The organism is Flavobacterium sp., from assembly GCF_046293665.1.
Taxonomy (GTDB): Bacteria; Bacteroidota; Bacteroidia; order Flavobacteriales; family Flavobacteriaceae; genus Flavobacterium.
Genome location: NZ_JBKBOL010000001.1, coordinates 288,357 through 346,027, shown reverse-complemented (window position 1 = coordinate 346,027; position 57,671 = coordinate 288,357). Strand labels below are relative to the sequence as shown.

Sequence of the window (57,671 nt, the reverse complement as noted above, 5' to 3'; positions counted from 1 at the left end):
ATCCGTTGCAATCTTTTTAGGATTGCCCTTTCGCTACGCAATAGGGCAATCCTAAAAAGGATTTCCACTACTATCAGGGCTTGGGTTTAGTTAAATACTCGACTTAAACTGCTCCAAGAAACGAACGTCGTTTTCATAGAACATTCTGATGTCTCCGATTTGGTATAATAGCATGGCAATGCGCTCAATGCCCATTCCAAAAGCAAAACCATTGTATTCTTCCGGATTGATGCCACAGTTTTTCAAAACGTTCGGATCAACCATTCCGCAACCCATGATTTCTAACCAACCGGTACCTTTGGTGATTCTGTAATCGGTTTCGGTTTTTAAACCCCAATAAATATCTACCTCAGCACTTGGCTCGGTGAATGGGAAATAACTTGGTCGCAAACGGATTTTCGACTTGCCAAACATTTCTTTGGTGAAATATAAAAGGGTTTGCTTCAAATCGGCAAACGAAACGTCTTTGTCAATATACAAACCTTCAACTTGGTGGAAAATACAGTGCGAACGCGAGGAAACCGCTTCGTTTCTGAAAACTCTTCCCGGTGAAATGGTACGAATTGGTGGCTTGTTGTTTTCCATATAACGCACCTGAACCGATGAGGTGTGTGTTCTCAACAATACATCGGGATTGGTTTGGATGAAAAAAGTATCTTGCATATCGCGCGCCGGATGGTATTCCGGTAAGTTCAAGGCAGTGAAGTTGTGCCAATCGTCCTCGATTTCCGGACCTTCGGAAACATTGAATCCGATGGTAGAGAAAATATCGATGATTTGGTTTTTTACAATGGAAATTGGGTGACGCGAACCGATGGAAATCGGCTCAGCCGGACGTGTCAAATCGCCATAGAAACCTTTGACTTCTTCTTTACTTTCCAATTCTTCCTGAATCGCCTTTACTTTTTCTTCCGCAACGGTTTTCAGGGTATTGATTACTTGTCCGAAGTCTTTTTTCTGATCGTTCGGAATATTTTTAAACTCGGTAAAAAGCTCTTTCAAAAGCCCTTTACTGCCTAAATATTTGATGCGGAAATTTTCTAAAGCTTCTTTATTTTTGGTATTGAAGGCTTTAGCTTCTTCGATATGTTCTTTAATCTTGTCTATCATCGTTCTTTTATTTCATACAATTCGCCTTGAGGCTCGGGTCGTTGAAGGTGCAAAAATAGGGATTTTTTTATTGAAAGTCATCAGTCCCAGTCTCAGTTTTCAGTAAAAGCAAACTGTTGACCGCGACTGCGACTGTAAACTCTTACTCAATTACTTCTCTTTCGAGGAAATAATTCACAATCGCTTCTTTCATCAAAACCGATTGTTCTCCGGCTTTTAATGGCGGTAATTCTTCTTTAACATTGTAATGCGGCCAACCTTCTTTGTCGATATAGTCGAATTCGTAATAACCATAAGGCTCGAGCAAACGACAGATGGCGATGTGCATCAGGTTGAGTTTTTCGTCTTTTTTAAAGCTTTGGTGTACTTTCCCGAGTTCTTGCACTCCGATTAAGTATATAATGGCGTCTAAGTCAAGCAAATCTCCTTCAGCAAACTGATTAGAGAGAATTTGTACAACTTTGTCCCAGCGGTTTTTTAATTGTTCGTCTCTTGACATGTTGAAATTATGAATTACGAATTACAAATTACGAGTTTGAATCGTAATGCGAAATTCGGATGAGGTCGCAAAGATAGTTACAAATCAACAACTGTAGACTGTGACTGCGACTGAAAACTATTTAATTTCCTTAATCGCGCTATCTTCAATCCAACCCTTAGTTTCGTCGGTGAGTTCGACTTTTTTCCAATTGGCTATGCTTTCTAAGATGTATACTTTTGTGCCTTCGTGTAAAACTGTGGCGTCTTGGCTGTTGATTTTCGGTTCGTTTTTTAAAGGCGTAGTTTCCGCAAAGATTATAGCGGGTTTTTCACTTTCCGTTCGGTTTTTTTCATAAAATCCGGATGCTGCAGTTAGGCCAATTCCGGCTAGCCAAATGAACATTCCGAAGAAGAATATTCTCTTTAAAACCGTTCTTTCTGAAAAATAATATCCGGCAAAAAAAGCTAAAAATAAAAAGGCAAGCGTTACTGCAATCCAAGCCCAAGTGTCGTAATAATATTTCGAAGTAAAATCGGAAATTAGTTTTTGAAACCCAACTTTCGGAATGACTTTAATATCATCGATGGTCATTTTTCGGGCAAAATCTAAGTTGGTTTTGATTTCTTCGTCATTCGGACTTAACAATAAGGCCTTTTCATAGTTGTAAATGGCCGGTGCGACTTTGTGTAATTTATAATAGGCGTTGCCCAAATTAAAATACACTTCCGCCGATTCTTTGCCTGAGTTTAAAATACTTTCAAAACTGGAAATCGCTGCTTGGTAATTTTCCTTTTGGTAGTATTGATTGCCTTGTTCAAAAGCCGTTTGTGCCAATGAAACCTGAAAAATCAACAGAAATAGGTAAAGTGCTTTTTTCATTATCAACTATCAATTGTTCATTGTCAATTATTTAATTTGTTTCTCCAACGCCGAAATAATAGTCACCGCTTTATCATAATCCTGTTGAATAGCAGTTTCTGATGACGGAGCATATCTCGCAAACTCACAGTTTTCTGTCAAGGTTATAAATTCAGAAATGGTTTCAACTTGAGCGCTTCTTGATTGTAAAATTTCGGAGATTTTTTCTTTGCTCATTTCCGAAGTTTCGATGTTCAATTTGGCCTTCAGGAAATTGTGCATGGCTTTTTCTAAAGCGATATAAAAAGGTTCTTTGTTGCCCAAATGTTTTTTGGCTTCGCCCAAATATTTTTTAGCCAATGCATTCGATTTTTTGATTTTATTGCCAACGACATCATTGTCTAATGCTTGTTTTCTTCGCTTGCCGACAATCAACAACGGAATGGCTAAAAACGGCAAAGCCACCAAAGAAAAGAAAAATCCTGAACCTATGAAATCTTCTTTTTCCATTGATTTCAAGGTTGTTTTTTGTTTGTTATAGGCAAATGATTTGGCCACTTCAACTTTAGTTTTGGTCACCTCGTTGGGATTTGTTTTTTCGGCTGAAGCGACACTTGGTCCATCCAAAACATTGATGGTTATCGGCTGAGAAGTAATGGTTTTATATTTTCCGGAAGCCAAATCGAAATAAGTAAAACTAATCGGTTTGATTTGATAATTGCCTTTGTATTGAGGAATAATAGTGTATTTATCAGAGATTCTTCCCGACATTCCGGTCAAGGGTGTGTTGACATTTTCATCATGTACCGGATCATACATTTCTAACGCAGAAGGCAATATCGGTTTTGGTAAAGTAAATAATTTTAGGTTTCCGGTTCCAACAACACTAACATTCAAATCAAAAGATTCTCCGTTTTTCAGGACTGTTTTGGAAGGTTTTACTTGAAAGTCAAAACGACCGACAGCACCACTAAAATCTTCCGGTTTTCCGCTTTCAGGCAAAGGTTTTACGTTAATGACTTTGCTACCGGCTGAAACGCGTTTGCTGTCATCAACCATCAGAGGTTGGCCCCAAAAATTTCTTCGATTACTCGGTACTTGACAATCGATATCCAACGAAAGTGGTTCGATTTCGAGTTTACCTGATTTTTGCGGATATAATACGGTTTTTCTCAAAACTACATAGCGATAACGTTCGCCCTTGAACATACCATCTTCCGCTTTAAGTTGTTTGATGTCGATGTTTTGGCTCCAAAAATCATTGTATTTGGGTTTGTTTAGTTCGCGCCAATTGGAAATCCCGATGTTGTAACTGAAATACAATTTGTATACAACAGTAATCGGTTCGTTGAGGTATGGATTGGCCTTAGAAATGTCGGCGACTAAATAAATGTTATCATCTGCGGTAATAGCCGGTGCTTCGTTAGGATCTTTAGGCAATTCAACGGCATTGGTCACATTAATTTTCACCGGAGAAGTTTTATAAATCTGACCGTTGATTTCTATCGAAGCTTGTTTGATGGTCAATTGTCCTTTTTCTGTTGGTAATAAAATGTAGATATATGATTTGTTGAACGAGCTTTTACCATTAATCCAAGATTGGCTTACCGATTGGCTTGGTCCGCCAACAATTCTGAAACCTGAACTTTCAAAAGCAGGTGGTACAAAATTATCGCCATCGGCATTCATCGTAAATTCGATGCGTAATCTTTCGTTGATTCCCAAAGAATTTTTGCTCACTTTGGCTTCAAATTGTACTTGAGCCATCAGCGAACTTCCGAACAATAACAGTAATAAAACAATTATCTTTTTCATTTTATCATTTATTTCGACTCACAAAGTTGGTAAAGTCTGTGTTTTCTAGGTTGTTATTTAACGAAATTTTAAAATATAGGTTAATTACCAATCTTTTTCCGCTTTTTTCGGATTGGCTTGCACTTTTTGTTTGTTGACTTTATCCTGAACTTTTTTCTCTTCGTTATTGACCGCATCCAACAAATTCTCTAAGCGCTGTTTGGAAATTCCGCCTGGTTGTGGTTGTGGTTTTCCTTGATTTTTGTCTTTGTCGTCTTTTTTATCTTTATCGTTTTGACCTTTTTTATCTTTGTCCTTGTCCTTGTCTTTATCTTTATTGTCCTTGTTTTTCTTTTCGTCTTCCTTTTGATTCTTTTTGTCTTTGCTTTTGTCATCGTCTTTTTTAGGCGGATTGTCTTCCAGCATTTTTTTGGCTAAAGCATAATTATAACGGGTTTGTTCGTCTGAAGGCTTGTTTCTTAAAGCATTTTTATAAGCTTCAACGGCACCGGAATAATCTTTATTTTTCATTAAGGTATTGCCGATATTGTGAAACGCCAGATGTTTTTCGGTTCGTGTTTTAGCATTTTTTAGTGCTTTTGCGTAATGGTATTTCGCTTCATTATTTTGATTCTGACGGTAAATGGCGTTGCCCAAATTATAAGGTGCAATAGATTTTTTAGGGTTTTTTGCTTCCGAAATTCGGTATTCTGCTTCGGCATCAGCGTATTCTTTCTCTGCGAAAGACTCGTTTCCTTTGGGCAAATTTTTGTCTTTCTCCTTATTTTGGGCATTTGCCAAAAAGGAAAACAGAAGTAAACTGTATAATACTATCTTTTTCATTTATCCTTTTTCATTAAATAAATTCATTTTTTCAACCCATTTTGTCTTTTTCTCGAGAAGGAAAACGTCTAAAAATAATAGGAAAAATGCAAACCCTAAAAACCATTGGAACTGCGATTTGAAATCGGCCATTTGAGTGCTTTCAAATTCGGTTCTTTGGATATTGTCCAGAGCATTTTTGACATAATCCAAAACCGTTTTGGTGGAATTACCATCGACATAACCGCCGCCGGTGGCTTTGGCAATTTCTTTTAAAACATCAGGGTTTCTCTTGGTAATTACTACTTCGTCATTTTGATCTCTTTGGAAAGTTTCTACTACACCATTTCTTTTTAATGGAATTGGGCCGCCTTTTTCGCTTCCCACGCCAATGGTAATGATCTTTAAGCCTAATTTTTTGGCTTCTTCTGCGGCGCTTAATGAGCTTTCAGAATGGTCTTCACCGTCGCTAATAATGATTAACAACTTATTGGTTTTGTCTTTTTTGTCAATAAAAGTTGTGGCTAAATTAATGGCTTGGTCAATGGATGTTCCTTGCGAGGAAATCATGCCCGGATTCATACTTTGCAGAAACATTTTAGCCACGCTATAATCCGTAGTAATCGGTAAAACCGGGAAAGCACTACCGGAATAAGCTACAATTCCGATTCGGTCGCTTCCTAAATTGTTGATGATTTGGGAAACCAATTGTTTGCTTTTCTCTAATCGGCTTGGCGCAACATCTTCGGCCAACATACTTTTAGACACATCGATCGCAAAAACAATATCGATTCCTTCTCGTTTTACCGTTTCTAACTTAGTGCCCATTTTGGGATTAACTAAACCAATAATCAAACAAGTTAACGCTAATAAAAAGACAACCAATTTCAAAATAGGTTTAAAAACCGATTTTTCGGGACTTAATTTTTTCAGTAAATCCAAATCACCAAATTCGCGTTGTTTTTTTCTTTTCCAGTATTGTACATACAAGAAAAGCATCGCCAAAACCGGAATGGCAATTAAGAAATACAAATATCCTTTTTCTTCTAACTCGTACATAAACAATTATGAATTGTGAATTTTAAATTATGAATTAAATTTTTCGTTATGATAATCATTCGTCTTTCGTAATTTTTAATTTATTCCGCGACGCTCCATACAGTCGCCTTCGGCTCGTGTCGTAATTATATAAAACTTCTGTAAACCGTATTTCGCAAACCGAATTCTAACAAAAGTAAGAGGCCGGCAATCCAAACAAAAGGTCTGAATTTTTCATCATAATCATAGAACTTCAGCTCTTGAATTTCGGTGGTTTCCAATTTGTTGATTTCGTTATAAATGGCTTCCAGTTTACTGTTGTTATTTGCCCTAAAATATTTTCCACCGGTATTTTTGGCAATGGTTTTCAACAACGTCACATCGATTTCTACCGGCATCATTCGGAATAAAAAGCCACCGTTTGGTGCGTAAGCATAAGGAAACATCGCGTCACCATTGGTTCCAATCCCGATAGTATAGACTTTGATTCCGTATTCTTTGGCAATTTGCGAAGCGGTTTCGGGCTCAATAAATCCGGCGTTGTTGACACCATCTGTTAACAGAATGATCACTTTGCTTTTCGCTTTACTGTCTTTCAAACGATTCACAGCCGTTGTCAATCCCATTCCGATTCCGGTTCCGTCTTGCAAAACGTTGTCGTATTTAATGCTTCGAATGGCGTCTTGAACAATCGCTTTGTCACTGGTAACCGGTGTTTTCGTATAAGCTTCGGAAGCATAAACCACAATTCCGATTCGGTCATTAGGTCTTCCGGCGACGAAGTTCTCGGCCACTTTTTTCAAAGCTTCCATACGGTTTGGCTTTAAATCTTTGGCCAACATACTTCCGGATACATCGATCGCCATAACAATATCAACGCCTTTAGTCGATTTGGTTTGGCTGCTGATATCCACTTTTCGTGGTCGCGCCATCGCAATAATCAAAGAGCTTAGCGCCAATAATCGCAATACAAATAAATACGGTTTTAGTTTGGCGGCTAATGATTTTTCGGCTTTAAAACCTCTAACCGAACTTATTTTTAAGGTTGCTGATTGTTTCCTTTTCCAAAACTGCCAAGCGATAGCCGCCGGAAGCAATAAAAACAGCCAGAAAAATTCAGGATTTAAAAAACTCACTTCTTTCATCATCAGTCTGCTATTTTTAATTCGACCGAATTCAGTACTCTTTCGGTAATTTGTTTGCCATATTTATCGCCTTCTTCATGCATAATGGTGATTTGTTGTAAGCCATTGCTTTGCGCAAAAACCAGAATTTCATAATATAGTTTGGTCGATTTACCATTGTTTTTGTCAATCATTACCAAGGTTCCGTAGGCCTTTTTACCGCTGATACCTTTTTGGGTGTCGAAATCTTCGGTTTTTACAATGATGTTTTTGGCGCCTTGGGCTTCAAACACTTTCAAACTTCCTTCGGCAGCTTGTTCTAAATCGATTTGCGTTTCTTGTTTAAAAGTCGTTGTTGATACGCCAAGGTAGAAATTATCAATCATGCTGCCATAAATAAAGATTTGCATCTCTTTTAATAACGCTATGGTTTCTTTAGGAAGCACTTTTTCGGCATCAATTCTTTTTAAGACTTTTGGGGTTTCCACTTTTACGCCGGGGTTTCCGTATTCACTGTAAACCCATTCACCTTCAACTAAATCTTTGGTTGGATGACCAATTAAATTGTCTTTGACATAATCAAAACCTTTGAAATAAATCAAGCTACCAAGGGCAATTACGATCATGCCAAGAACAATTCCTATGGTCGTGATAATTCTAACGCGTTTTTGCTTTTTGAGTTTTTGTAAACGTGCCAATTCTTTTTGTTGTTCGTTCCAAAGCGCCAATTCGTCATCATCTTCTACAATTTCCGGAATCGATTTGTGAATGGTTACTATCGAATTGGAAATGCGTTTTTTGTCTTCTTCGATTTCAAAATCTAGTGGTTTTACTTTGGCGAATTTCACCAAATCGGCTTGTTTTAATACTTTTTCGAGATTTTCAACAGTTTCGTTTGACAATTTTAATTTCTGTTGTTTGGCGGCTTTTCGCAAACCTTCAATGAGTTCTGAAGTCGTGCTTTCCATTGCCGGAATGTGAATTTCTTCTTCGATATAATTTCGGGCAATATCGGTCAGTTCCGAATAATAATGCTTGATTTCACCTTTTTGCCAAAGTTCTTTCGATTCTAATTGTTGAAGTAAAGTTGTCGCTTTTTCGATTGGCGTTTTATAGACAATGACTTCAACTTTTTCTTTGGTCTGAATTTTTTTGATGAATTTGTAGATGAAAAATCCGGCAACCGCAATTACTAAGGCAACTAAAACATAAATCCACCAAGTTCCCATCGGACTTTCTACTTGCGCGATGTCTTTAATGTCGTACATTTTTTGTTTTAAGGTATCAACTTTTACATCATTGACCTCGACTTTAATACTGTCAGAAAACGAAGCTTTTCCGTTGATCATGACCGGAATTCTAGGAATGGTATATTTTCCTGAATCGAATTGCGTTAGGCCATATTTTTTGATTAATTCATATCGTGCGCCTTTTCTAACGGTGTCAATTTTGTAGGATTGAATCACTTCTAAAGCACCGAAAAACTTGTTATTTGGGAATTTTACTTTGGATAACGTATCGACATCGGCTTTTAATGTTAGTTTGAATTCGGCTCCGATTTTGTTTTTGGTGGTATCAATAGAAGTCGTTACTTTTTTCGACTGAGCGAAAAGAGTTACGGATGTTAGTAGAAATAATATGTATAACTTTAATTTCATGTTTAATTTTTCTTAACCGCAAAGTGCGCCAAGTCTATACTTCGAAAACGCTGCGAGTATTGCGTTTCTTTGCGTTCTTAGCGGTTAAATTTTCATCTCGATTTAAAATATCCTAATAATTTGGTAACATAACTTTCATCCACACGAGTGTTTACGGTTCCTGAACCACATTTAGAGAAAATATCTTTGAAATAATTGACTTTGTCTTGGTATTGTTTTTCGTAACTCAAACGAGCTTTTTTCGAACCGGTATTGACTACTAAAACTTCACCGGTTTCTGCATCTTCCATTTCTACCATTCCGATGTTTGGCATTTTTTCTTCGCGTATATCGTAAACTCTAACACCGGTGATGTCGTGTTTCTTTCCGGCAATTTTTAAGGTTTTTTCATAATCGTCTTCGACCATAAAATCCGAAATCACAAATACAATGGCTTTCTTTTTTTGCGTTCCAGATAAGAATTTCAAAGCTTGTGACAAATCGGTTCTTTTGCTTTTCGGTTGGAATTCGATTAGCTCGCGAATGATTCTTAAAACATGAGATTTTCCTTTTTTTGGCGGAATGTATAATTCGATTTGGTCTGAAAATAATATCAACCCAATTTTATCATTGTTTTGTGTCGCTGAAAAAGCCATGGTTGCGGCAATTTCAGTAACGATTTCGCTTTTCAGTTGGTTTTTGGTTCCAAAACTTTCCGAACCCGAAATGTCTACCATCAACATCATGGTCAATTCGCGTTCTTCTTCAAAAACTTTGACATATGGTTCGTTATAACGTGCCGTTACATTCCAATCGATGGCGCGAATATCGTCGCCAAACTGGTATTGACGCACTTCCGAAAAAGTCATACCGCGGCCTTTGAACGACGTATGGTATTCACCCGAGAAGATATGATCACTCAATCTTCGGGTTTTAATTTCGATTTTACGAACTTTTTTGAGAAGGTCTTTTGTTTCCATTTTTTCTTTGTTTCAGGTTTCAGGTTTTCTTTGTTTCAGGTTGATTTAACTTGAAACTTTAAACTTGAAACAAAAAATTAAGGTACTTCAATTTCGTTTACGATTTTGTTGATGATATCAACGGAAGTAATGTTTTCTGCTTCTGCTTCGTAAGTTACACCAACTCTGTGACGCAATACATCGTGAACTACGGCGCGAACGTCTTCCGGAATTACATAGCCACGACGTTTGATGAAAGCGTAACATTTGGCAGCCGTTGCCAAGTTGATACTTCCACGAGGAGAAGCTCCGAAACCAATAAGCGGTTTTAGACTTTCTAATTTGTATTTTTCAGGGAAACGAGTAGCGAAGATGATGTCTAGTATGTATTTTTCGATTTTTTCGTCCATATAAACTTCACGGACAGCTTCTTGAGCGCGAAGAATTTGCTCAACCGAAACTACCGCATTTACTTTTTCGTAAGCTCCTTTTAAGTTTTGACGAACAACCATTCTTTCTTCCTCCATTTTTGGATAATCAATCACGGTTTTTAGCATAAAACGGTCTACTTGTGCTTCCGGTAACGGATAAGTTCCTTCTTGCTCGATTGGGTTTTGTGTAGCCAATACTAAAAAGGGTTTGTCTAATTTGAAAGTAGTATCGCCAATCGTCACTTGTTTTTCCTGCATCGCTTCTAATAAAGCCGATTGTACTTTGGCCGGCGCACGATTAATCTCATCGGCTAAAACGAAATTGGCGAAAATCGGACCTTTTTTAATTGAAAATTCATTGGCTTTGATGTTGTATATCATGGTTCCGATAACGTCGGCCGGTAACAAATCCGGAGTGAACTGAATCCGGCTGAAACTTCCTTGAACAGCTTGAGACAAAGTGTTAATAGCTAGGGTTTTCGCTAAACCCGGAACACCTTCTAAAAGAATATGTCCTTGTCCTAAAAGCCCAATTAATAATCGTTCTACCATGTGCTTTTGACCTACAATGACTTTGTTCATTTCCATTGTCAACAAGTCTATAAAAGCACTTTCATGTTCTATTTTTGCATTAATTGCTCTGATGTCTAAAGCAGTACCATTTTCTTCCATAGTGTTCTATTTATGCTAATGTATGTCTGTTATAATTTTAACATTTCAAAAGTGAAAATTTATTAGGTTACGCGATGTTAATAATGCGTTAAAACTTTGCAAAACATCCCAATTTTAAGGACGATTTATGATTTTCTTTTTATAATTTTAAGACCTAAACTGTTTTCTGATTTTTTGGTGGCAAAATAAGAAAATTTTCCAAAGCGCAAAAAACTAATAACAGTTACAACAGACTTCTAAAAAACAGAAAAATGCAAACAAAACTATCGCCCATAATTGCCGGAACCATGAATTGGGGTATTTGGGATAAAAAACTGAACACTTCAGAAATGGAACATTTGATACAGCTTTGTATTGAAAACCAAATCACCTCTTTTGACCACGCCGATATTTATGGAGGATATACCACTGAAGCCGATTTTGGAAAGGCATTCGCCCAAAGTAAAATCGACCGAAAAAATCTCCAACTGATTTCAAAATGCGGAATTGCTTTGCCAGTTCGCCATTCTGGCTCGGGTCAGCTTACTCATGGAAGAGACAACAAAATCAAACACTATAATTACACCAAAGACTATATCATTTGGTCGGTAGAGAATTCTTTAAAAAATCTCCAAACCGATTATTTAGATGTTTTTCTTTTGCACCGACCAAGTCCGTTGATGGTAGCCGATGAAATTGCGGAAGCAGTGGAAAAACTCAAAAAGGAAGGCAAGATTATTGATTTTGGTCTTTCTAATTTTACGGCTTGGCAAACCGAATTGATTCGACAAAAAACCGAAATCAGTTATAATCAAGTTCAATTTTCGGCCACGCATCACGAAGCCATGTTAGACGGCAGTTTTGATTATATGCAACTGCACAACATCCGCCCGATGAGTTGGAATCCGCTGGGAACAGTTTTCAGAGAAGACATTGAGCAAACCCGAAGATTAAAAAAGCTATTGGCCGAATTAGTGAAAAAATACCATTTTGGTTCAGACACGATTTTGTTGGCGTGGATTTTAAAACACCCGGCCAAAGTTATTCCTGTTGCTGGAACAGTCAATGTAGCCAGAATTCAAGCCTTAATGAAAGCCGCCGAATTACCCTTGGAACAAGAAGACTGGTTTGCCATTTGGACGGAAAGTATGGGGAATGAAGTGCCTTAAAAAATACGAAGTTTGAAGAACAAAGTTTGAAGTAGTAATTACTTTGTACTTTGTACTTTGTAAATCGTACTTAAACTATGATAAACAAGCGCCTTTTGATTAAAAACCTTTTAGCTCACAACGATGAGTGCAGTTTTTATGACAAGAAGCGCCAGTTAAATTTGCACACTAAAGAAGGGAAAGCGAAGTTTTTAAAACACATTTGTGCTTTATCTAATTCTAATCCTTCGAATAACTCTTATATTGTTGTTGGTGTAGAAGATCAGGACAATGAAATTGTTGGGGATGATTTTTTTGACGACAGCCGAATACAGAATTTGGTGAATGCTTATTTGGAAAATCCCCCAAAAATTCAATATGAAAATGTGCCGTTTCCGAATTTGCCGAAAGACAGGGTTGTCGGTTTGGTAACAATTAAGCCTAAGCACAAAACTTCTTTTTTTAAGAAAAACATTTACACCATTTTGGCGAACACTGTTTTTGTTAGAGTTGGAAGCAATTCAATGCCTACTGAAGATAAAATTCCCTATTCGAAACAGAATATCGAAACGGTGATTAGTATTGAAAACAGTTCGCGGAATAGTATTGCTTACACGCTTGATGGCGTGATGGATTTTATGAACGTACGTCACGGCGATATGCCTTCGAAGTATAGGGTTTTTAAAGAGTTATTTGTAATTTGTTGGGCCGGAATTCCGAAAAAAATCCGTGACACAACTTATCTTTCCAGAGTAGATATTGAATTAATCAACGAAAGGGTAAAACTTTTTTATTCGGCGCTCGATGTGGTTTCTATTCAGTACGACGACCATAGTTTTACTATTGTAGAACACGTTCCGCTTGGGTTAAATGATAAAACGAGTTTTTATCCGTTGGAACAATTGACCATTCAATTTTTTGACAATGGGTATTACAAAATGGAAACCAAAATGCTGTTTGAACCGCCGGCATACAATAAAAAAATGCTGCATCACATATATAATTCTAATTTAGCTTTAATTAATAAATTGCAAAAAGGGATTTCCATTTCCGAACGCGAAGAAAAGGATTTAGAGAATTTATCTTCGACTTTGATGATTTGTTATTTGAACGGATTTGAAGATGCAAAGCAAAAATTGATTGAGGCCAAACCGTTTCTGAAAGCTCAAAAAAGACCGAATATTTATTTGAGTTTTAAAGAAGCGATGCGCATTTTAAGAAAAATGAAATACAACGAAATTAATGGGTAGAATATTAGTAATTGGCGATATTCACGGAGGTTTGCGTGCACTTCACCAAATCATGGAAAGAGCAAATGTCACGGTTAATGATACGCTTATTTTCCTGGGAGATTATGTCGATGGTTGGAGTGAATCGCCACAAGTAATCAATTATTTAATCGATTTGAGTAAGAAACAAAACTGCATTTTTCTGCGGGGCAATCACGATGAATTACTGTTAGATTGGCTCGAAGGCAATACCAAGAATTTCGACGAGAAAATGTGGTACAAACACGGCGGTGAAGCTACGGTTTTGGCTTATGAAAAAATTTCAGACGCAACAAAGAAATTGCACATCGATTTTCTGATAGCATTGGATAATTATTTTTTAGATGATGAAAATCGATTGTTTGTTCATGCCGGATTTACCAATATGAACGGAATCCATTTCGAATACTTCCCGAAATTATTTTATTGGGATAGAACGCTTTGGGAATCGGCTTTGGCTTTAGATCCGTCTATTTCAAAAGACAGTTGGTTGTATCCAAGAAGATTGACGTTATATGATGAGGTTTATATTGGTCACACTCCCGTAACACGAATTGGAGAAACCATTCCGGTGCGAAAAGCTTGTGTTTGGAATGTTGATACCGGCGCGGCTTTTAAAGGACCGCTAACTATTATGGATGTTAACACTAAAGAATTTTGGCAAAGCGAACCACTGAACGAATTGTATTTTAATGAAAAAGGGAGAAATTGATTTCAAATTAATTCTACAAATTAGTATTTTTAATGGTCTATATTTGTACTTAAATATAATATGATGAAAAAAACAATCACAATAGTAGCTTTGGCAATAGTAAGTTTGGTCAATGCACAAGCTTTTAAAGGAAAAGGAGACGTTAAAGGTCAAGTAGGCATGACGCTTCAAGATGGAGGAACGGGAATTGGTGTTTCAGCTGATTTTGGAATGGGTGAAAACATGTCATTCGGAATAGTAGCCGGATATATGCTTAATGCCAATGAAATTTCAGGTTATAAACCTCGTTTTGAAGACCGAGCGGATTTAAAAGTGCGTTTTAATGCCAATATCGGTAATGTTTTAAAATTAAGTGACAATATGGATCTTTATCCGGGTTTGAATTTAGGATTGCGTAATTTTGGTGGTCATCTTGGTTTTAGGTATTTTTTTACCAATGGTTTCGGAATGTTTGCTGAAGCCAATGCACCATTAGCAAGATATGATACCGATGTAAACGGATTTGAACACTATAACAATCAATTTGTGTTTACCATTGGCGCATCCTTTAATTTATAAAACCAGACAAAAATAATGAGCATTGTTACTGAGAAAAGATTGAAAGACAGAAGCGGTTCTAAATGTGAAATCAGCGGAAGCGAAGAGAATCTAGTGGTGTATTTGGTAGCACCAAAGACTGAAGATATTCCCGAAAACTGTATTTTAATCACCAAAAATTTAAAAGATCAAATTGAGAATCCCGATACAACCAATGCTAATGATTGGCGTGGTTTAAGTGATAGTATGTGGAATGAAAATCTTCCGGTGCAAATTGTTTCTTGGCGCATGTTGGCGCGTTTAAAAAATCATGATTTGCTCGACATGATGTATCTTGATGACGAAGCGTTAGAATGGGCCAAAGCTACAGGAGAAGGCGAAGAGGATGAAGGCAAAATTGTTCACAAAGACAGCAATGGCAATCTTTTATTCGATGGTGATTCGGTGGTTTTGATTAAAGATTTGGATGTAAAGGGAGCCAATTTCACAGCAAAACGTGGCGCAGCAGTTCATAACATCAAAGTAGTTTGGGACAATGCCGAACAAATTGAAGGCCGAGTTGAAGGACAACATATTGTAATTTTGACACAGTATGTGAAGAAAACGAAGTAAGTTTGGATTGAACCATATAAGTCATATAAGTTTCATATAAGAAAAAGGCGCTCAGAAATTATGAACGCCTTTTTTAATATTTATAATCTTCTATTTTCTTCTATGACTTATATGGTTCAAATTTACAAATCAAATTTAATCCCTTGTGCCAATGGCAAACTGGTCGTATAATTGATGGTATTCGTTTGTCTTCTCATATAAACTTTCCAAGCATCAGAACCAGATTCACGTCCGCCGCCGGTTTCTTTTTCACCGCCAAAAGCGCCACCAATTTCCGCACCGGAAGTTCCGATGTTTACGTTGGCAATGCCACAATCTGAACCTGCAACTGAAAGGAAAGCTTCCGCTTCACGCAAGTTATTGGTCATAATGGCCGAAGATAAACCTTGCGCTACGCCGTTTTGAATGGCAATGGCTTCATGCACATCGCCTGAATATTTTAATAAGTATAAAACCGGCGCAAAAGTTTCGTGTTGCACGATTTCGAATGAGTTGTCCGCTTCTGCAATGGCTGGTTTTACGTAGCAACCGCTTTCGTAACCTTCGCCTGAAAGAACGCCGCCTTCCACTAATATTTTTCCGCCTTCGGCAACCACTTTTTCTAAAGCTTTGCTGTACATTTCAACCGCATGTGTATCGATTAGCGGTCCAACGTGATTGTTTTGGTCTAAAGGATTTCCGATTCTTAATTGTCCATAAGCCCCAACAATGGCATCTCTTACTTTATCGTAAATACTTTCGTGGATGATTAATCTACGGGTAGAAGTACAACGTTGTCCGGCTGTTCCAACCGCTCCGAAAACTGCTCCGATAACCGTCATTTTGATGTCGGCATCCGGTGTTACGATGATGGCGTTGTTGCCGCCTAATTCTAATAATGAGTTGCCTAAACGAGCCGCACAAGCTTGCGCTACAATTTTGCCCATACGCGTTGAACCGGTTGCAGAAACTAACGGAACGCGTTTGTCATGCGTCATCATTTCGCCTACTTTATAATCGCCGTTGATTAAACACGAGATTCCTTCAGGAAGGTTGTTTTCTTTCAACACTTCGGCGATGATATTTTGACAAGCGATTCCGCACAAAGGTGTTTTTTCAGAAGGTTTCCAAACGCAAACGTCACCACAAATCCAGGCTAAAGCCGTGTTCCAAGACCAAACGGCTACCGGAAAATTGAAAGCCGAAATTATTCCGACAATGCCTAGCGGATGATACTGCTCGTACATTCGGTGACCCGGACGTTCGGAGTGCATCGTTAATCCGTGAAGTTGACGCGATAAACCAACGGCAAAATCACAGATGTCAATCATTTCTTGGACTTCTCCGTAACCTTCTTGTAGAGATTTTCCCATTTCATAGGAAACTAATTTTCCGAGAGGTTCTTTATATTTTCTGAGTTTTTCACCAAACTGGCGAACGATTTCTCCACGTTTTGGCGCAGGCATCAAGCGGAAAGTTTTGAAGGCTTCGCTCGCAGTTTGCATTACTTTTTCGTAATCTTCTGCGGTTGTTGTTTTAACTTTTCCGATTAATTGTCCGTCTACCGGAGAATAACTTTCTAAGATTTCACCATTAGAGAAATGATTATTTCCGGTGGAAGTTCCTTCGTTAATGGCTTTTACGCCTAATATTTCTAAAGCTTCGGTCATGCCGAATTGTTGCGCAATTGTTGACATTGTAAGTTTATTTGTTTGTTTTACTGATTGCAAAAGTAAAGGTTTATTTTGAATAATGTTCTAATTAGCCCGGATAGGAATGGCATCCTTTTTATGATTTTTTAATCATAAAAAGATAGAATGGATAGCCGGAATCAGCTCCTGAAAATTATTTTGATGTAAATCTCGGATCGGCTTCCATCACTGTGCCGCATTTTTCGCAGGTTCTTAGTTGGTCTGAGTTGTAAAAATGGTTGAAATGTTTTAGAAAGTCTTTTTCGATATCGTTTAGTTCGAAGTAAACCTCGTAAAGTTTGTGGTTACAATTGTCACAGAACCAAAGCAAGCCATCGGGAATGTCTTTTCCGTTTCGTTTGCGTTCAACCACTAGTCCTATTGAGTTTGCTGTCCGAGACGGAGAGTGAGGCACTTTTGCAGGAAGTAAAAACATATCGCCGGCAGATAGTTTCATAGCTTTTTTTTCGCCGTTTTCTTGGATATAAACGGTAATTTCGCCTTCGAGTTGGTAGAACAATTCTTCGGTTTCGTTGTAATGGTAGTCTTTTCTGGCGTTTGGACCGGCGACGATCATGACAATATAGTCACCTGAATCGACATAAAGATTTTTATTGCCAACAGGTGGTTTTAACAAATGACGGTTGTTGTTTATCCATTGGTTGAGGTTGAAGGGTTTTGCTACAGCCATTGTTTAAATTTTAGGTAAAGTTATAAAATAAAAAAGTCCTCTCGTTTTAAAACTAAAGGACTTTCAAATTATTTTATTTCTTTAATCAAATAGACATAAACCGGAAAGTGGTCGCTAAAACCGACTTCATTTGTTCCGTGTCGTAACGGATAACCTTTATATTGTCCTGATTGTTGTATCATATAAGGTTTATTGGTTATTCCGGCTTTCCAATATCGGTAGGAAGAATAGTCATTTTTGATTAAAGCTTCCGATACCATGATTTGGTCAAAAATATCTCCGGTATCACGCCAGAAAAGCGAAGCGTTACCTTTGTAAAACATCTCTTCAAATGGATTATAGATGCCAAATTGTTTTACTTCTTCTTTTTTACGTTTGGCGCCAATACCTTCTTTTACACTTTTATTATAGGTGCCATCATTTAAATCACCCATAGTAAGTATTTTTGCATTAGGATTTAAAGTAAAAAGGGAATCCATTATTTTTCGATTCAATCTACCGGCGGCTTCGCGGTAAGGTGAGCTTCTCTTTTCACCACCTGAACGAGATGGCCAGTGGTTTACAATAACATGAATTTCTTCGCCGTCCAAGAAACCTGTAACCAACAATTGGTCACGGGTGTAAACTCTATCATCTTTTCCTATTGTCTCTGGTTTATCATCAGAAGGATCATCTTTGGCATTTTTATCTTCTTTACCTTCTTGTCTTTTGTAGATTAACAATGGAATATTCTTGAAACTGGTTGGTTTAAAATGCTTTTTTTGATACAAAAAACCAACGTCAATACCTCTTTTGTCCGGAGAATCAAAGTGAACTACACCATAGTCTTTATTGATAAGCAAAGGTTCTTTAACCAAATCTTCTAAAACGCCTCTGTTTTCAACTTCACAAACACCAATTAATGTTGGGCTATTGTTTGGATTTTCTGAGGTTCCAATTTCTGATAGAACACGAGCCATGTTGCGGAGTTTTTGCTTGTATTTTGCAGATGTCCAACTTTGCGCTCCATTTGGCAACCATTCTTCATCATTGTTAGGACCGTTTATGGTGTCAAAAAGGTTTTCTAAATTATAAAAGGCAACAGTATGGATATTATACTTTTTTCCTTGAGCGTTCGTCTCTGAAATTGCGAATAAAACAAAGAAAAGCGCTATAAATTTTGTAATTCTCATAAAATGTATATTAATTTAATATCAAGTTTTTTACAAACTTCGAGCCAAAAGTAGATAATATTATTAAAAGATGTACATTTGTCGGCTGTTAAGTTTTTATTAAGACTCAGCAAAATAGAAATTAATTTAATTTTATTTATGAAAAAACTTGTTATTAGTACTTTATTTGTGATGCAAGTGTTTTTTGTTTTTGCGCAAACTACTGCAGGTATCAAAGGAAAAGTAGTAGATTCTAAAACACAAAAACCTTTACAAAATGTTGCCGCTTCCATTCAAAACACCACACAAACTTCTTTGACAGATGCACTTGGTGTTTTTATTTTTAAAGATGTGGCTAAAGGCAGTCAGGTACTGCAAATTAAGAGTCCGGGTTATAAAGATCAATTATTAGTTGTTGAGGTTGAAGCCGGTAAAATAGTAGATTTAGGGGTTATTGTTTTTGAAGAAGATATTACTTCAGAGCAACAATTAAGTTTAGTTACCATCACAGAAAATGATTTAGGAGATGATAATAGTGGTTCCGAAAGTACTTCGGGATTGTTGCAAGCTTCCAGAGATGTTTATCAACAAGCTGCTGCTTTTAACTGGGGTCAGGCTCGTTTTAGAATTAGAGGGCTAGATAATGAGTACGGTACTACCATGATTAATGGTATTGTAATGAATAAATTATATGACGGAAGACCACAATGGAGCAATTGGGGAGGTTTAAATGACGCTACTCGTAATCAGGAATTTACAATGGGTTCTGCTCCTTCTGATTATACATTCGGTAGTGCTTTAGGAACTCAGGAAATCAACGTAAGAGCTTCTTTTTACCGTCCAGGGTCTAGAGTTTCTATGTCAGGAACTAATACAAACTATAGTTGGAGAGTAATGGGTACACATGCCTCTGGATTAAGTAAAGATGGTTGGGCTTATGTAGTTTCGGCTTCAGGGCGTTGGGCAAAAGAAGGCTATTTTGAAGGAACAGATTATGATGCTAAGTCATTATTTGCCAGTGTTGAGAAAAAGTTTAACGAAAAACACAGTTTAAACTTAACCGGTATTTATGCTCAAAACAGTAGAGGAAAATCATCTCCAAATACTAAAGAAGTAACTGATTTAATGGGCGTTGAGTACAATTCTTATTGGGGATGGCAAGACGGAAAAAAACGAAACTCAAGAGACAAAGATGTTGACGAGCCAATTATAATGTTATCACATTATTGGAAATTAACGGAAAGAACTAATTTGAATACCAATTTGGCTTACCAAACAGGGCGTATCTCAAATTCAAGATTGGAAAATCCTTTAGGGAATAATCCTGATCCTACCTATTATAGAAAACTTCCTAGTTATTATTACAACGATCCGGCTAACTGGATTACTGTCACCAACCCGGACAATACCACTTCACAAATTAATCCTGCTGCTCAAGTTGCACAACAAGAGTTTCTGAACAACAGTCAAATTGATTGGAACAGCATGTATATTGCCAATCAAAATACAGTTAATGGAGAAAGTGCTTTTGCTTTGACTGAACAACGTAATGATGATACTACATTGACGGCCAATATGTTGTTGAGCAGTTCTTTGTCAAACAATATCAACTTCAACTCAGGGGTGATTTACAGAAACGTGAAATCACATAATTATGCTGCAATAATTGATTTATTAGGCGGCGATTATTTTTTAAACGTGGATCGTTTTTTTCAAGGCAACAACGCACAATTTGATTTAAATAATCCAAATCAACAAGTTCTTGAAGGCGGAACATTTGGTTATAATTATAATTTATTTGCCAACGTAGTTGATGCTTTCACACAATTCAAATTCAGCTACCAAAAATTCGATTTTTATTTAGCTCAAAATTTTTCAAGATCTGAATACCAAAGAGAAGGTTTATACAGAAGTGGAAATTACGCAGATAATTCATACGGTAAAGGTGAATCTAAAGTTTTTGAAAACTTCGGTTTCAAAGGTGGTTTAACCTATAAATTATCAGGTCAGCATTATTTTGATTTCAACGGAATGTATTTGACCAAAGCACCCAACTTGAGAAATAGTTTTTACAATGCAAGAAGAAGCAATGAATTTACGGAAAACCTAAACAGCGAAAATATCGTTAGTACTGATGCAAGTTATATTTTAAGAATGCCTAATTTCAAAGCAAGATTAACCGGATTCTATTCTAAAGTCAAAGACGCTACCGAAATAGCATTTTTCTATGCTGAAAATGTTGGAGATGCTGAGGGAGACGAGGACTCTTTTATTACAGAAATTACAACCGGAATCCAAAAGCAAAATCTTGGTGCTGAACTTGGTCTAGAGTACCAAATTACTTCAACCATTAAAGCAACTGCTGCGGCATCTTATGGACAATATATTTATTCAAGCAATGCAAAATTACAAACCAGTGACGATGCTTTAGCAGCTCAAGGATTGAGTCCGTTAACTGATTTTGGAACAGTTTATTTGAAAAATTACCACCAGCCGGGAATGCCTCAACAAGCCTATTCATTCGGATTAGAGTACCGTGACCCAAATTTCTGGTGGATTGGAGCAAACGCAAATTATTTATCTGATAGTTACATCAGTGTTTCTAAAATCATGCGTACAGATAACTTCAGTATAGATGATGCAACCGGAGACAACTATGCAGGAGCCACACCACAATCTGTTAGAGATATTTTAAGACAAGAAAAATTTGATAGCTTTACATTGGTAAACTTAACCGGAGGTAAGTCATGGAGAATCAGTAATAAAAACAGAAATATAATTGGTTTCTTTGCCACAGTAAACAATGTTTTTGATGTTGAATACAAAACAGGTGGTTTCGAACAATCAAGAAAAGCTACTTTCCCTGATTTACAAGCGGATAATGCTTATGGAACACCATCATTTGGTCCAAAATATTTCTATGGTTATGGAAGAACATATTTCGTAAACTTCTACATTAACTTCTAAAAAAAAGACTATGAAAATTAAATTTTTAAAAACAATGTTTTTGTTGGTATTTACGTCAAGTATGCTAACAAGTTGTGTAGGCGATGATGATTATGTTATTCCTACAGTGTTTGATTACTATTTCAATGAAGGATTTACTACTTCACCAATTGGAAGCGGATCTAATGAAGTGGCCATCGCTTTAGAAGGATGGGTAAATTATAACGCAACAGCAACCCGTTTGTGGCATGCAAGAGCCTTTTCAAACAACAATTATGCGGAGTTTTCTTCTTTCTATTCTGCAACTGGAACTAATGATGCAGCTTGGTTAATCACACCGGCTATTGATTTGACAACAACGTCAGGAGAGATGTTATCATTCCTTACCAAAACCAGATTTGCCAATGGGTATCCATTAACTGCTTTTATTTCTACCGATTATGACGGAACAACAGCAGGTATAGCAACTGCTACTTGGACACCAATTTCTTTTACAGCACCAACAACTGATGATGTATTTGTAAGTAGTGGTAATATTGATTTGAGTGGATACAATAGTGACAACGTTAGAATTGCATTCAAATACACAGGAAGCAGAGCAGGCGTAACCACTACACTTCAATTAGATAACATTAAGATTTCTAAAAACTAATAGCTATGAAAAATTTAAAATTATTATTAACAGGAGTCATTTTTGCTGCCTTGACAGGATGTGCAAGTGACGATTATTACGACATTCCAGATTTGTCTAACGAATGTGTAACCATTGCAAAGACTAAAGAAGTTACCGATATCACCAATATTGCTACAGCTTCTGCCGCCCAATACACAACTGATGACAATGTAACAGATTACATAGAAGCTTATGTTACATCAAGTGATGAAGGAGGTAATTTCTATAAATCAATTTCGATGATGTCATTAGATGGTTTAAAAGGATTTAGTATGCCGGTTGACAATTACAACTTATTTAATGAGTTTGAACCGGGAAGAAAAGTGACTATTAAACTTGACAAGAAAAGATACTTCAATTTACAACACAGCTCAACGGTTATAGGTTCATCTTATAATAATGGAGTTGGAAGAATTTCAGGAGTTGAGTATAAGAATGTTATTTTCAGATCATGTGATAGAGTTGAGAATGAAGATCAAATCGTTAAAAATTTAACCATTGCGCAAGCCAAAAGCAATCAATATTTAAACATGTTGATTGAGTTTGACGCCGTTCAATTTACTGACGCTTCTTTAGGAAAAAAATACTATGATGCTACATTAAATAGTATAGGTGGAGCTACAAATCATGAAATCGTTGATGAAGCAGGAACTAAAATCATTGTTAGAGTTAGCGAGTATGCAAAATTTGCCGGCGAAGCAGTGCCTTCTAAAAACGGTAAAGTTCGTGGTGTCTTGACAAAATTCAACAACGATTTTCAGTTCATGATCAGAACCGTTAATGATGTTAAATTAACCAACAATAGAATTGTTCCTTTTTATGAGGAATCATTCACTTCTAATTTTCCTATTTGGACTAAATTTAGCGTAGTGGGAACACAAGTTTGGACATTGGATCCAACTTTTGGAAACCCAGGCGCTTGTGCTAGAATCTCAGGATTTTCAACCATTAACAACGCTAATGACGATTGGTTAATATCTCCTGCAATCAATACAGCTGGTCTTAGTTCAGGAACGCTAAGTTTTGACAATGCTTCAAGGTTTGCCGGTAATTTATTAGAGGTTTATATTTCTACCAATTACACTAGTGGAAACGCACCAAGCACAGCTACATGGACACTGTTAACCGGTGCGACTTTGGATACGAACATTAACGCTTATGTTTGGACAAATTCCGGAGGACTTAATATTTCATCTTATCTTGGAGCAAATATTCACGTTGCTTTCAGATATACTTCTACAACTACTGCTTCCAGAACATGGGAAGTAGACAATGTAAAAATTGTAGGGAACTAATATTTCCAGATACAATCATTAAAGTCCCGAGCAATCGGGACTTTTTTATTTTATAAATTCATTACTTTTACGTTCTTCAAAATAGAATCAAAATGAAAAATATTTTTATCACTATTATTAGTTTTATGGCACTACAAACTTCAGCACAAGAAGTATTAACTCCCGAAACCTTATGGAAATTAGGAAGAGTAACCGCTTTAGGAATTTCAATTGACGGAAAATCCATAGTCTATAAAGTAGCCACACCATCAGTAACCGATAACAAATCAACTACTAAATTCTACACCATTCCGGTAAACGGCGGAACACCAACTGAAGTACAAGAAACCAAAGAGTTATTGAGCGATAAAAACGTTTCTCCTGATGGTCTTTATATTCTTTCAAACCAAGAAGTAAAAACCGATAACGTATTAGGCAAAGACATTCATTCCGATTTAAGCAAAGCCGATGCCCAAGTGTATAACGGCTTAGATTACCGCCATTGGGATACTTGGAACAACGGAACACACAACCACGTTTTTTATGCTTTAAATAAAGGAACCAAGGCAAGGCCAATTGACATCATGCCTAACGAACCTTACGACAGTCCGCAAAAACCTTTCGGTGGCGATGAAGATTACATTTGGTCACCCGACAGCAAAAGTATCATTTACGTTTGCAAAAAGAAATCAGGAACGGATTATGCCATTTCCACTAACACCGATTTATACGAATACAACCTCGAAACCAAAACTACCAAAAACTTAACTGAAAGCAATCTCGGTTACGACATGAATCCGGTATTTTCCCCAACCGGGAACTTAACTTGGTTACAAATGAAACGCGATGGTTACGAAGCTGATAAAAACGATTTAATTGTTCGTTTCAAAGGCATCGATATGAACCTGACCGCCAATTGGGACGGTAGTGTCGATAGTTTTCTTTGGAGTACCGATGGTAAAAAAGTGTATTTTACTGCCGCTGTTGACGGTGCCAAACATTTATTCGAAGTCAATTTCCCTGGCTTAACCAAAATTGCTGTAACCGTAAAACAAATCACTTCTGGAGATTTTGATGTAAATGATTTGGTGGGTTTCTCAGGCGATAATATCATCGTGACCAGAACCGATATGAATCATGCAGGTGAAATCTATTCTTATAACTTCAAGAAAAAAACTTGGACACAACTGACCAAAACAAATGAGGAAACTTATGCCAAATTGGCTTTGCCAAAATACGAAAGACGTTATGTAACGACGACTGACGGGAAAAAGATGTTGGTTTGGGTAATTCTTCCACCGAATTTTGATAAAACTAAAAAATACCCAACGCTTTTATATTGCCAAGGCGGACCGCAATCACCGTTAACCCAAAGCTATTCATTCCGTTGGAACTTCTCTTTAATGGCTTCTCAAGGGTATGTAATTGTAGCACCAAACCGTCGTGGCATGTATGGTCACGGCCAAGCGTGGAACGAACAAATCTCTAAAGATTGGGGCGGACAAGTAATGGATGATTATCTTTCAGCGATTGATGATGTGGCCAAAGAAAGTTATGTCGATAAAACGCGTTTAGGCGCGGTTGGAGCAAGCTATGGCGGTTATTCGGTATTCTATCTCGCCGGCATTCACAACAACCGTTTTAAAACCTTTATTTCGCATTGCGGTGTTTTCAATTTAGAAAGCATGTACGGTACCACCGAAGAAGTGTTCTTCAACAATTGGGATCACGGTGGCCCCTATTGGGAAAAAGACAATGCCGATGCTCAAAAAGCCTACACCAAATTCAACCCAATTAAAATGGTCGATAAATGGAACACACCCATCCTAATCATCCAAGGCGGTAAAGACTACCGTGTGCCTATCGGACAAGGACAAGAAGCTTTCCAAGTCGCACAATTGCGAGGCATCAAAAGCCGTTTCATGCTTTTTCCTGAAGAAAACCACTGGGTATTAAAACCTCAAAATGCTTTAGTATGGCAACGTGAGTTTTACAAATGGTTAAAGGAAACTTTGTAATTTTTTTATTAATATTATGGTAGTATTTAATATTTCGGCTTTTTTACAAGCTTTGATAATAGTAATTATATTAGGTATTTTTTATTTAGTAGGTTTCAACAGTTTCTTCGAGGGAAATGGAATTTTACAAATGTATTTTATTCACCTTGTTGTGGCTTTTACCTATAAAGCCGGAATGAAAGGAAGATTGTTTTGGATTATACCAACATGGTTGATTTCATTATGCTTTGTTCTGATGGCTGTTATGCTCTTTAGTAATACAGGAATGAATGAAACAGTGTTCAAATTGATTAAGGGACTCAATTATTTTATCATTTTGTTTTTAGCTTATCGGATGATTTTCGGATTAAATGCTGATTTCGTGAAAGAGTTCAGAAATGCCAATTTAGTATTAAAAAACATCAATAAGACTGAAGAATATTTTGAACAAAACAAGAAAGAATTCTGGATACAGATATCACATACTTTTGTTTATCCAAACAGATTCTTCTTGTATGGATATCCTGCATATAAAATTATCTTTAGAAATTCTGTAACCCAACAAGATTTTGCGGAGCATTACAGGATGTTAATTGATTTGATTAAGGACAGATTGACTATTCTAAGTAACAGAGCGAAGCTCGGCAGTTTAAGTTTTGCGGTTGATAACTATTTAAAGACAGGCGAGTATTCTCATTCTTCAAATTCTTTAAAAAACATAGCCGAAGTTATTGATTTGGAAAATAAAGCAACGACATAAATTTGTATGACTAAAACAATGACTAAAACAATGACTAAAACTTATGCTGTTAATCGTGATTTGTTAGTTGGTTATGTAAACCGAGAAGTGAAAAAGAAAATGATTATGGTGTATGTTATTTTTGGCGTTTTTAGTATGCTTTTCCCTGTTCTGACACAGTTTCACCCCTATTCTTTTTTCCCGGTGTTGGTCTTTGTGCTTTTGGGATTTGTATGTTATCTCTCTATAAAAAACGGAACTGAAAATTTGGCCCAAAGCCTTCAGGTGACATTTACAGAAAGCGCTATCATAAAAACGCATGCTAAGGATAGCATTGATAGTTTAACCAAGGCAAGTATGGAGTTGAATACTATAAGGTATGGTCAAAAATTTGATTGTGTTATTCCTTTTAGTAAAATAAGTTTCACGGAAATAAATGACTTCGAAATCACTATTCATTCTATGGAAAGTAATTTGCTTAGTGATAGTGGGATTATTAAAATTCCGAAAGAAATGTCGGAATATGAAGAGATTTTGGAACACGTCAAATCAAATAAAAGTCGTTTTAAATTGTAAACAATATAAAATAAAAAGCCTCACTAATTGTGAGGCTTTCTATTTATTCCGGATCGTTCATTTTAAAACTCTCCATAAACTTCGTAGTATAATTTCCGGCTACATAATCCGGTTCTTCCATCAACTGACGGTGAAACGGAATAGTGGTTTTAATGCCTTCAATATAAAACTCATCCAAAGCGCGTTTCATTTTGTTGATGGCTTCTTCACGAGTTTGAGCCGTGGTAATCAACTTGGCAATCATCGAGTCATAATTCGGCGGAATGGTGTAACCTGCGTAAACGTGAGTATCTAAACGCACTCCGTGTCCACCCGGCGCATGTAAAACAGTAATTTTACCCGGTGACGGACGGAAGTCGTTATAAGGATCTTCCGCATTGATACGACATTCGATAGAGTGTAATTGCGGTAAATAATTTTTACCCGAAATAGGCACGCCGGCCGCTACTAATATCTGCTCACGAATCAAATCATAATCAATAACTTGTTCGGTGATTGGATGTTCTACTTGGATACGAGTATTCATTTCCATAAAGTAGAAATTTCGGTGTTTGTCCACCAAAAATTCTACGGTTCCGGCGCCTTCGTATTTGATGAATTCTGCTGCTTTAACCGCGGCTTCACCCATTTTAGTTCTTAATTCGTCAGTCATAAACGGAGACGGTGTTTCTTCCGTTAATTTTTGGTGACGACGTTGCACTGAACAATCTCTTTCTGATAAGTGACAAGCTTTTCCATAAGAATCACCTACCACTTGTATTTCAATATGACGCGGTTCTTCGATTAATTTCTCCAAGTACATGCCATCATTACCAAACGCTGCCGCTGATTCTTGACGAGCACTTTCCCATGCTTTCAATAATTCATCTTCTTTCCAAACGGCACGCATTCCTTTTCCACCACCACCGGCAGTAGCTTTCAACATCACCGGGAAGCCCATACCTTTAGATAATTCTAGAGCTTGTTCGTATGATTCTAACAAACCGTCAGAACCCGGAACGCAAGGAACTCCAGCCGCTTTCATGGTAGCTTTAGCCGAAGCTTTGTCACCCATACGGTCAATCATTTCAGGCGAAGCACCAATAAATTTGATACCGTGTTCCTGACAAATTTTAGAGAATTTAGCATTTTCAGACAAGAAACCATAACCCGGATGAATAGCATCAGCATTAGTGATTTCGGCAGCGGCAATAATATTCGACATTTTCAAGTAAGATAAATTACTTGGTGGTGGCCCAATACAAACGGCTTCGTCTGCAAACTTTACGTGTAAACTTTCCGCATCGGCTGTTGAGTAAACTGCCACGGTCTTGATGCCCATTTCTTTACAGGTTCTGATTACGCGAAGCGCAATTTCCCCTCTATTGGCAATTAATATTTTTTTAAACATCCTTTTTAATTTGAAAATTATACAATTTGAAAATTTGAAAATTAGTGAAGCATGTGAAAATTATTTTCAAATTAACACATCTTCAAATCTTCAAATTAAGAAGGGTCAACTAAGAATAACGGTTGGTCAAATTCTACAGGAGACATATCATCTACTAAAATTTTAACGATTTTCCCGGTGATTTCTGCTTCGATTTCGTTGAATAACTTCATCGCTTCTACCACACAAAGTACGTCTCCTTTTTGAATAGTACTTCCTACTTCTACAAATACCGGTTTGTCCGGAGAAGGTTTGCGGTAGAATGTTCCAATCATTGGCGATTTTATAGTAACATACTTTGAGTTGTCGTCGGCAGCAGGAGCAGCAGCAACAGGAGCAGCGGCAACCGGTGCAGCAGCTACGGGAGCAGCAATAGCTTGTTGCATTGGAGCTTGTTGTACATAAGTGATATCAGGTGAATTGCCTTCTAAGGTAGTTCGGATTGTAATTTTAATGTCGCCTGTTTCTAACTTTACTTCAGCAACGCCGGAATTGGATACAAATTTGATTAGGTTTTGAATTTCTTTTAAATCCATAATTAGTTAGTTTTAGAATTAGTTTTATTGTTGTTTGTTGTATGCCCATTTTAAATAGATGGAACCCCAAGTGAATCCACCTCCAAATGCTGCAAATATTAAATTATCGCCTTTTTTAAATTGATTTTCAAAGTCACTCAACAACAAAGGTAGTGTTGCTGAGGTAGTGTTGCCATATTTTTGAATGTTTACCAATACTTTTTCCTCATCTAAACCCATTCTGTTGGCAGTCGCATCTATAATTCTTTTATTGGCTTGGTGAGCAATAAGCCAATTGACATCGTCTTTGGATAAATTATTGCGTTCCATGATTTTCTCACTAACATCAGCCATGCCTGAAACAGCGTATTTGAATACGGTTTTTCCGTCTTGAAATACAAAGTGTTGGCCGTTGGCAACTGTTTCAGCTGATGGAGGAAGGATAGAACCACCGGCATCAATTTTAAGGTATTCTCTACCGATTCCGTCGCTTCTTAAAAACTCATCTTGAAGACCAAGTCCTTCATAATTAGGTTCGAATAAAACCGCACCTGCGCCATCACCAAAGATGATACAAGTCGCTCTATCAGTATAGTCAATGATAGAAGACATTTTATCGGCACCAATTAAAAGTACTTTTTTGTATCGGCCAGATTCTATATATGCTGCTGCATTCGACATTCCGAATAGAAAACTAGAGCAAGCGGCTTGTAAATCGTAAGCAAAAGCATTTACGGCACCAATTTGGCTGGCCACATAAACGCCAGTGGCCGCTACCGGCATATCCGGAGTTGCAGTTGCCATAATGACTAAGTCTATTTCTTCGGGATTGATTTTGGCTTTGGAAATTAAATCCTGAGCGGCTTTGATAGCCAAATAAGAAGTGCCTTTGCCTTTTTCTTTTAAAAGCCTTCTTTCTTTGATTCCGGTACGAGAAGTAATCCATTCGTCATTGGTATCAACCATGGTTTCCAGTACTTGATTTGAGAGTACAAATTCCGGAACATAAGCTCCAACTGCGGTTATTGCGGCTGTAATTGTAGTCATAAAAATGGTATTTTTCCAATCGATTTTTTGAAATCGAAAAGTTGTGGAAATTACAAAAAAAAATTATACCTAAGGTGATTAGGATTGGATATTTGCTAAAATTAGCTAAAACAAAAAACTCCCATAAAGTGGGAGTTTGTTTTGTAAAAAAACTTTAATTAAGCAACAGCTACTGATTTATCAATAACTACTTGTCCTCTGTAATACATTTTTCCTTCGTGCCAGTAAGCTCTGTGGTATAAATGCGCTTCACCGGTTACTGGGCAAGTAGCGATTTGAGCAACAGTTGCTTTATAATGAGTTCTTCTTTTGTCTCTTCTAGTTTTGGAGATTTTTCTCTTAGGATGTGCCATTGTACTATATTATTTATCCGTTAATAGTTGTTTTAATTTGTCCCAACGCGGGTCAATATCATCTTCTTTTTTTACTTCTTTTGCGTCTTTTACTTGTAATTCGTTTAGTTTTTGCAATGCTTCTGTTTGTAATGTACCGTCTTTTACTCCGGGATGAACCCTTTTGAGAGGCACAGACAAAACAATCATTTCATAAATGTATTGTGATAAATCGATTTGATGTTCACCGTGTGGCAAAATCAATAACTCATCATTGTCATTGTTGAATTCTTCACCAAATTGGACTACTAATTTAATTTTTCCTTTGATAGGTAAATCAAATGGTTCTCCGGTCAGGTCACAGGGAACGTTAACGGTTCCTTTGTGTTTAAAGCTGACTTCTAACATGGTAGATTTTTTGTCTAAGACAACATCTACATCAACATCACAGCTTTCGTATTCATCAAAACTAAATTCGTCAAAGAACTTTTTGTTTATTTTAAACTCAAACTGATGCTTTCCTAATTTTAACCCTACAAAAGGAATTAAATATTCATTTGTACTTTTCATCTAGACAACAATTTGACCCGACATTTCGGGAGTGCAAAGATATAAAATTATTGGAATTCCAATAACCTTATGAACATTTTTTTGTTTATAACTGTTTTTCTTTTGTTTTCAGGGGATTCTTGCTGATTTGCAGGTGTTGAAATCTGGAATTATAGATATCAATGGCAGTATAAACAGCTTCCTTGAACGAATTATAGTCGGCAACTCCTTTTCCGGCGATTTCATATGCCGTTCCATGATCGGGAGAAGTTCTGATTTTGTTTAAACCTGCTGTGTAATTTACTCCATTGCCAAATGATAAAGTTTTAAAAGGAATTAATCCTTGATCATGGTAAGTGGCAACTACTGCGTCATATTTATCATATTGGTTACTACCAAAAAATCCATCAGCGGCAAACGGGCCAAAAACTAAAGTTCCTTTTTCAAACAATTTTTTTAGTGTTGGTTTCAGAATTGTATCATCTTCTTTGCCAATAACACCGTTGTCTCCGGCATGTGGATTCAAAGCCAACACGGCAATTTTAGGTTTGTTAATCCCGAAATCTTGAATCAAAGATTGTTTAATGGTTTCAACTTTTTGAATGATTAGTTTTTCAGTCAGATGTTTGGCCACCTCATTTACCGGGATGTGATCCGTTAGTAAACCAACTCTCAAATTATCATTGACCATTAACATCAGGGCATTGCCTTCCAATTCTTGGTTTAAATAATCAGTATGTCCGGGAAATTTAAATTCTTCCGATTGGATATTGTATTTATTGATTGGCGCGGTAACTAAAACATCAATTTGGTTTTCTTTCAAAGCTTTAGTGGCAGCTACAAAAGATTTTATGGCATACTTTCCGATGTTTTCGTCATTTTGACCAAAATTTAAATCAACACCTTCACGCCAAATGTTTAACACGTTGATTTTCCCAACTACTAATTGCTCTATTTTATCAATTCCATGTAACGGAGCAGTAAGTTCCAAAGTTTTTTTGATAAACGAAAGCACTTTTACATTGGCAAAAATAACCGGTGTGCAAAGCTCCAACATTCTGGAGTCTTCAAAAGTCTTAAGGATTACTTCGCTTCCAATACCGTTTAAATCTCCAATGGATATTCCAACGATTATATTTTCTGCTTTTTTCATAAGAAGGACTAGTTATTTATTGCTAATTTTGAAGTGCAAATTTAGTAAAATAAAACCATAATGTTTACAGGAATAATTGAAACCCTTGGAATAGTCAAAGAAATACAAAAAGACAACGATAATATTCATGTGAAGGTTTCTTCCACGATAACTAACGAGTTAAAAATTGACCAAAGTGTCGCGCACAACGGTATTTGTCTGACTGTTGTGGCAATTAGTAACGATGAATATACCGTAACAGCCATAAGAGAAACGATTGAAAAAACAAATCTCGGTGATTGGAAAGTTGGGGATTTACTTAATTTAGAACGCGCTATGAAATTAGGAGACAGGCTCGATGGGCATATTGTTCAAGGGCATGTTGACCAAACCGGAATTTGTAAATTAATTGAAGAAGCCAATGGGAGTTGGTATTTTACTTTTGAATATGATCAACAATTAAACAATATTACGATTGAAAAAGGCTCAATCACGGTTAACGGAGTTAGTTTGACTGTTGTGAATTCAAAAGAAAATGAATTTAGTGTGGCAATTATTCCTTACACCTATGAATATACTAATTTTAAATCGTTCAAAATAGGCACAAAAATAAATTTAGAATTTGATGTTGTGGGAAAATACGTGGCACGTTTGTCTTCTTTGAGACAATAATTTTTAAAATTCGTGCATTTATAAAGAAAAAAGCATCCTTTTAATGGGATGCTTTTTTTATATTCAATTTGTAAATTTTGTATAATCCAAAGGTTAATGAGATGACCATCAACAACAATACACCTCCGTCCAAAGGCAAGCCTGGCGGTGGTGGAGGCAATGATGGTTGTGGTGGTTCCGCAGGTGCCGCATGGCTTGCGAAGCTCCACAAAAGCAAAACCAGAATGGTAATTATTCTACTCGGGACAATTTTCATAGTGCGTAAAAGTATAAAAAAAATCTAATCTCCAAAATAAATTAAATATTTTATCCATTAAGTTAATAGAAATTTAATCTCCAATAGCGCTTTTTTTAAAGCGAATTAGTAGTTTATTTCTAAAAATTATGATAAAAACACATTTCTTATAAACGATAAATTTCCTCTGTTGGTTTTATTTTTAGATAAAAAAAGACCTCTTTTGGAGGTCTTTTTGATTTGTGGTCCCACTTGGGCTCGAACCAAGGACCACCTGATTATGAGTCAGGTGCTCTAACCAACTGAGCTATAGGACCGTTTTTACTTCACAGATTTGGGATATTGTGAACAAAGCCACGGCTTTATTTGAGGTTGCAATATTACCACTAATTTTTTTTCGTTGCAACTATTTTTGCTCGATTTCTTGACAAAGCTCAATCAAAACGCCGTTTGTTCCTTTTGGATGTAAAAAAGCGACTAATTTATTATCCGCTCCTTTTTTGGGTGTTTCGTTTAATACTATGAAGCCTTCATTTTTTAATCGTTCCATTTCTGAAAGTATATCTTGTACATCAAAAGCAATGTGGTGAATACCTTCTCCCTTCTTTTCCAGGAATTTAGCGATTGGGCTTTCCGAATTGGTAGCTTCGAGCAGTTCTATTTTATTTGGTCCGTTCATAAAAAAGGAAGTTTTTACACCTTCGCTGGCGACTTCTTCTTCTTTATAAGGTGGATTTCCGAAGAGTTTTTCGAAAAGCAGGTTGGACGTTTCTAAACTTTTTACGGCGATGCCAATATGTTCTATTTTTCTCATGAGTTGTACTTTAACCGCAAAGTTCGCAAAGTTTTTCTCAATCCCGAAATTTCGGGACGCAAAGATACTATGGTTTTTAATTTAGCCCCGATTCCTTCGGCAGTCGCTTCGCTCGTGTGTAGTGGCACGCAGTAGAACGGATAGCGGGAAAATGGCTGGCTGAAAATGCCAAAACTTTCGCTTCTGGCCTTTATAAAAATTTAAATCGTATTTTTGCCGCATGGAAACGAACAGACAGAAAAAAATTGGCAGTGTATTGCAAAAGGATTTGGTAGATATTCTTCAAGGGGAAGTGCGTAAAAACGGTATTTCTAATTTGGTTATTTCGGTTTCAAAAGTGAGCGTGACTACTGATTTGTCTATTGCTAAAGTGTATTTGAGCGTTTTTCCTCAAGACAAGGCTAAGGATTTATTGGAAGCCATTAAAACCAATGCGCCTTTAATCAAACACGATTTGTCGCAAAGGGTAAAGTTGCAATTGCGCAAAGTGCCGAATTTGGCTTTTTATATTGACGATTCGTTGGATTATATTGAAAAAATTGACAACGCTTTGGCCGGAAAAGAAAATCCGATAGAAAACCGTGACCTTTTAGACAAACGCAAGAAATTCTAGTTTGAACTTTTCGCTCTACATAGCCAAACGATACCTTTTTAGCAAAAGTAAAAACAATGCTATCAATATTATTACGGGTATTGCTTCGGTTGGGATTATTGTTGGCGCCATGGCTTTGTTTGTGGTGCTTTCTGTTTTTAGTGGGCTACGTAATTTTAGTTTGTCATTCTCCAATGACTTTGACCCCGATTTGAAAGTCAATCCAATTTCAGGAAAATCATTTTTTATTAGTCCGAATCAGGAAAAAGAATTAAAAAATATTGACGGTGTTGCTTCTTACAGCAAAGTTGTAGAAGAACGGGTGCTTTTCTTTTTTGAAGGAAAAGAACAGGTGACTTATTTAAAAGGTGTTGATGTTAATTTTACCAAAACCAACGTTGTAGATCAGAACTTGGTTAACGGAAAATGGTTGGAATCCAATACGATTCAAGTCGTGATTGGTTACGGAATTTCGCAGAAGTTATCCCTAGGACTTTATGATTTTAATAATGCTTTTGAAGTTTATGTGCCGAGAAAAGGGAAAGGGGTTATTGAAAGCGAAGCTGAAGCGTTCAATAAAACTACTTTGATTCCGGTAGGAATTTATGCTGTTAGCGAGGATTTAGACCATAAATATGTGTTTTGTGATTTGACTTTAGCACAAAAATTATTGGAACTTCAACCAAATCAAATTTCAGGAGTTGAAATTAAACTGAAACCTAATGTTGATGAAGCTACGGTTATTGAAAAGCTGAATATGCTATTTCAAAATAAAGTGGAAATTAAAAACAGAGCACAACAAAACGCTACTTTATATAAAATGTTGAATACCGAAAATATTGCGGTGTATTTAATTTTTACTTTGGTAATTATTATTGCGCTTTTCAACTTAATCGGTGCGCTAATCATGATGGTTTTAGATAAGAAATCGAATTTAAAAACGCTTTATAATTTAGGTTCCGAAATCAAAGATTTGAAGAAAATATTCCTATTACAAGGCAGTTTGTTGAGCCTTTTTGGAGGCATTATCGGTTTGCTTTTGGGAATCATTATTGTGGTGATTCAGCAACAGTTTAATTTGGTTATGATTACCGAAACCTTAGCTTATCCTGTAGTTTTCAGTATTCAAAATGTAGTGATTGTTTTCTTGACGATTGTATCTTTAGGCTTTATTTCCAGTTGGATTGCAAGTAGTAGAGTAAGTAAAAAATTGTTGGATTAAACAAACTGAAAACCCGAATACACCTCCTGAATTTCATCCAAAGCCTTAAACAAAGCTTCAGCCGATTCCAGTGTAACTAATTTTAAACGGTGTTCTTTAAAGTTGGGAATTCCTTTAAAATAATTGGTGTAATGACGTCGCATTTCTACAATGCCCACACGTTCGCCTTTCCAATCCATTGACCAAGTTAAATGATTTCTCGCGGCTTCTATCCGATCTGCCATTGTTGGTTGTGCCAAATGTTCACCGGTTTTGAAATAGTGTTTGATTTCGTTAAAAATCCACGGATAACCAATCGCGGCGCGACCAATCATCATCCCATCTAATCCGTATTTGTTTTTGTATTCCAATGCTTTTTCGGGCGAGTCAATATCACCGTTTCCGAAAATCGGCATCGTAATTCTAGGGTTTTCTTTAATACGCTGAATGTGTGACCAATCTGAATGACCTTTGTACATCTGAGCTCGAGTTCGGGCATGAACTGTTAAGGCTTGCACACCAATATCTTGCAAACGTTCAGCTACTTCGTCAATATTAATCGAGTTTTCGTCCCAACCTAAGCGTGTTTTTACGGTAACAGGAAGAGAAGTTCCTTTGATAACGGCCTTGGTTAAGCGAACCATCAAATCAACATCTTTTAAAACACCGGCTCCGGCACCTTTACAAACCACTTTTTTTACCGGACAACCAAAATTAATATCCACCAAATCAGGTTGAACGGCATCGACAATTCTGGAAGACATTTCCATGGCTTCTTCATCGCCACCAAAAATTTGAATCCCAACCGGACGTTCATAATCGAAAATATCCAGTTTCATTCGGCTTTTCATCGCATCGCGAATTAATCCCTCGGAAGAAATAAATTCTGAGTACATCAAATCGGCTCCATGTAACTTACACAATCTGCGGAACGGTGGATCGCTCACGTCTTCCATAGGCGCAAGTAACAAAGGGAAATCTGGTAATTCAATATTGCCGATTTTGGGCATATCCGGATATGATTTTTTTGCAAAGGTAAAAATCTATTATTAATAACTCTTAAATGATTATTAATCTTCTACTGGCTGAAATAAAATTATCAACAAAGTAATGATATATAAGAAAAAACATTAAATTTGAATTCTATACATCTTTAAACCAACCAATTAAACATTTTATCATGAAAAAACAATTACTCATTCTGCTGTTATCAGTGCTGACTTTGGTTAGCTGTAGTGATGAAAGCAACAATTCATCTGGCCAAAAAACAGGCACACTAAAAGGCAAAGTAACTACCATTAATACCCATAAAGCTGTAGGTGGCGCTTTGGTGTTTGCTTTTGACGACGAAAAAAATATTTATTATGCCTATAGCAATGCCGCAGGAGATTTTGAATTAAACGCGCCAATTGGCGACAGAACATTGTATATTCAAACCGGAGATGGCTCTAATTTTAGAACCAATATTAATGTTGTGGTTCAGGAAAATCAGACGCAGCAATTAGAAGAATCGTCTCTTAGACTAGATCAAGTGGCAAGAATCGCTTATGTTAGTGGTAGTTATGATAGCATAGAAGAAATTATTGCTTCTTTGGGTTATGAAACAGAATCCTTAACATACGCACAATTGTCTGATTACAGTATTGTTTCTCAGTATGATATTATCTTTTTGAATTGTGGTTCAATAGCGAGTTCTAATAGCATAAGTAACAATCCAACGGCTACAACCAATTTGGCTCAATTTGTTACTAATGGGGGTAGTTTGTATGCATCTGATTGGGCTATTGCCTATTTGATAGGAGGAACTAATCGCACAACCGCTTGTAATGCTTCAGGAGGATTTATTCCAGACAGCACACTTTGCTCGCTGGGAAATGGAAGTGCAACAACGCTTAACGCTTTGATTACTAATTCTGCACTAGCAAATGCGATTGGGCTTACAACGTTGGATATTGAATATGATTTAGCGTCTTGGCAAAAAATTAATTCGGTTGATGAAAGTTTTTGGGAAGTTTTGGTAAGAGATTCTACTACAAATGAAGCCTTAATGATTAAAACCAACAATTTTTATGATCAAAGTTTGGCCGGAAGCAGAGTCGGAAATTCGCAAAATTCAGATTGGATTACCATTTGTCATGTACCGGATGAAAACGGAAGTAGTCCTATTACCATTACTATAGAAGCTTCCGCTTTACAAGATCATCTGGATCATGGTGATGCTTTAGGCTCTTGTTCGGCCGTTGGAACAAGTGGCACAATTTATTATACTACATTTCACAATCACGCCAATCAAAACATTGGAAACTCCCAATTTATACTGGAACACGTCATTTTAAACCTTTAATAAAAAATGCTCCTTAAAGGAGCATTTTTTATTAAATAGCTTTTGAAAATAAGCTTTTAATCCATTCAAAAAACATCCTTTTCGATACCAATGGAAATCTTTGATAAACACTATATTAATTTGCCTAATATCATTAGCTTTGCAGACTATATTTAAAAGAAGAATATTATGAAAAGAAATCTTTTTTATGCATTGTTATTTGTTTCTTTAACAATTAATGCCCAACGCAAAGCTGATAACTCTGTTGCTCTAGAAAATAATTTAAAAGAAGTATATTTTAACGCTTTTTCAGGCATACCTGTAGTGCAGTCAAATAAAGAGTTAATTGGAATTGATCCCTATCAAGGAAAAGTAATTTGGAAACAACCTATGACTTCATTAGGTTCATTGTCTACTTTAAATGGAGAAGGCGAAGCGGTTGTGAACAATATTAACAATACGCCTTTCATTATTCTTGAAAATAAAACATTACTAGACACGCGTAACGGAAATGTGCTTTTGAAAGGTAATAAAATTGAGACTTTTCAGTTATTGCCTGAAATTTTTGCAGTTTTAGTAGCTACAAAAGGAGAAAAAGGCGAGAAAGCTTTCTCGATGATAGACATGAAATCATCAACAGTGAAATGGACATCAGCCTTAAAAGTTAAGACCAGTTTGTTAGATAAGGCCATCGCTTTGGGTTCCTCAGAAGGAACTCCGGAGAGTTTTAGAAATCTGATTTATACCAAAACGCATAAAATAGCTTTAATGTATGGCAAATCAATTATGATTTTGGATGCCAAAACAGGGAAAGTAGTTTTGAATGATAATATTAAAACCGGAATGTTATTTACCGATAGCAAAGAGCAAAATCTTTTTGTAGTTGAAGGTAGTCCGGGTTTAGTTCCTGAATTGAGAAGTTTTAGCGATGCAGTTTTAGTCTTCGATTTTAATAGCGGTAAAGAGGTGACAAAAATCAAGTTAGATGATAATTTTGGATGGCACAAAGATATTGATGGTAAAATTTTCATCAAAACCAAAGGTGACGGAATGATGTATGACTATTCAGGTAAGGAAGCGTGGAAAAATAAATTTGGTGAAAAAAGGATTTACAGCATTGAAAAAACGCCGGAAGGCTATTTGGTTTTTTACAAAAACGAAAAAATGTTACTTGACAATCAAGGGAAAAAAATCTGGAAGAAAGCAGAGAAAGTTGCTCTTAACTTTGGAGATGACGATTATGACTGGCTAGAAGACCAGGGCTATACAAAATATGAATACAATGCCGGAACCATCTATGTTACCAGTCAAGCCTTGAGATATTTTGACAATAAAGATAAAGCCAAGAATTTCAAGAAAACCTTAAGTTACAAATCAAATTTAGTTTCATTTGATGAAGAAACCAAAGCGCTTTTGATTATTGAATGTGGCGTTGGAAGCGAAGGGCTATTTTTATATAATCCAGACAAAGGACTTTTGCCTAAAAAAGAACAATCTATATCCATCAAAAAACCAGGATTTTTAAACATTTTTGAAAAAACAAGTACCGGTTATTTCATTTCAAGTCCATGGGAATATATTATTTTGAACGACAAAGGGGTTATTGTCACCCAAAAATATTACTCAACACCAGGAGAAACAGGTAGAAAATTATTGAACGTAGCTTCAGGAATTTTAGACACGGCCGGAGCCGCCAGTGAACTAACAGGAATAACCAATATGGTTGGCGGAACACCGGAAGCACTTGGCAATTCTATGGGAGTTCCGGGAGCAACAACGGATCAAGCGGATAAAGGCGTTAAACAATTTAAAAGAGGAGAATATTATACAGAAGCCTCAAGTATGCTTTACAATCCTAATCGATTAAATGCTTTTACCCAAACTAACGATTATGCTTTCTTTTTTACCAAAGACAAAGAAGGCAATAAGTTTTTAGTTCAAGTAGAAAAAAAATCGGGCAAAGAAATAGACAAACTTAAATTTGAAAGTAACGATCCTAAATATGTAGTTGATGATGTTGAAAAGAGAGTTTTTTACATCAATAAGAACAATCTGGATATTTTTACCATCAAATAAAAACAACCCTGCATAAAAGAATAAATATATAATTTGACTACAGTTGAATTACAGCTAAAAGAAGATGAAGCACATTAGAAATTTTTGCATTATTGCACACATTGACCACGGAAAAAGTACGCTGGCAGACCGATTGCTTGGGGCTACCCAAACCGTTACCGCTCGTGAAGAAAAAGCCCAATTGCTCGACAATATGGATTTGGAGCGCGAACGAGGCATTACGATTAAAAGTCACGCTATTCAAATGGAATACAAATACAAAGGCGAAGATTATATCCTAAACCTTATTGATACGCCAGGACACGTTGATTTCTCGTATGAAGTATCCCGTTCCATTGCCGCTTGTGAAGGCGCTTTGTTGATTGTAGATGCGGCGCAAAGTATACAGGCACAAACCATTTCTAACTTGTATTTGGCTTTAGAAAATGACCTGGAAATCATTCCGGTGTTGAACAAAGTAGATTTACCAAGCGCTAATCCGGAAGAAGTAAGTGACGACATTATCGATTTATTAGGTTGTAAAATGGAAGATATTATTCACGCTTCGGGTAAAACCGGTTTTGGCGTGGAAAATATTTTAGCAGCCATTATTGAAAAAATTCCGGCACCAAAAGGCAATAAAGACGAACCATTACAGGCGTTGATTTTTGATTCGCATTACAATCCGTTTCGCGGCATCGAAGTTATTTTCCGCATCAAAAACGGAGAGATAAAAAAAGGGCAAAAAATCAAATTCATGGCGACCGGCAATGAATATTTTGCCGATGAAGTAGGAACGTTGAAGTTAAATCAGGTTCCGAAAAACGTGATTTCTACCGGTGATGTTGGGTATTTAATATCCGGAATTAAGGAGGCGAAAGAAGTAAAAGTGGGTGACACCTTAACCGATGCTAAAACGCCAACCACCAATATGATTACAGGATTTGAAGATGTAAAACCAATGGTTTTCGCCGGAATTTATCCTGTAGACACCGATGATTACGAAGATTTGCGTGCTTCGATGGAGAAACTACAATTGAATGACGCTTCCTTGGTGTTTACCCCAGAAAGTTCGGCCGCTTTAGGTTTTGGTTTCCGTTGTGGATTCTTAGGAATGTTGCACTTGGAAATCATCCAAGAACGTTTGGAGCGCGAATACGATATGACTGTAATCACAACAGTTCCCAACGTTTCTTATTTGGCTTATACTAAAAAAGAGCCCGAAGTTGGTTTCGTAGTTAACAATCCATCCGATTTACCGGAACCTTCGAAATTAGACCGAGTTGAAGAACCGTTTATCAAAGCGACCATCATCACGAAAGCTGATTATGTTGGCAATGTAATGAGTTTGTGTATTGAAAAACGAGGTGTTATCACGAATCAAACCTATTTAACGACAGAAAGAGTTGAATTGAATTTCGACATGCCTTTGGCAGAGATTGTATTCGATTTTTATGATAGATTAAAAACCGTTTCCAAAGGTTATGCGTCGTTTGACTATTCGCCAATTGGAATGCGAGCCTCTAAATTAGTGAAGTTGGATGTTTTATTAAATGCTCAATCAGTCGATGCGCTTTCGGCCTTGATTCACGAAAGTAACGCTTACAACATTGGTAAAAAAATGTGTGAAAAACTGAGAGAATTAATCCCAAGACAACAATTTGACATACCGATTCAAGCAGCGATTGGTGCCAAAATCATCGCGCGTGAAACAATCAAAGCTTTACGTAAAGACGTTACTGCCAAATGTTACGGTGGAGATATTTCGCGTAAGCGTAAACTGTTGGAAAAACAGAAAAAAGGAAAGAAAAGAATGCGTTTGGTAGGCAATGTTGAAATTCCGCAAGAAGCGTTTATGGCGGTTTTGAAGTTGAACGACTAGTTTAAGAAAATAGAACATAGAATATAGATGAAACCCAATGGCGAAAGTTGTTGGGTTTTGTTTTTTACCATATAAGTCATATAAGAATCTTATATGACTTATGTGGTAAAAAAACTACTGCATTCCTTCAAACAATTTTTCGACATCCTCTTTTTTGAAAAGTTGTGTACCTTCGTTCATGGTGGCCGCTGTTCCACAAGCAACACCCCATTGAAGGACTTCTTTTAAAGTTTTGTTTTGAGACAAAGCCCAAACCATTCCGCCTACCATGCTGTCGCCAGCACCAACAGTACTTTTCTTGGTGACTTTTGGAGCCGCAATAAATTCAGTTTGGTCTTTTGAAACCAAAATAGCGCCGTTTTCTCCAAGAGAAACAACAACAATTTCAGCGCTTCCTTTTTCGATTAAAGATTTAGCGGCTTTTTCTACTTCGGGTAATTCTAATCTTTCGGTTCCGATTAATTTGGCTAATTCACCTATGTTTGGCTTAATCAAACAAACTCCGGTTTCCAACACTTTTCTCAACGCTTCGCCCGAAGTATCCACAATTACTTTAATTCCGGAAGCTTTTGAGGTTACAGCAATTTTTTGATAGAAATCTGTTGGTAAACCTTCATTTAAACTTCCACTGAGAACCAAATAGGTTGTTTTTAGTTCTTTGATCATCGTTAGAATAGTTTCTATTTCTTCGGTTGAAAATTCCTCTCCCGGAAATCCAAATCGGTATTGCGCTTTGGTACTGTTTTCAAAAGCAATAAAATTTTCTCTCGTCCAGTTTTTTGTTTTTATGACGATGCTCTCAATTCCTTCATTGGCGATTAATTCTTCTAACTTTCCACCGGTTGAACCGCCTGAAGTAAACACACAAACAGAATTTCCTCCTAATTTAGAAATGGCTTTAGAGACATTTATTCCGCCTCCACCGGCATCGTATCTTGGTTTTTCGCAACGGATCTTTTTTTCGGGAACCAATTCTGAAAAATGGGTAGACTTATCTAATGATGGATTGACCGTAAGGGTAATGATTTGATGTGTCTTCATTGTAAAAAAAATTATTTATAGTAAAGGTGCGAAAATTTATTGTCTTTATCCTTTTACCATAAAGTACTATCTTTGAATAAACGTCTTTTATGTTAGATGATTCTCCCAAACGGTTTGACCGTATTATCGCCATTCTGATTCAGTTACAATCGAAAAAGGTTGTCAAGGCTCAGGAATTGGCAGAACGTTTTGAGGTAAGTTTGCGTACCATTTATCGAGATATTCGAACGCTTGAAGCATCAGGAGTGCCTATTTATGGCGAAGCGGGAATAGGATATTCATTAGTTGACGGCTATCGTTTACCACCGGTTATGTTTACCCGAGAAGAAGCAAGCAGTTTTATTGCTTCCGAAAAACTAATGCAAAAATTTATTGATAAGGAATTGGGACAGCATTACCAATCGGCCATGTTTAAAATCAAATCAGTGATGCAAAGTTCGGATAAAGATTGGGTTTCGAGCATCGAATCCAAAATACTGATACAGCCACCGAACGGCGATTTATTCAATGAGAAGGTTCCCAATGCTATGGCAATCCTTTTTAAAAGTATAGCCGATAAAACTCAAGTTATACTAGATTATCAGGCTGTTGAAGCCGAAAATGCTTCTTTGCGCACTATTGAACCGGTTGGAATTTTTCACGATAATAACAGTTGGTACGTATTAGGCTTTTGTCATTTGAGAAATGATTATCGTCAGTTTCGTGTTGATCGAATGGAAGGAATTAAAAAAACCGAAATTTCATTTACCAAAGAGCATGATGCTTTAGAAACTTTTTTGGATAAAGAAAAGAAATCGCCAACAACAACTGTCCGACTTTTAGTTGATAAAAAAATCAGCAAATATCTTTCCTATGAAAAAAATTACCACGGATTTGTTTCACAAAAAAATGTGGGTGATTTGGTAGAAATGACTTTCTTGTCTCGAGATATAGAAAACGGATTTTCCCGTTGGTATTTGATGTATGCCGATTATGCCGAAATAATAGAGCCACTATCATTGAAAAACCGAGTTTTAGAACTGATGGATAGTTATCGCCAACGATTACAAAAAAGCCCCGACTAATCGAGGCTTTAACCAGCGCGCCGGCTGGCTCCTGCAAAAAACAATTCGGTTCGGCCCTACCAACGTTCCCAAAAAAATGGAGGTTCTATTCCAAGTGCTCTAAGGTAAACATAACCTTGTCCGCGATGGTGAATTTCATTGTCGATAAAATAAAAGATGTTTTGGTAAATCGGAAATTCATATTGCCCGAACAAATTGAAGGTTTTTTCAAAATCTTCTTCAGGAATTTGGGCCCAAAGACGGTTGATTTCTTCAGTAGCTTCGTCCCATTTTTGCAAATAGTCTGCTTTCGTATTTAATATAAAGCCTTCTTCGGTGTAAGGTTGGCTGTCTCTTGAAATAATAGCTTTCAAAGCCGGAACCGCAATAGAAAGTAACTCAGAGGCCAAACCTGAGAACGGACGCATGCCGCCAATTGAGAACTCAAAAAATTCTTTTTCAGGAAAAGCTTCGATAACGCGGCGTGTTACAAAACGATGGCCTTGCCAGTGGCGCAATAACTGTTCTTTTGATAAAATTGATGAGGTGTTCATAGTTTCCATAAGTTGTTGTTTTTTATTTATAAGTCAAAATTAAAAAGGAGCAATGACAACAGTATGTCAGTAGGAATTTGAAAGGTTAAATTTATTTTAAAAAAATAACTAAGTCGCTGAGTAGCTAAGTAACTGAGTGTTATTTTTATTGTGATTAAGCTATGAAACCAGTACCTTTGTGGCTCAGAAACTTAGTAACTCAGGCACTCAACAACTTTAATATGTTAGAAGATAAAACTCCGCAACGGACTTCACTTTCCCAATTAGGCGAATTTGGTTTGATTGACCATTTGACCAAAAACTTTGATGTAAAACAACCATCGACCTTAAAAAGCATAGGCGATGATGCAGCCGTTTTGGATTTTAAGGATAAAAAAGCAGTTGTGTCAACCGATTTATTGATTGAAGGTGTGCATTTTGATTTGTCTTATATGCCGTTGCGACATTTGGGTTATAAAGCCGTTGTGGTGAATGTTTCAGACATCTGTGCTATGAATGCTAAACCTACACAGATAACCGTTTCAGTAGCGGTTTCTAATCGTTTTCCGCTGGAAGCTTTGGAAGAACTGTTTGATGGGATTGCTTTGGCAGCCAAATTCTATAATGTAGATGTCATTGGCGGTGATACTACTTCGTCACAAAAAGGATTGATTATTTCGATTACAGCTATAGGCGAAGCAAATGAAAATGATTTGGTTTACAGAAATGGCGCCAATAATGGCGATTTATTAGTGGTAACCGGAGATTTAGGTTCGGCTTATATGGGATTGCAGGTTTTGGAACGCGAAAAGCAAGTTTTTCAGGTGAATCCAAACAACCAACCCGATTTGGATGCCTATACTTATTTAATAGAGCGCCAGTTAAAACCGGAAGCACGTCATGATATCAGAGTTTTATTAGAAAAATTGGAAGTTAAACCTACCTCTATGATTGATATTTCGGATGGATTGTCTTCGGAGATTATTCATATTTGTAAACAAAGTAAAGTCGGCTGTAATTTATACGAAGAAAAAATTCCGGTAGATCCACAGTTTATCAATGTTTGTGAAGAATTCAATATTGATTCCACAACCGTTGCGATTAATGGTGGCGAAGACTATGAATTGCTGTTTACGATTGCCTTAGAGGATTTTGATAAGATAAAAGCCAATCCTAATTTTACGGTTATTGGGCATTTAACACAAGAAAGCGAAGGCATACACTTAATCACAAGAGCCAACACCAAAATTCCTTTGAAAGCTCGAGGTTGGGACGCTATGGAATAATAAAAAAAGCGATACCCGAAAGTATCGCTTTCCCCCTAAGTCTTGAAAAATTAAGCAGTAGTTTGAGGTTTTATAACTACTGGATTAATTCTACAAATACTAACCCTGAAATCATTCAGCTAAGTTAGTTATTGTAGCTAAGCGTTAATTACGGTTTCCCGCATATTTGATTACGGTTTCCCGTAATATCGTTAAATGACACCTTTATTCTTGGCTTCTCTGATTAAATCAACATCGGTTCCGCCGGCTACTTCAAGGATTTCGCGGATATTTAGTTTTCTTTTTTCGATAGCGCTTAAAGAAAGCGGAATATAGGTTGGTAGATCTTTAGTTTTTACACCTTTAGATAGATGAAATAGTATTTGCTTGTCGAAAACATCTAATTCGATGTTGTTGTATTGGGCTTGCCCTACTAATTTAATTACGGTTTGGCTGTAATAACTTTCGTCGTTAATGATTTTATCAAAGGCAAAGAGTAATTCGTCAAAAGTCAGGTCGTTTTTGATAATTAAACCGCTTGGGTTGATGTTTTTGATGATATTGTTTATCTTAAGTAATTCTGTGTGCATCGTCAAAAGAATTACTTTACACTCCGGCATTTCGGTTTTCATCAACGCCGCTAAATCTTCTCCGGAATAGATTCCTTTTTCGGCATATTCGGGCATACTGATGTCAAAAAAGGCGATGTCAAATTTTTTAGCTGAATCTATAATGTTTTCATAGCCTGTTTTACAGTTGTTGGCTTGTGTTACTATAAATTCATAGCCTTTTTGGCCATATTTATTGATTGCATTTTTGTAGGCTTCAATAATGAACGGATGGTCATCTACGATTAAAATTTGGATAGGGCTTTTCATTCTTGTTCTACTGTTATAGGTTGTTTAGTTTCTATTGGTATGGTAATTATAATTTTGGTTCCATTGCCTTTTTTAGAATTGATGTCGATAATTCCTTTACAATCATGAGTTCTTGATATCATGTTTTGCATACCAATACCTTTACTTTTCTTATTGACATCGAATCCAACTCCGTCGTCTTGGATTTTCAAATATACATTTTCATTATCGCCTTTTATTTCTACCAAAATGTTTTTGGCGTTGGCATACTTGTTAATGTTTTGCAAGCCTTCCTGAAGAATGCGATATAAGTTGATTTTAATAGCATTACTTACTTTATCCCAAACCACGTTCTCGTCAATGGTATAGTTGACATTCACTTCAAATGCCGTTTTTTGTTCTTCTAATAAATTATGTACGATAGAAACAAAGTTATTAATTAAAACTTGTTTTTCTCTATTCAAGTCGTGGGATATTTCGCGAATGTCTTGTTCGATGGTTTTGAGTTCGTTTAGTAATTCAAAACGTTTTTGTACGGCATCTTCTTCGGTGCTTGAGTTTAAGCTGTCTAGATTTAAGCGCAGACCAAACATTCTGCCTAAAACACCATCGTGTAAATCCTGAGCTAAGCGTTTTTTCTCTTTATTTCGACTTTCATCAATGATAGCTTGCTGCGACATCATTAGGTTGTAAATGTCTTCGTTGGCTTTTTGTTGGGCTTGTTTGTACAGTAATTCACGAGTTCTGGCTCTTTGTGCTCTTACAACAAATAATAGGACTACTAGTATAAAGGAAACTACAAAAACATAGAGAAGGTTTCTGTTGCTTTCTGCTAAGCCTTCATTTTCTTGGATAATTTCGTCGGTTTCGAGCTGGAGACGGGCGAATTTTTCTTGTGATTTTTTCTCAACCTCTTGAATGCTATCGCTTATTTTAATGTAATCTTTGGAATACTTAGAGGAGTTTTTTAAACCTACGTTAGACATTTGCTTTAATGCTACTAGAATGTCTCTGGTTTTTTTTGATGATTGAGCTAAATCAAGAGCTTCTTTTGCAAATATTTGAGATTTTAAAGTGTCTCTTTTAAATATAAAATATTCTGAAATGTGTATTTTGCTAAGTATAATTAGAGATGTTTCTTGTAGATTTTCTCGGACTTTTAAAGAGGTAAAGAATAGATTAGGTAATTCGTTCAGATCTCTTATTTTAAATTTTGAATATGCTAAATTATCAATAAGCAAACTATAAAGCTCTTGATCGTCAAACTCTATTTTTGTATTTTTTAATGCGTTATAATAGTAATTTGTGGCGATCTTGTAATCGCCTTTTTTTTGATAAACATATCCAATATTGTTTAAACAAGTTTCCCTTTGAAAGCTCCCTTTGAGTTGGTTTGCATCAACTATTTTTAATCCTTTATTAAAATATTCAATTGCTTTATCATAATCTTTGGCATCAACAGCAACTATTCCCATCATAGTCAAGATGGCATATGCTTTGTCAAATTCTTTGGTAACATCAGTTTTTTCATAGGCTTCGGTTAATGATCTATCAGCTGCAACAAAATCTCCAATGTTATATTGAATAATACTTTTGTTTAAAAGCACATTTGAAAGCACTTCTTTTTCCTTTATTTTTTTTAGGATTTTTTCTGAGTTGAAATAATAGTAAAATGCACTATCGCTATTTAAAACATTCTTGAGTTGATTTCCTTTATAGCGATAGCCTTGAGCTAAATTAAAACTATCTTTGCTTTTAATAGATTTCTCAATCAGTAAATTAGAAGCTATTTGAAATTCTTTAGTTTTGTTTAGTCTATAAAATCCTTGAGTGATGGAAAATAGTTTATTTCTAGTGGCTGAATCGTTTGGTTGATCCTGGTATACTAGAAGAGCCTTTTTATAGTTCTTGTATTGTGTTTTCGTATCAATTTTAACACTGTTAACGTTTCTCAAAAACAAATTAATGCTGTCGAGTGATTTATTATCGCTGTCAATGGTTGGCTTTTTATCCTTGTTACAGCTAACAATTAAAATAAGAAAAATAAAATAAAATTTATTTATTTTCAATGTGAGTGTTATTTAATATTCCCCAAAAATACTAAACAATTTCCAAAAAAAAACCACTCTGTGAAGAGTGGTTATTATTTTTTCAAAGTATAATTATTCTAATACCGGTTTTTTAGTTCCACTACCACCAGTTTCGTTATCATATTCTAGTACAGGTTTTTTAGTTCCACTACCACCAGTTTCGTTATCAAATTCTAATACAGGTTTTTTAGTTCCACTACCGCCTGTTTCATTATTAAATTCTAATACAGGTTTTTTTGTTCCACTACCGCCTGTGTCTACTGGAGTAGTAAATGAAGTAACTACAAGCATTAAAGCCAATAGTCCGAAGGTTGATGCTAATTTTTTCATAATTTGAGACTTTTTATTGTTAATGTTTTTGTTTCGTTTTAATAAGTGTGGGCTTTTAATGATTTGAGGGCTTTCACACTTTCACGATGTAAAACTAAAAAGGATGTCTCTGTGAATCCCTATATATATTGGTGTTTATGGTAGAATGACCTCGTTTGTGAGTGAATGATAGTCAAATCTGGGTGGATGATTTTGGCAATTTCCTTAAAGATGTTGATAATTTAAAGGAATTGTTGACAACCAATTTTTTTTATGAGTATCCATTTGAATAAATTGTCAACATTAGAACAGGAATGTTTTTTTTTGGAGAGATTGTAATGCTGTTTGACTATATCAAGTTAGTCTTTTTTGGGGATTGAGATGTTGATAGAAGTTCCTAGATTTGGTTTAGAAGTAATCTCGAATTTGCCTTTTAAGGTTTTTATCCTGTACTTCATGTTTTTCAATCCAATGCCATTTTCAGAATCAGAGGTTTTAAATCCTATACCATCGTCAGTCACAGAGAGATTGATTCTGGTGTCGTCCATTAGAATCGTTATTGCTGCTTTTTTTGCTTTTGCGTGCTTGATGATATTGTGGCTGGCTTCTTGAATTATGCGATACAAATTCATTTTTTTAGTGTTAGAAATGGTATTCCAGTCAATGGCATCGTTGAAATCTATTTTAAAGATAGTACTACTTGTTTTGTTTAAGTCGTCGGTGATATTGTTTAATAGTCTACTGAAGCTATTGGAGTTTAAAAACGCTTCCTGATTTAAATCATGGGCAACATTTCGAATTTCTTTTTCAATGTTTTGAATGTTTTTTATATAGTCTAAGCATTTTTTAATGGTAGTCTCATCACGATTAATGGTTAGTATCGAAAGATTGAGTCGTGTGCTCACCAGTTTGTTGATAATACCATCATGTAATTCAAGGCCAATCCGCTTTTTTTCTATTTGACGTGCTTTTTCCTTATTGTCTTCTTGGTTAAGCATGAGTTGGTATATTTCCTCACTGGCTTTTTGTTCTGTTTGCTTAATGTGAAGTTCTTTTTGTTTTAAACGTTGACGAGCTATGATAAAAATCAAAATAGAAATAAAAAGAAGAAAAATTGCGACTACAATCACAAAAGCCCTATGTTTTAGAGCTATGTCTTTTTGTTGTGTAATTTCCTCTGTTTCTAATTGAATTTTATAATATTCGTTTCTGGCTACTCTTTCGGCAAAAAGGATACTGTCATTGATTCGATGGTATTCTTTAATGTATGTAGGAGCTTTTTTTGGATTGATACTGCCTGCATGGCTTAATGCTGTTAAATAATAATGAGTTGCTTTTGATTCTTTAGCGAATTGAACGGCTTTTTCAGCATACTGTCGACCTTTTATTGAGTCTTTCTCTTTTAAGAAGTATTCAGACAAATTTATGTTGATAACTGAACGTTCGTTTTTAATTTTAAGGCTGTCAAATATTTTGTCGGCTTTGTAAAAAATATAAGGTAACTTGTCATTAGAATTTGTTTTTAAATAACAATATCCAAGATTATTTAATATGTAACCATACAACTCGGGGTCTTTTGGTTTTTTTTCTTCAGATAGTGCCAGTTTAAAATAATATCCCGCTTTTAAATAATTTTTTTGTTCTCTATATGAATTTCCGATGTTGTTAAGACATGTTCCTCTCAAATTGTTTTTTTTGTCTTGAATATTGTTTCTTTTTACAAGATTGAGAGCCGTTTTCATTATCTGAATTGCTTTATCATATTCTTTTAGTTCATGATAATTATTGCCAAGGACTATGTTACACATCATAAATTCATAGTTGTTTTCTTTTTTATTTTTATAAAATAAATAGGCTTTTTTTACTGATAATTCGCAACCTAAATGGTCATTTAGTTTATCTTGAACCATTGCCTTTAATAAATTCACTTTTGCTAATCCTTCTTTATCTTTTATTTTTTTATATAAATTTTCAGATTTTCTGTAATAAAAAAAAGAGGAATCCCAGACTTGAGTTTTATTAAAATATCCACCTTTATATCTATAATATCTTGCAAAACCCAAAGTGTCATTAACAGCATTAATTTTTTTAAAGTAAATAGATGAGGTTTTTTTTAGCTTGATTAAATCTTTTGTTATTAAATAATTATAAACCACTAAATTCAAATACTCCCTCGTCAAACTATCATTTCTCTCCAAATCCAAAAAACTTAACGCCTTATCATTATACTTTATTCTTTTATCAAAATCCAAAGTGTCATTCCCTGCCAAGGCAAGGTATTTTTGAATGGAGTCATTGGTTGGGCTACTAGTTTTGTCAGTTGTTCCAGAGTTACAACTTATTAGAATTATAATTAACAATAAAAATCCACAGCTTTTATTCATACAGTCAATTTAATTGAAATTATATTATCCTATTACAATTGCTAATAATTGAGTTCGAAGTTTTTTTACTTCAGCTACAATAGAAGATAAGAGTGTCGTAACCGATCCTGTTATGGTGGTAGAACTATGGTTTGCGTGATACGTAATAGAAATTTCTATGGTTATGTTGGGTTCTTTTTCTTTTTTATTGGTGAAAGTAGGAACCGTAACTTCGTTTAATATTTTTTCTGAATTTTCATTAAAATCAATAATAGAATTAAATTCATAAGTAATGGTTTCTTCACCAGTCTTTACTTTTAAATAGGCATGTTCTGGTTTATCTTTATCTTGAGCAATACCCAAAGACGAAAACAAAATAAAGTTTAGAAAAAGCAAGTATGTTTTATACATAAAAATAGTTAGCAGTTAAAATAATACAGCCCGAGCTTTTTGTCGTCCAAACATCAAAGCCAAGGCTGTATTTTGGTTGGTTTTTGCATACTCCTGTTTAATAACAAACCCAAAATAAACAGAACAAAATTTCAATTAATTTTCACCAAATAAGATACCACTCTAATTTAGCTACATACTCAAGATGGTAAGTCTTGCTTTTTTACCAATAATAAAATTGTTTTTTATTGAGGTAAAATTAACATACTACCATGACTTTCTGTTACACTAAAAGTGTACATTTTGTTAAAATTTTAGAAAAGGATTGTTTTTTTAGGGTAAAATCATATTAAACCTTGTTTTCGCGATTCTCTGAGGATGTCTTCGTCAGTGCCTTTTTCAAGCCCCAGAAATTCCTTTATCGTGACTTTTCTTTTGTCAATCGCGCTTTTGGAAAGGTTTAGGTATTCGGGTAAATTTTTGGTTTGAATCCCTTGAGACAATAACATGATTATTCGTCTATTGTAGTAATCCAGTACTTTACTGGATTCTTTTAGCTCTTGTTTAAGATTTTGGACCGTACTACTATAATAGTTTTCACCTCTGACTATGGCATCAAAAGCAACTAAAAGGTCTTCTGCCAAAAAATCACTTTTGACCAAAAGTCCTTCTGGATTACATTCTTTAATCAACCTTAATAATAATAATGTTTCTGAATGCGAAGTCATCATCATAATTTTGGCATTTGGCAGATATTGTCTGATTATAGGAACTAAATCCGCTCCATCGTGGATGTTTTTATCAAGATATGGAGGCATTGTGAAATCTATAGTAACCACATCAAATGCAATTTTAGTTGTCGAAATCAACTCGTATGCCGATTCACAACTTAATGCAGTGCTGGTAATTAATTTGTATCCAAACGGATTGTAAGACAATATTGCCTTGTATCCTTCTATAATGGGTAGATGATCATCTATAATTAATACGGCTACTTCCATGGTCAAATTTTAGTAAATGTATTATTTTTCTGCTATATCTCCAAATAATTTCCGCCGGCAATGCGAGTGATAATCAAATCAACATTGTCTTTATAAGATTTGGAGAACGGCAGTTTGGTCGTTGAGTTTTTAATATAACAAACGGTATTTCCGGTATGGATTCTCGATACTTGGTCGACATTAATAATATAACTGTTGTGAATGCGCAAGAATTGTGTTTGCGGTAAAACAGTTTCAAAATGCTTCAAGGTTTTGAATGCCGTAATCATTTCGCCATTATTCAAGTGTATATCAGTAGAGTTGTTATCGGCTTCAAAATAAAGAATATCATTTGAGTCGATGTAGCGATAATCACCATAAGATTTGACACAAATTATCAGCGATTGTTGTTTTTGAATGACAACCTGATTTTCAACCGTTGCCGGAATGGTCTTAACTTCAACCTCATGTTCGGCAGTTTCTGTCTCTTCCGTAAGGGTTTCATCTAAAACTTCAAAAGTCGCCGCCGGATTTTTGACTTCCATGTGTGGCAAATCTGATTTAATGGCGCGGTCAAATTTCAATATTGCTTTTCTGAAATCATTAATGTCTAATGGTTTTAGCAAATAATCAACCACTTCATATTTCAAGGCTTCATAGGCCAAATCTTTCTTAGAGGTTGTGATGATAATTTTAGGAACAACACTTAAATAACGGTACAATTCATTAATTAATGACAAAGCAAGATTGCTTTTTTTATCTGAAGGATCAATCTCGAGAAAAACAAGATGAGGTTGGTGTTCGAGAATCAAGTTAACACCTTCGTCATAATTATTAGCTGAAGCGACAAACGAAAGGTTACGAAAGCGCTCAGCTATGACCTGAGTTTTCGTGACATCGTCTTGATTGTCATCAATAATTATGTAAGTGTGACTCATTAACGCTTATCCGTTGATTTTGGGACAGCATTTTCTGATTAAATTAACAGGTAGTTTTGGGGGAAACTTTATGTTAAACTAAATATTAGTATTAAAAATTAAACACAAAAATAAAAACGACCAAATGTGCCGATTTTCGTTGTAACGAAATTATACCATCGTTTTTTGAGTTTTTCAAATTGTTGACAGAAACGCCCAATCTGTTGATATGTGAATTTTATTCAGGAATTAATCTTACAAAAATAAAAAGCCCAAGTTCTGAAAGAACTTGGGCTTAAATATCATATTTGTTTTATTTTACATTTTCATCAACCAGTTTCTCATGGAGACTTCGTTGCTGATAATGTCTCTTAACGCTGAAATTTTAACGCGGTCTTGCGCCATGGTATCTCTGTGGCGAATGGTTACCGTTTCGTCTTCTAAAGTTTGGTGGTCAACTGTGATACAGAAAGGCGTTCCAAGTGCATCTTGTCTTCTGTAACGACGACCAACTGCATCTTTTTCGTCATAAGCGACGTTGAAATCCCATTTCAAATCTTCAATGATTTTTTGAGCAACTTCCGGCAGTCCATCCTTTTTTACTAATGGTAAAACGGCTGCTTTGGTTGGTGCTAAAACGCTCGGTAAACGCAAAACTGTTCTGGTAGAACCGTCTTCTAAAGTTTCTTCTTTTAAGGAAGTAGCAAAAACCGCCAAGAACATTCTGTCCAAACCAACCGAAGTTTCTACTACATAGGGAACATAGTTCGAATTGGTTTCGTTGTCAAAATATTGCAGTTTTTTACTTGAATATTGTTCGTGTGCTTTCAAATCGAAATCGGTTCTCGAGTGAATGCCTTCTAATTCTTTGAAACCAAAAGGGAAATTAAATTCGATATCCGCAGCCGCATTGGCGTAGTGTGCTAACTTTTCATGGTCGTGGAAACGGTAGTTTTCTCTGCCTAAACCCAAAGATAAATGCCAGTTCAAACGAGTAGTTTTCCAGTATTCGTACCATTTCATTTCTTCACCCGGTTTTACGAAAAACTGCATTTCCATTTGTTCAAATTCACGCATACGGAAAATGAATTGACGGGCTACAATCTCGTTTCTAAACGCTTTTCCCGTTTGAGCGATACCAAAAGGAATTTTCATTCTTCCGGTTTTTTGTACGTTTAAGAAGTTTACGAAAATACCTTGTGCCGTTTCCGGGCGCAAGTACAAATCCATTGCGTTTTCTGCTGAAGCGCCTAGTTTTGTGCCAAACATCAAGTTGAATTGCTTCACATCCGTCCAATTTCTGGAACCGGTTTCCGGATCGGCAATTTCTAACTCTTCAATTAAGGCTTTTACATCTTCTAAATCTCCCGCACCAAGAGAACGACCCATTCTTTCCAAGATTTCACGTTCTTTGGCTAAATATTCCATCACTCGCGGATTGGTCGTTTTGTATTGCTCTTCGTCAAAAGAAGCGCCAAAACGTTCACGGGCTTTTTCAATTTCTTTTTTGGCTTTAAGGTTTAATTTTTCGGCATAATCCTCAATTAAAACATCGGCTCGGTATCTTTTTTTAGAGTCTTTGTTGTCAATCAACGGATCGTTGAACGCATCCACGTGACCTGAAGCTTTCCAAGTGGTTGGATGCATCAAAATTGCGGCATCAAGACCAACGATATTCTCATGCATTTGCACCATGGCTTTCCACCAATATTCTCTAATGTTCTTTTTTAATTCGACGCCGTTTTGCGCATAATCATACACTGCGCTTAGACCATCGTAAATTTCGCTCGACGGAAAAATAAATCCGTACTCTTTTGCATGCGAAACTACATTCTTAAATAAATCTTCTTGTTTTGCCATAATGCTGCAAAAATATAAAAAGCGATGATAAAAAAAGGCCTAAAAATCAATTAGAATAGAATTTTTTTATAATTTTATGTAAGAAAATTACTTTTTTATGCTCAATCATCTCTTGAATTTATTTTTTCCAAAGTCCTGCGCCGGTTGTCGCTCCATTTTATTGAGTTATGAATTGTTGATTTGTACGCAATGCCGACACGAAATTCCGCTGACCAATTTCCACAAAAATGAAGAGAACGAAATGTACCAAAAGTTCTATGGTAGAATTCCGTTAGAGTTTGGTGCAGCTTTTTTTTATTTCCATAAAAAAGGCATTGTTCAGGAAATGATGCATCAATTGAAATACAAAGGACAACAAGAAATCGGCGAAATTGTAGGCCATTGGTATGCTTCAGAATTAAAAGATTTGGCATCCATGAAAAATATCGATTACATCATTCCTGTTCCATTACATAAGAGAAGGTTTAGAGAACGCGGTTACAATCAGGTGACTAAATTCGGACAAGCATTGGCACAAAACTTAGCCATTCCCTATGAAGAAAACATACTCCAGCGAAAATTATACACGAAAACCCAAACCAAGAAATCACTTTTAGGTCGTGCTGATATCAGCAAAACCATTTTTGACGTAACTTTTTCTGAAAACCATCATGGCAAACATTTTTTATTAATCGATGATGTAATAACAACCGGTTCAACATTGGAAGCTTGTAGTCGTGAACTGCTCAAAATTCCAAATGCCAAAATTAGCATAGTTTGCATGGCCATGTCACACAGTTAATTTTTACAAAAAAACCAAAAAATGAAAATATTTTCTTATGTTTGTTATGGATTAACTTTTAAATTAACTCTTATGAAAAAAATCTTTTTATTATTTGCAATTATTATTTTATTCCAAAGTTGCTTTAGTTACAAAGCTATAGACAATGATCCAACCAAGATGGAAACTGGTAAAACGTACAAGATTGAACGAAATAATAAGTACTCTAAAGTCGTCTTTCATAATGTCAAAGACAACACAATACTCGTTTCAGAAGATTTTGAGGAAAAACAAATTCCAATAAATGATATCACAGACATCCAAAAAAGAAAACTTTCAGTAGTGAAGACAGTAGCGCTACCTTTGTCCATAATAGCTGGTTTGGTAGGACTCTTTGCTCTATCGTATAATTGACCATCAACAAAGGTAATAGCTTTATAAATAATGGGTCAATGTTCAATTTGTTAAGTTTCGGCTAAAACATTTCATTCACACTAAATATAATTGTTATTTTGTGCTTTGAAAAAATGCTTTATGCGAAAAACTCACTTCAAATATTTTTCTTTACTGCTAATATTTTTAACCATTGGTTGTGCCAAGCGCGGTACAATTACCGGCGGAGATAAAGACACGCTTGCTCCGGTTTTGAAATCGAGTTTGCCCAAAAATTTTTCTACCAATTTTAATGGAAAAGAAATCAAATTGGTTTTTGATGAATATGTAAAGCTCAAAAACGCCAACAAACAGTTGATTATTTCGCCACCTATGAAAAATCAACCTGAAATTTTGCCTTATAATGCGAGCAAAACATTGACCATCAAAATAAAAGACACACTTTTGCCTAATACCACTTATAGTTTCAATTTTGGTCAAAGCATACAAGATAATAATGAAGGCAATCCTTATTCACAGTTTAAATACGTGTTTTCTACCGGAAGTTATATCGATTCCTTAGCGTTAAATGTAAAAGTCAAAGACGCTTTGGAAAAGAAAACTGATAATTTCGTTTCGGTAATGTTGTATGAAGTTAATGAACAATTTAATGATTCCACGATTTATAAAGAAACGCCAAGATATATAACCAATACTTTAGACAGTTTGCAAATAGTCAAACTCGAAAATCTTAAAGAAGGGAAGTATCTTTTGGTGGCTTTGAAAGACAATGGTAATAATGTTTACAATCCTAAGTCAGATAAAATTGGCTTCCAAAAACAATACATTACCATTCCAAATGACACTATTTTTGAGTTAGAATTATTTAAAGAAATACCTCCGTTTAAAGCATTTAAACCAACATTGGCTGCAAAATCAAGAATGTTAATGGGTTATGAAGGTAAAGGGAAAGACACCAAAGTAATTGTAAAAAATGGTTCAGAAATCATTTCATCATTGGTAACTCAAATGCCGAAAAAGGACTCATTACAGATTTGGTTTAAGCCTATAAAAGCAGATTCACTTCAAGTAAATGTTGAAAAAGACAATTATAAAACCGATTTCATCGTAAAAATGAAAGCTGCAAAAGCCGATACATTATCTTTTAGTGCTGATTTCACAGGGATTTTACCAATTCGCGAGCGATTTTCATT

The 57,671-nt window shown here is 35.9% G+C and carries 54 protein-coding genes and 1 tRNA gene (1 of these 55 only partly in view); 23 read left to right on the top strand and 32 right to left on the bottom strand.

Going from position 1 to position 57,671, the window contains the following annotated elements; translation table 11 throughout:
- Positions 1 to 90: 90 nt before the first annotated feature.
- The 10 genes from ACK4R1_RS01490 to ACK4R1_RS01445 form a co-directional block, all read right to left on the bottom strand.
- Positions 91 to 1,110 (bottom strand): phenylalanine--tRNA ligase subunit alpha, encoded by a 1,020-nt coding sequence (locus ACK4R1_RS01490; RefSeq protein WP_409682642.1) that lies wholly within the window; start codon positions 1,108 to 1,110, stop codon positions 91 to 93.
- A gap of 142 nt (positions 1,111 to 1,252) precedes the next feature.
- Positions 1,253 to 1,609, bottom strand: a complete 357-nt coding sequence (locus tag ACK4R1_RS01485; RefSeq protein ID WP_409682639.1) for a hypothetical protein — start codon at positions 1,607 to 1,609, stop codon at positions 1,253 to 1,255.
- Positions 1,610 to 1,726: 117 nt separating this feature from the next.
- A complete protein-coding gene (locus tag ACK4R1_RS01480; RefSeq protein WP_409682636.1) occupies positions 1,727 to 2,470 on the bottom strand; it encodes a tetratricopeptide repeat protein in 744 nt (247 codons plus the stop codon).
- A 27-nt stretch (positions 2,471 to 2,497) separates the two neighbouring features.
- Positions 2,498 to 4,264, bottom strand: coding sequence for a BatD family protein (locus ACK4R1_RS01475; protein ID WP_409682633.1), 1,767 nt, complete (start codon positions 4,262 to 4,264; stop codon positions 2,498 to 2,500).
- Between the two features lie 84 nt (positions 4,265 to 4,348).
- Positions 4,349 to 5,086, bottom strand: a complete 738-nt coding sequence (locus tag ACK4R1_RS01470; RefSeq protein WP_409682630.1) for a tetratricopeptide repeat protein — start codon at positions 5,084 to 5,086, stop codon at positions 4,349 to 4,351.
- Entirely contained in the window at positions 5,087 to 6,124 is a 1,038-nt protein-coding gene (locus tag ACK4R1_RS01465) for a vWA domain-containing protein (RefSeq protein WP_409682627.1), read from the bottom strand. It lies immediately after the preceding gene.
- A 125-nt stretch (positions 6,125 to 6,249) separates the two neighbouring features.
- A complete protein-coding gene (locus ACK4R1_RS01460; RefSeq protein ID WP_409684041.1) occupies positions 6,250 to 7,248 on the bottom strand; it encodes a vWA domain-containing protein in 999 nt (332 codons plus the stop codon).
- Between the two features lie 2 nt (positions 7,249 to 7,250).
- A complete protein-coding gene (locus ACK4R1_RS01455; RefSeq protein ID WP_409682624.1) occupies positions 7,251 to 8,885 on the bottom strand; it encodes a hypothetical protein in 1,635 nt (544 codons plus the stop codon).
- Positions 8,886 to 8,977: 92 nt separating this feature from the next.
- The gene (locus ACK4R1_RS01450; protein ID WP_121312127.1) at positions 8,978 to 9,844 is read right to left on the bottom strand and encodes a DUF58 domain-containing protein; all 867 of its coding nucleotides are present in this window, start codon (positions 9,842 to 9,844) and stop codon (positions 8,978 to 8,980) included.
- Positions 9,845 to 9,921: 77 nt separating this feature from the next.
- Positions 9,922 to 10,926: an AAA family ATPase gene (locus tag ACK4R1_RS01445; RefSeq protein WP_409682621.1), complete on the bottom strand. Its 1,005-nt coding sequence runs from the start codon at positions 10,924 to 10,926 to the stop codon at positions 9,922 to 9,924.
- 251 nt (positions 10,927 to 11,177) lie between these two features.
- On the opposite strand from ACK4R1_RS01445, the gene ACK4R1_RS01440 reads away from it, so the two are divergent.
- The 5 genes from ACK4R1_RS01440 to ACK4R1_RS01420 all read left to right on the top strand — a co-directional run bounded on the left by ACK4R1_RS01440 (position 11,178) and on the right by ACK4R1_RS01420 (position 15,182).
- Positions 11,178 to 12,074 carry an aldo/keto reductase family oxidoreductase gene (locus ACK4R1_RS01440; RefSeq protein ID WP_409682618.1) on the top strand — a complete coding sequence of 299 codons (897 nt, stop codon included), beginning with the start codon at positions 11,178 to 11,180 and terminating at the stop codon, positions 12,072 to 12,074.
- 77 nt (positions 12,075 to 12,151) lie between these two features.
- Entirely contained in the window at positions 12,152 to 13,303 is a 1,152-nt protein-coding gene (locus ACK4R1_RS01435; RefSeq protein WP_409682615.1) for an ATP-binding protein, read from the top strand.
- Positions 13,296 to 14,033 carry a metallophosphoesterase family protein gene (locus ACK4R1_RS01430; protein ID WP_409682612.1) on the top strand — a complete coding sequence of 246 codons (738 nt, stop codon included), beginning with the start codon at positions 13,296 to 13,298 and terminating at the stop codon, positions 14,031 to 14,033. The genes ACK4R1_RS01435 and ACK4R1_RS01430 overlap by 8 nt, the downstream gene beginning before the upstream one ends.
- 63 nt (positions 14,034 to 14,096) lie before the next feature.
- Positions 14,097 to 14,591, top strand: a complete 495-nt coding sequence (locus ACK4R1_RS01425) for a DUF6646 family protein (RefSeq protein WP_409682609.1) — start codon at positions 14,097 to 14,099, stop codon at positions 14,589 to 14,591.
- Between the two features lie 15 nt (positions 14,592 to 14,606).
- A complete protein-coding gene (locus ACK4R1_RS01420; protein ID WP_409682606.1) occupies positions 14,607 to 15,182 on the top strand; it encodes a PhnA domain-containing protein in 576 nt (191 codons plus the stop codon).
- Between the two features lie 122 nt (positions 15,183 to 15,304).
- Here the strand turns inward: ACK4R1_RS01420 and ACK4R1_RS01415 are convergent, their stop codons facing one another.
- The 3 genes from ACK4R1_RS01415 to ACK4R1_RS01405 all read right to left on the bottom strand — a co-directional run bounded on the left by ACK4R1_RS01415 (position 15,305) and on the right by ACK4R1_RS01405 (position 18,715).
- The gene (locus tag ACK4R1_RS01415) at positions 15,305 to 16,858 is read right to left on the bottom strand and encodes an aldehyde dehydrogenase family protein (protein ID WP_409682603.1); all 1,554 of its coding nucleotides are present in this window, start codon (positions 16,856 to 16,858) and stop codon (positions 15,305 to 15,307) included.
- Positions 16,859 to 17,006: 148 nt separating this feature from the next.
- The gene (locus tag ACK4R1_RS01410) at positions 17,007 to 17,543 is read right to left on the bottom strand and encodes a 3-hydroxyanthranilate 3,4-dioxygenase (protein WP_409682600.1); all 537 of its coding nucleotides are present in this window, start codon (positions 17,541 to 17,543) and stop codon (positions 17,007 to 17,009) included.
- 68 nt (positions 17,544 to 17,611) lie between these two features.
- Complete coding sequence (locus tag ACK4R1_RS01405; RefSeq protein ID WP_409682598.1) at positions 17,612 to 18,715, bottom strand: endonuclease/exonuclease/phosphatase family protein; 1,104 nt, start codon at positions 18,713 to 18,715, stop codon at positions 17,612 to 17,614.
- Positions 18,716 to 18,853: 138 nt separating this feature from the next.
- Between ACK4R1_RS01405 and ACK4R1_RS01400 the strand changes: the two genes are divergently transcribed.
- From ACK4R1_RS01400 to ACK4R1_RS01375, 6 genes are all read left to right on the top strand, one after another.
- Complete coding sequence (locus tag ACK4R1_RS01400; protein ID WP_409682595.1) at positions 18,854 to 21,661, top strand: carboxypeptidase-like regulatory domain-containing protein; 2,808 nt, start codon at positions 18,854 to 18,856, stop codon at positions 21,659 to 21,661.
- 10 nt (positions 21,662 to 21,671) lie between these two features.
- Positions 21,672 to 22,292 (top strand): choice-of-anchor J domain-containing protein, encoded by a 621-nt coding sequence (locus ACK4R1_RS01395; RefSeq protein ID WP_409682592.1) that lies wholly within the window; start codon positions 21,672 to 21,674, stop codon positions 22,290 to 22,292.
- 5 nt (positions 22,293 to 22,297) lie between these two features.
- Positions 22,298 to 23,608 (top strand): DUF5689 domain-containing protein, encoded by a 1,311-nt coding sequence (locus ACK4R1_RS01390; protein ID WP_409682589.1) that lies wholly within the window; start codon positions 22,298 to 22,300, stop codon positions 23,606 to 23,608.
- A 92-nt stretch (positions 23,609 to 23,700) separates the two neighbouring features.
- The gene (locus ACK4R1_RS01385) at positions 23,701 to 25,605 is read left to right on the top strand and encodes a S9 family peptidase (protein WP_409682586.1); all 1,905 of its coding nucleotides are present in this window, start codon (positions 23,701 to 23,703) and stop codon (positions 25,603 to 25,605) included.
- Positions 25,606 to 25,621: 16 nt separating this feature from the next.
- On the top strand, positions 25,622 to 26,344 hold the full coding sequence (locus tag ACK4R1_RS01380) for a hypothetical protein (RefSeq protein WP_409682583.1): 723 nt from the start codon (positions 25,622 to 25,624) through the stop codon (positions 26,342 to 26,344).
- A gap of 18 nt (positions 26,345 to 26,362) precedes the next feature.
- Complete coding sequence (locus tag ACK4R1_RS01375; protein ID WP_409682580.1) at positions 26,363 to 26,899, top strand: hypothetical protein; 537 nt, start codon at positions 26,363 to 26,365, stop codon at positions 26,897 to 26,899.
- A 43-nt stretch (positions 26,900 to 26,942) separates the two neighbouring features.
- Here the strand turns inward: ACK4R1_RS01375 and accC are convergent, their stop codons facing one another.
- From accC to pdxA, 6 genes are all read right to left on the bottom strand, one after another.
- Positions 26,943 to 28,289, bottom strand: coding sequence for an acetyl-CoA carboxylase biotin carboxylase subunit (gene accC / locus ACK4R1_RS01370; RefSeq protein WP_187659069.1), 1,347 nt, complete (start codon positions 28,287 to 28,289; stop codon positions 26,943 to 26,945).
- A gap of 95 nt (positions 28,290 to 28,384) precedes the next feature.
- Complete coding sequence (gene accB, locus ACK4R1_RS01365; RefSeq protein ID WP_409682576.1) at positions 28,385 to 28,864, bottom strand: acetyl-CoA carboxylase biotin carboxyl carrier protein; 480 nt, start codon at positions 28,862 to 28,864, stop codon at positions 28,385 to 28,387.
- A gap of 24 nt (positions 28,865 to 28,888) precedes the next feature.
- The gene (locus ACK4R1_RS01360; RefSeq protein ID WP_409682573.1) at positions 28,889 to 29,890 is read right to left on the bottom strand and encodes a beta-ketoacyl-ACP synthase III; all 1,002 of its coding nucleotides are present in this window, start codon (positions 29,888 to 29,890) and stop codon (positions 28,889 to 28,891) included.
- Positions 29,891 to 30,048: 158 nt separating this feature from the next.
- On the bottom strand, positions 30,049 to 30,243 hold the full coding sequence (rpmF, locus tag ACK4R1_RS01355) for a 50S ribosomal protein L32 (RefSeq protein ID WP_121312109.1): 195 nt from the start codon (positions 30,241 to 30,243) through the stop codon (positions 30,049 to 30,051).
- Positions 30,244 to 30,252: 9 nt separating this feature from the next.
- Positions 30,253 to 30,792, bottom strand: coding sequence for a YceD family protein (locus ACK4R1_RS01350; RefSeq protein ID WP_409682570.1), 540 nt, complete (start codon positions 30,790 to 30,792; stop codon positions 30,253 to 30,255).
- Between the two features lie 85 nt (positions 30,793 to 30,877).
- Positions 30,878 to 31,924, bottom strand: coding sequence for a 4-hydroxythreonine-4-phosphate dehydrogenase PdxA (gene pdxA, locus ACK4R1_RS01345; RefSeq protein ID WP_409682567.1), 1,047 nt, complete (start codon positions 31,922 to 31,924; stop codon positions 30,878 to 30,880).
- Between the two features lie 60 nt (positions 31,925 to 31,984).
- Between pdxA and ACK4R1_RS01340 the strand changes: the two genes are divergently transcribed.
- Entirely contained in the window at positions 31,985 to 32,575 is a 591-nt protein-coding gene (locus ACK4R1_RS01340) for a riboflavin synthase (RefSeq protein ID WP_409682564.1), read from the top strand.
- Positions 32,576 to 32,652: 77 nt separating this feature from the next.
- Positions 32,653 to 32,859 (top strand): hypothetical protein, encoded by a 207-nt coding sequence (locus ACK4R1_RS01335; protein ID WP_409682561.1) that lies wholly within the window; start codon positions 32,653 to 32,655, stop codon positions 32,857 to 32,859.
- Positions 32,860 to 33,053: 194 nt separating this feature from the next.
- Here ACK4R1_RS01335 and ACK4R1_RS01330 read toward each other — a convergent pair.
- Positions 33,054 to 33,127 (bottom strand) — tRNA-Ile (locus tag ACK4R1_RS01330).
- Positions 33,128 to 33,216: 89 nt separating this feature from the next.
- Positions 33,217 to 33,624, bottom strand: coding sequence for a methylmalonyl-CoA epimerase (mce, locus tag ACK4R1_RS01325; RefSeq protein WP_409682558.1), 408 nt, complete (start codon positions 33,622 to 33,624; stop codon positions 33,217 to 33,219).
- 220 nt (positions 33,625 to 33,844) lie between these two features.
- Here mce and rbfA point away from each other — a divergent pair, with 220 nt between their 5' ends.
- Together rbfA and ACK4R1_RS01315 are read left to right on the top strand one after the other, a co-directional pair.
- Positions 33,845 to 34,237 carry a 30S ribosome-binding factor RbfA gene (rbfA, locus tag ACK4R1_RS01320; protein WP_171221360.1) on the top strand — a complete coding sequence of 131 codons (393 nt, stop codon included), beginning with the start codon at positions 33,845 to 33,847 and terminating at the stop codon, positions 34,235 to 34,237.
- Between the two features lies 1 nt (position 34,238).
- Complete coding sequence (locus tag ACK4R1_RS01315; RefSeq protein ID WP_409682555.1) at positions 34,239 to 35,438, top strand: ABC transporter permease; 1,200 nt, start codon at positions 34,239 to 34,241, stop codon at positions 35,436 to 35,438.
- On the opposite strand, the gene dusB is transcribed toward ACK4R1_RS01315, so the two are convergent.
- Positions 35,435 to 36,427 carry a tRNA dihydrouridine synthase DusB gene (gene dusB / locus ACK4R1_RS01310; RefSeq protein ID WP_409682551.1) on the bottom strand — a complete coding sequence of 331 codons (993 nt, stop codon included), beginning with the start codon at positions 36,425 to 36,427 and terminating at the stop codon, positions 35,435 to 35,437. The genes ACK4R1_RS01315 and dusB overlap by 4 nt on opposite strands.
- Positions 36,428 to 36,597: 170 nt before the next feature.
- Here dusB and ACK4R1_RS01305 point away from each other — a divergent pair, with 170 nt between their 5' ends.
- The 3 genes from ACK4R1_RS01305 to lepA all read left to right on the top strand — a co-directional run bounded on the left by ACK4R1_RS01305 (position 36,598) and on the right by lepA (position 41,677).
- Complete coding sequence (locus ACK4R1_RS01305) at positions 36,598 to 37,761, top strand: hypothetical protein (protein ID WP_409682548.1); 1,164 nt, start codon at positions 36,598 to 36,600, stop codon at positions 37,759 to 37,761.
- 168 nt (positions 37,762 to 37,929) lie between these two features.
- Positions 37,930 to 39,816 (top strand): hypothetical protein, encoded by a 1,887-nt coding sequence (locus ACK4R1_RS01300; RefSeq protein WP_409682545.1) that lies wholly within the window; start codon positions 37,930 to 37,932, stop codon positions 39,814 to 39,816.
- Between the two features lie 64 nt (positions 39,817 to 39,880).
- Complete coding sequence (gene lepA / locus ACK4R1_RS01295; protein ID WP_409682542.1) at positions 39,881 to 41,677, top strand: translation elongation factor 4; 1,797 nt, start codon at positions 39,881 to 39,883, stop codon at positions 41,675 to 41,677.
- 114 nt (positions 41,678 to 41,791) lie between these two features.
- Here lepA and ACK4R1_RS01290 read toward each other — a convergent pair whose 3' ends face one another.
- Positions 41,792 to 42,718, bottom strand: a complete 927-nt coding sequence (locus ACK4R1_RS01290) for a 1-phosphofructokinase family hexose kinase (RefSeq protein ID WP_409682539.1) — start codon at positions 42,716 to 42,718, stop codon at positions 41,792 to 41,794.
- A gap of 89 nt (positions 42,719 to 42,807) precedes the next feature.
- Here ACK4R1_RS01290 and ACK4R1_RS01285 point away from each other — a divergent pair, with 89 nt between their 5' ends.
- The gene (locus ACK4R1_RS01285) at positions 42,808 to 43,782 is read left to right on the top strand and encodes a helix-turn-helix transcriptional regulator (RefSeq protein ID WP_409682536.1); all 975 of its coding nucleotides are present in this window, start codon (positions 42,808 to 42,810) and stop codon (positions 43,780 to 43,782) included.
- A gap of 56 nt (positions 43,783 to 43,838) precedes the next feature.
- Here the strand turns inward: ACK4R1_RS01285 and ACK4R1_RS01280 are convergent, their stop codons facing one another.
- A complete protein-coding gene (locus tag ACK4R1_RS01280) occupies positions 43,839 to 44,324 on the bottom strand; it encodes a DinB family protein (protein ID WP_409682533.1) in 486 nt (161 codons plus the stop codon).
- Between the two features lie 212 nt (positions 44,325 to 44,536).
- On the opposite strand from ACK4R1_RS01280, the gene thiL reads away from it, so the two are divergent.
- Complete coding sequence (thiL, locus tag ACK4R1_RS01275) at positions 44,537 to 45,580, top strand: thiamine-phosphate kinase (protein WP_409684039.1); 1,044 nt, start codon at positions 44,537 to 44,539, stop codon at positions 45,578 to 45,580.
- Between the two features lie 191 nt (positions 45,581 to 45,771).
- Here the strand turns inward: thiL and ACK4R1_RS01270 are convergent, their stop codons facing one another.
- From ACK4R1_RS01270 to ACK4R1_RS01235, 8 genes are all read right to left on the bottom strand, one after another.
- A complete protein-coding gene (locus ACK4R1_RS01270; RefSeq protein ID WP_409682530.1) occupies positions 45,772 to 46,437 on the bottom strand; it encodes a response regulator in 666 nt (221 codons plus the stop codon).
- On the bottom strand, positions 46,434 to 48,485 hold the full coding sequence (locus tag ACK4R1_RS01265) for an ATP-binding protein (protein WP_409682527.1): 2,052 nt from the start codon (positions 48,483 to 48,485) through the stop codon (positions 46,434 to 46,436). Before ACK4R1_RS01265 ends, ACK4R1_RS01270 begins: the two co-directional genes overlap by 4 nt.
- A gap of 93 nt (positions 48,486 to 48,578) precedes the next feature.
- The gene (locus ACK4R1_RS01260; protein WP_409682524.1) at positions 48,579 to 48,836 is read right to left on the bottom strand and encodes a hypothetical protein; all 258 of its coding nucleotides are present in this window, start codon (positions 48,834 to 48,836) and stop codon (positions 48,579 to 48,581) included.
- A gap of 338 nt (positions 48,837 to 49,174) precedes the next feature.
- Positions 49,175 to 51,199: an ATP-binding protein gene (locus ACK4R1_RS01255; RefSeq protein WP_409682522.1), complete on the bottom strand. Its 2,025-nt coding sequence runs from the start codon at positions 51,197 to 51,199 to the stop codon at positions 49,175 to 49,177.
- A 24-nt stretch (positions 51,200 to 51,223) separates the two neighbouring features.
- A complete protein-coding gene (locus ACK4R1_RS01250) occupies positions 51,224 to 51,589 on the bottom strand; it encodes a hypothetical protein (protein WP_409682519.1) in 366 nt (121 codons plus the stop codon).
- 323 nt (positions 51,590 to 51,912) lie between these two features.
- Positions 51,913 to 52,569 carry a response regulator transcription factor gene (locus ACK4R1_RS01245; RefSeq protein WP_409682516.1) on the bottom strand — a complete coding sequence of 219 codons (657 nt, stop codon included), beginning with the start codon at positions 52,567 to 52,569 and terminating at the stop codon, positions 51,913 to 51,915.
- A 32-nt stretch (positions 52,570 to 52,601) separates the two neighbouring features.
- Positions 52,602 to 53,486: a LytR/AlgR family response regulator transcription factor gene (locus ACK4R1_RS01240; protein WP_409682513.1), complete on the bottom strand. Its 885-nt coding sequence runs from the start codon at positions 53,484 to 53,486 to the stop codon at positions 52,602 to 52,604.
- A 297-nt stretch (positions 53,487 to 53,783) separates the two neighbouring features.
- On the bottom strand, positions 53,784 to 55,325 hold the full coding sequence (locus tag ACK4R1_RS01235) for a glycine--tRNA ligase (protein ID WP_409682510.1): 1,542 nt from the start codon (positions 55,323 to 55,325) through the stop codon (positions 53,784 to 53,786).
- Between the two features lie 97 nt (positions 55,326 to 55,422).
- On the opposite strand from ACK4R1_RS01235, the gene ACK4R1_RS01230 reads away from it, so the two are divergent.
- From ACK4R1_RS01230 to ACK4R1_RS01220, 3 genes are all read left to right on the top strand, one after another.
- A complete protein-coding gene (locus tag ACK4R1_RS01230; RefSeq protein WP_409682507.1) occupies positions 55,423 to 56,106 on the top strand; it encodes a ComF family protein in 684 nt (227 codons plus the stop codon).
- A 72-nt stretch (positions 56,107 to 56,178) separates the two neighbouring features.
- Positions 56,179 to 56,499, top strand: a complete 321-nt coding sequence (locus ACK4R1_RS01225; RefSeq protein ID WP_409682504.1) for a hypothetical protein — start codon at positions 56,179 to 56,181, stop codon at positions 56,497 to 56,499.
- A gap of 120 nt (positions 56,500 to 56,619) precedes the next feature.
- A protein-coding gene (locus ACK4R1_RS01220; RefSeq protein WP_409682501.1) for an Ig-like domain-containing protein crosses the window boundary here: on the top strand, positions 56,620 to 57,671 show its 5' portion. 544 nt of this gene lie beyond the right edge of the window; only the first 1,052 of its 1,596 coding nucleotides appear in the window; the start codon lies at positions 56,620 to 56,622; its stop codon lies beyond the right edge, outside the window.

Bases quoted from the DNA above. Each gene is read 5' to 3' on its own strand.
- ACK4R1_RS01475 (WP_409682633.1), bottom strand. From the start codon at position 4,264: ATGAAAAAGATAATTGTTTTATTACTGTTATTGTTCGGAAGTTCGCTG.
- pdxA (WP_409682567.1), bottom strand. From the start codon at position 31,924: ATGAAAAAAGCAGAAAATATAATCGTTGGAATATCCATTGGAGATTTA.
- ACK4R1_RS01460 (WP_409684041.1), bottom strand. From the start codon at position 7,248: ATGAAAGAAGTGAGTTTTTTAAATCCTGAATTTTTCTGGCTGTTTTTA.
- ACK4R1_RS01425 (WP_409682609.1), top strand. From the start codon at position 14,097: ATGAAAAAAACAATCACAATAGTAGCTTTGGCAATAGTAAGTTTGGTC.
- ACK4R1_RS01235 (WP_409682510.1), bottom strand. From the start codon at position 55,325: ATGGCAAAACAAGAAGATTTATTTAAGAATGTAGTTTCGCATGCAAAA.
- ACK4R1_RS01465 (WP_409682627.1), bottom strand. From the start codon at position 6,124: ATGTACGAGTTAGAAGAAAAAGGATATTTGTATTTCTTAATTGCCATT.
- ACK4R1_RS01250 (WP_409682519.1), bottom strand. From the start codon at position 51,589: ATGTATAAAACATACTTGCTTTTTCTAAACTTTATTTTGTTTTCGTCT.
- ACK4R1_RS01290 (WP_409682539.1), bottom strand. From the start codon at position 42,718: ATGAAGACACATCAAATCATTACCCTTACGGTCAATCCATCATTAGAT.
- ACK4R1_RS01385 (WP_409682586.1), top strand. From the start codon at position 23,701: ATGAAAAATATTTTTATCACTATTATTAGTTTTATGGCACTACAAACT.
- ACK4R1_RS01280 (WP_409682533.1), bottom strand. From the start codon at position 44,324: ATGGAAACTATGAACACCTCATCAATTTTATCAAAAGAACAGTTATTG.
- lepA (WP_409682542.1), top strand. From the start codon at position 39,881: ATGAAGCACATTAGAAATTTTTGCATTATTGCACACATTGACCACGGA.
- ACK4R1_RS01405 (WP_409682598.1), bottom strand. From the start codon at position 18,715: ATGAGAATTACAAAATTTATAGCGCTTTTCTTTGTTTTATTCGCAATT.
- rpmF (WP_121312109.1), bottom strand. From the start codon at position 30,243: ATGGCACATCCTAAGAGAAAAATCTCCAAAACTAGAAGAGACAAAAGA.
- ACK4R1_RS01490 (WP_409682642.1), bottom strand. From the start codon at position 1,110: ATGATAGACAAGATTAAAGAACATATCGAAGAAGCTAAAGCCTTCAAT.
- ACK4R1_RS01375 (WP_409682580.1), top strand. From the start codon at position 26,363: ATGACTAAAACAATGACTAAAACTTATGCTGTTAATCGTGATTTGTTA.
- rbfA (WP_171221360.1), top strand. From the start codon at position 33,845: ATGGAAACGAACAGACAGAAAAAAATTGGCAGTGTATTGCAAAAGGAT.
- ACK4R1_RS01450 (WP_121312127.1), bottom strand. From the start codon at position 9,844: ATGGAAACAAAAGACCTTCTCAAAAAAGTTCGTAAAATCGAAATTAAA.
- ACK4R1_RS01225 (WP_409682504.1), top strand. From the start codon at position 56,179: ATGAAAAAAATCTTTTTATTATTTGCAATTATTATTTTATTCCAAAGT.
- ACK4R1_RS01485 (WP_409682639.1), bottom strand. From the start codon at position 1,609: ATGTCAAGAGACGAACAATTAAAAAACCGCTGGGACAAAGTTGTACAA.
- ACK4R1_RS01260 (WP_409682524.1), bottom strand. From the start codon at position 48,836: ATGAAAAAATTAGCATCAACCTTCGGACTATTGGCTTTAATGCTTGTA.
- accC (WP_187659069.1), bottom strand. From the start codon at position 28,289: ATGTTTAAAAAAATATTAATTGCCAATAGAGGGGAAATTGCGCTTCGC.
- ACK4R1_RS01420 (WP_409682606.1), top strand. From the start codon at position 14,607: ATGAGCATTGTTACTGAGAAAAGATTGAAAGACAGAAGCGGTTCTAAA.
- ACK4R1_RS01305 (WP_409682548.1), top strand. From the start codon at position 36,598: ATGAAAAAACAATTACTCATTCTGCTGTTATCAGTGCTGACTTTGGTT.
- ACK4R1_RS01300 (WP_409682545.1), top strand. From the start codon at position 37,930: ATGAAAAGAAATCTTTTTTATGCATTGTTATTTGTTTCTTTAACAATT.
- ACK4R1_RS01230 (WP_409682507.1), top strand. From the start codon at position 55,423: ATGCTCAATCATCTCTTGAATTTATTTTTTCCAAAGTCCTGCGCCGGT.
- ACK4R1_RS01415 (WP_409682603.1), bottom strand. From the start codon at position 16,858: ATGTCAACAATTGCGCAACAATTCGGCATGACCGAAGCTTTAGAAATA.
- ACK4R1_RS01285 (WP_409682536.1), top strand. From the start codon at position 42,808: ATGTTAGATGATTCTCCCAAACGGTTTGACCGTATTATCGCCATTCTG.
- ACK4R1_RS01410 (WP_409682600.1), bottom strand. From the start codon at position 17,543: ATGGCTGTAGCAAAACCCTTCAACCTCAACCAATGGATAAACAACAAC.
- ACK4R1_RS01390 (WP_409682589.1), top strand. From the start codon at position 22,298: ATGAAAAATTTAAAATTATTATTAACAGGAGTCATTTTTGCTGCCTTG.
- ACK4R1_RS01240 (WP_409682513.1), bottom strand. From the start codon at position 53,486: ATGAGTCACACTTACATAATTATTGATGACAATCAAGACGATGTCACG.
- ACK4R1_RS01340 (WP_409682564.1), top strand. From the start codon at position 31,985: ATGTTTACAGGAATAATTGAAACCCTTGGAATAGTCAAAGAAATACAA.
- ACK4R1_RS01255 (WP_409682522.1), bottom strand. From the start codon at position 51,199: ATGAATAAAAGCTGTGGATTTTTATTGTTAATTATAATTCTAATAAGT.
- ACK4R1_RS01245 (WP_409682516.1), bottom strand. From the start codon at position 52,569: ATGGAAGTAGCCGTATTAATTATAGATGATCATCTACCCATTATAGAA.
- ACK4R1_RS01455 (WP_409682624.1), bottom strand. From the start codon at position 8,885: ATGAAATTAAAGTTATACATATTATTTCTACTAACATCCGTAACTCTT.
- ACK4R1_RS01350 (WP_409682570.1), bottom strand. From the start codon at position 30,792: ATGAAAAGTACAAATGAATATTTAATTCCTTTTGTAGGGTTAAAATTA.
- ACK4R1_RS01445 (WP_409682621.1), bottom strand. From the start codon at position 10,926: ATGGAAGAAAATGGTACTGCTTTAGACATCAGAGCAATTAATGCAAAA.
- ACK4R1_RS01400 (WP_409682595.1), top strand. From the start codon at position 18,854: ATGAAAAAACTTGTTATTAGTACTTTATTTGTGATGCAAGTGTTTTTT.
- ACK4R1_RS01470 (WP_409682630.1), bottom strand. From the start codon at position 5,086: ATGAAAAAGATAGTATTATACAGTTTACTTCTGTTTTCCTTTTTGGCA.
- ACK4R1_RS01435 (WP_409682615.1), top strand. From the start codon at position 12,152: ATGATAAACAAGCGCCTTTTGATTAAAAACCTTTTAGCTCACAACGAT.
- accB (WP_409682576.1), bottom strand. From the start codon at position 28,864: ATGGATTTAAAAGAAATTCAAAACCTAATCAAATTTGTATCCAATTCC.
- thiL (WP_409684039.1), top strand. From the start codon at position 44,537: ATGTTAGAAGATAAAACTCCGCAACGGACTTCACTTTCCCAATTAGGC.
- ACK4R1_RS01480 (WP_409682636.1), bottom strand. From the start codon at position 2,470: ATGAAAAAAGCACTTTACCTATTTCTGTTGATTTTTCAGGTTTCATTG.
- ACK4R1_RS01360 (WP_409682573.1), bottom strand. From the start codon at position 29,890: ATGACTACAATTACAGCCGCAATAACCGCAGTTGGAGCTTATGTTCCG.
- ACK4R1_RS01270 (WP_409682530.1), bottom strand. From the start codon at position 46,437: ATGAAAAGCCCTATCCAAATTTTAATCGTAGATGACCATCCGTTCATT.
- mce (WP_409682558.1), bottom strand. From the start codon at position 33,624: ATGAGAAAAATAGAACATATTGGCATCGCCGTAAAAAGTTTAGAAACG.
- ACK4R1_RS01440 (WP_409682618.1), top strand. From the start codon at position 11,178: ATGCAAACAAAACTATCGCCCATAATTGCCGGAACCATGAATTGGGGT.
- ACK4R1_RS01430 (WP_409682612.1), top strand. From the start codon at position 13,296: ATGGGTAGAATATTAGTAATTGGCGATATTCACGGAGGTTTGCGTGCA.
- dusB (WP_409682551.1), bottom strand. From the start codon at position 36,427: ATGCCCAAAATCGGCAATATTGAATTACCAGATTTCCCTTTGTTACTT.
- ACK4R1_RS01395 (WP_409682592.1), top strand. From the start codon at position 21,672: ATGAAAATTAAATTTTTAAAAACAATGTTTTTGTTGGTATTTACGTCA.
- ACK4R1_RS01380 (WP_409682583.1), top strand. From the start codon at position 25,622: ATGGTAGTATTTAATATTTCGGCTTTTTTACAAGCTTTGATAATAGTA.